This window comes from Pseudomonas sp. GW456-L12 (assembly GCF_059424045.1).
Window position 1 is genome coordinate 242,107 of record NZ_JBWKZA010000001.1, and the last position, 57,671, is coordinate 299,777.

Annotated in this window: 39 protein-coding genes and 1 other RNA gene; 17 read left to right on the top strand and 23 right to left on the bottom strand. The window is 62.2% G+C overall.

The features are described from left to right. Positions 1–18: 18 nt before the first annotated feature. Positions 19–1,095 (bottom strand): hypothetical protein, encoded by a 1,077-nt coding sequence (locus tag AC07Y9_RS01340; RefSeq protein WP_256580869.1) that lies wholly within the window; start codon positions 1,093–1,095, stop codon positions 19–21. A 1,578-nt stretch (positions 1,096–2,673) separates the two neighbouring features. Then, positions 2,674–2,770, bottom strand: an RNA gene (gene ffs, locus AC07Y9_RS01345) — signal recognition particle sRNA small type. A 649-nt stretch (positions 2,771–3,419) separates the two neighbouring features. Here ffs and AC07Y9_RS01350 point away from each other — a divergent pair. Further along, positions 3,420–3,806: a DUF6124 family protein gene (locus AC07Y9_RS01350; protein WP_102678809.1), complete on the top strand. Its 387-nt coding sequence runs from the start codon at positions 3,420–3,422 to the stop codon at positions 3,804–3,806. 33 nt (positions 3,807–3,839) lie between these two features. Here the strand turns inward: AC07Y9_RS01350 and AC07Y9_RS01355 are convergent, their stop codons facing one another. From AC07Y9_RS01355 to AC07Y9_RS01375, 5 genes are all read right to left on the bottom strand, one after another. Then, positions 3,840–5,006, bottom strand: coding sequence for a zinc-binding metallopeptidase family protein (locus tag AC07Y9_RS01355; protein ID WP_102678808.1), 1,167 nt, complete (start codon positions 5,004–5,006; stop codon positions 3,840–3,842). A 202-nt stretch (positions 5,007–5,208) separates the two neighbouring features. After that, complete coding sequence (ligA, locus tag AC07Y9_RS01360; protein WP_102678807.1) at positions 5,209–7,575, bottom strand: NAD-dependent DNA ligase LigA; 2,367 nt, start codon at positions 7,573–7,575, stop codon at positions 5,209–5,211. A gap of 129 nt (positions 7,576–7,704) precedes the next feature. Beyond that, entirely contained in the window at positions 7,705–8,553 is an 849-nt protein-coding gene (gene zipA / locus AC07Y9_RS01365; protein WP_009042941.1) for a cell division protein ZipA, read from the bottom strand. A 261-nt stretch (positions 8,554–8,814) separates the two neighbouring features. Then, positions 8,815–12,303, bottom strand: a complete 3,489-nt coding sequence (gene smc / locus AC07Y9_RS01370) for a chromosome segregation protein SMC (RefSeq protein WP_102678806.1) — start codon at positions 12,301–12,303, stop codon at positions 8,815–8,817. A 2-nt stretch (positions 12,304–12,305) separates the two neighbouring features. Next, positions 12,306–12,965: a GntR family transcriptional regulator gene (locus AC07Y9_RS01375; protein ID WP_007922360.1), complete on the bottom strand. Its 660-nt coding sequence runs from the start codon at positions 12,963–12,965 to the stop codon at positions 12,306–12,308. Between the two features lie 268 nt (positions 12,966–13,233). Between AC07Y9_RS01375 and xdhA the strand changes: the two genes are divergently transcribed. The 4 genes from xdhA (at position 13,234) to guaD (ending at position 19,358) form a co-directional block, all read left to right on the top strand. After that, positions 13,234–14,688, top strand: coding sequence for a xanthine dehydrogenase small subunit (gene xdhA / locus AC07Y9_RS01380; protein WP_102678805.1), 1,455 nt, complete (start codon positions 13,234–13,236; stop codon positions 14,686–14,688). After that, positions 14,681–17,080 carry a xanthine dehydrogenase molybdopterin binding subunit gene (xdhB, locus tag AC07Y9_RS01385; protein ID WP_102678804.1) on the top strand — a complete coding sequence of 800 codons (2,400 nt, stop codon included), beginning with the start codon at positions 14,681–14,683 and terminating at the stop codon, positions 17,078–17,080. Before xdhA ends, xdhB begins: the two co-directional genes overlap by 8 nt. Positions 17,081–17,186: 106 nt before the next feature. Beyond that, complete coding sequence (xdhC, locus tag AC07Y9_RS01390) at positions 17,187–18,029, top strand: xanthine dehydrogenase accessory protein XdhC (protein WP_102678803.1); 843 nt, start codon at positions 17,187–17,189, stop codon at positions 18,027–18,029. A gap of 24 nt (positions 18,030–18,053) precedes the next feature. Then, positions 18,054–19,358 carry a guanine deaminase gene (guaD, locus tag AC07Y9_RS01395; RefSeq protein ID WP_102678802.1) on the top strand — a complete coding sequence of 435 codons (1,305 nt, stop codon included), beginning with the start codon at positions 18,054–18,056 and terminating at the stop codon, positions 19,356–19,358. A 176-nt stretch (positions 19,359–19,534) separates the two neighbouring features. On the opposite strand, the gene AC07Y9_RS01400 is transcribed toward guaD, so the two are convergent. After that, on the bottom strand, positions 19,535–20,299 hold the full coding sequence (locus tag AC07Y9_RS01400) for a GntR family transcriptional regulator (protein WP_007932193.1): 765 nt from the start codon (positions 20,297–20,299) through the stop codon (positions 19,535–19,537). Between the two features lie 299 nt (positions 20,300–20,598). Between AC07Y9_RS01400 and AC07Y9_RS01405 the strand changes: the two genes are divergently transcribed. Continuing rightward, positions 20,599–21,789 carry a benzoate/H(+) symporter BenE family transporter gene (locus AC07Y9_RS01405; protein ID WP_102678801.1) on the top strand — a complete coding sequence of 397 codons (1,191 nt, stop codon included), beginning with the start codon at positions 20,599–20,601 and terminating at the stop codon, positions 21,787–21,789. 232 nt (positions 21,790–22,021) lie between these two features. On the opposite strand, the gene AC07Y9_RS01410 is transcribed toward AC07Y9_RS01405, so the two are convergent. Further along, positions 22,022–22,366: a YggL family protein gene (locus tag AC07Y9_RS01410; protein WP_007932191.1), complete on the bottom strand. Its 345-nt coding sequence runs from the start codon at positions 22,364–22,366 to the stop codon at positions 22,022–22,024. Between the two features lie 233 nt (positions 22,367–22,599). On the opposite strand from AC07Y9_RS01410, the gene dacB reads away from it, so the two are divergent. After that, a complete protein-coding gene (gene dacB, locus AC07Y9_RS01415; RefSeq protein ID WP_053260269.1) occupies positions 22,600–24,060 on the top strand; it encodes a D-alanyl-D-alanine carboxypeptidase/D-alanyl-D-alanine endopeptidase in 1,461 nt (486 codons plus the stop codon). A 57-nt stretch (positions 24,061–24,117) separates the two neighbouring features. On the opposite strand, the gene AC07Y9_RS01420 is transcribed toward dacB, so the two are convergent. Beyond that, positions 24,118–26,517 (bottom strand): sensor domain-containing diguanylate cyclase, encoded by a 2,400-nt coding sequence (locus AC07Y9_RS01420; protein ID WP_102678800.1) that lies wholly within the window; start codon positions 26,515–26,517, stop codon positions 24,118–24,120. Between the two features lie 126 nt (positions 26,518–26,643). Continuing rightward, positions 26,644–28,914, bottom strand: coding sequence for a bifunctional 23S rRNA (guanine(2069)-N(7))-methyltransferase RlmK/23S rRNA (guanine(2445)-N(2))-methyltransferase RlmL (gene rlmKL / locus AC07Y9_RS01425; protein WP_102678799.1), 2,271 nt, complete (start codon positions 28,912–28,914; stop codon positions 26,644–26,646). A 556-nt stretch (positions 28,915–29,470) separates the two neighbouring features. On the opposite strand from rlmKL, the gene rmf reads away from it, so the two are divergent. Then, entirely contained in the window at positions 29,471–29,686 is a 216-nt protein-coding gene (gene rmf / locus AC07Y9_RS01430) for a ribosome modulation factor (RefSeq protein ID WP_002553055.1), read from the top strand. Between the two features lie 136 nt (positions 29,687–29,822). On the opposite strand, the gene AC07Y9_RS01435 is transcribed toward rmf, so the two are convergent. Next, the gene (locus AC07Y9_RS01435; protein WP_009047911.1) at positions 29,823–30,842 is read right to left on the bottom strand and encodes a quinone-dependent dihydroorotate dehydrogenase; all 1,020 of its coding nucleotides are present in this window, start codon (positions 30,840–30,842) and stop codon (positions 29,823–29,825) included. 240 nt (positions 30,843–31,082) lie between these two features. Between AC07Y9_RS01435 and AC07Y9_RS01440 the strand changes: the two genes are divergently transcribed. From AC07Y9_RS01440 to cobA, 8 genes are all read left to right on the top strand, one after another. Beyond that, positions 31,083–32,294 (top strand): CmpA/NrtA family ABC transporter substrate-binding protein, encoded by a 1,212-nt coding sequence (locus tag AC07Y9_RS01440; RefSeq protein WP_102678798.1) that lies wholly within the window; start codon positions 31,083–31,085, stop codon positions 32,292–32,294. Positions 32,295–32,309: 15 nt separating this feature from the next. Continuing rightward, positions 32,310–32,885, top strand: a complete 576-nt coding sequence (locus AC07Y9_RS01445; RefSeq protein WP_007932173.1) for an ANTAR domain-containing response regulator — start codon at positions 32,310–32,312, stop codon at positions 32,883–32,885. Between the two features lie 332 nt (positions 32,886–33,217). Next, positions 33,218–34,429, top strand: a complete 1,212-nt coding sequence (locus AC07Y9_RS01450; protein WP_009042928.1) for a nitrate/nitrite transporter — start codon at positions 33,218–33,220, stop codon at positions 34,427–34,429. Positions 34,430–34,436: 7 nt separating this feature from the next. Beyond that, complete coding sequence (locus AC07Y9_RS01455; protein WP_102678796.1) at positions 34,437–36,107, top strand: bifunctional protein-serine/threonine kinase/phosphatase; 1,671 nt, start codon at positions 34,437–34,439, stop codon at positions 36,105–36,107. 456 nt (positions 36,108–36,563) lie between these two features. Then, a complete protein-coding gene (gene nirB / locus AC07Y9_RS01460; protein WP_102678795.1) occupies positions 36,564–39,017 on the top strand; it encodes a nitrite reductase large subunit NirB in 2,454 nt (817 codons plus the stop codon). Then, positions 39,014–39,331, top strand: coding sequence for a nitrite reductase small subunit NirD (nirD, locus tag AC07Y9_RS01465; RefSeq protein ID WP_009042925.1), 318 nt, complete (start codon positions 39,014–39,016; stop codon positions 39,329–39,331). Before nirB ends, nirD begins: the two co-directional genes overlap by 4 nt. Beyond that, the gene (locus AC07Y9_RS01470; protein ID WP_102690434.1) at positions 39,331–42,045 is read left to right on the top strand and encodes a nitrate reductase; all 2,715 of its coding nucleotides are present in this window, start codon (positions 39,331–39,333) and stop codon (positions 42,043–42,045) included. Before nirD ends, AC07Y9_RS01470 begins: the two co-directional genes overlap by 1 nt. Positions 42,046–42,055: 10 nt before the next feature. Next, positions 42,056–42,817: a uroporphyrinogen-III C-methyltransferase gene (cobA, locus tag AC07Y9_RS01475; RefSeq protein ID WP_102678793.1), complete on the top strand. Its 762-nt coding sequence runs from the start codon at positions 42,056–42,058 to the stop codon at positions 42,815–42,817. Positions 42,818–42,894: 77 nt separating this feature from the next. Here cobA and AC07Y9_RS01480 read toward each other — a convergent pair whose 3' ends face one another. The 8 genes from AC07Y9_RS01480 to ppsA all read right to left on the bottom strand — a co-directional run bounded on the left by AC07Y9_RS01480 (position 42,895) and on the right by ppsA (position 51,031). Further along, entirely contained in the window at positions 42,895–43,881 is a 987-nt protein-coding gene (locus tag AC07Y9_RS01480; protein WP_007927525.1) for an OmpA family protein, read from the bottom strand. A gap of 107 nt (positions 43,882–43,988) precedes the next feature. After that, positions 43,989–44,579, bottom strand: a complete 591-nt coding sequence (gene sigX / locus AC07Y9_RS01485) for an RNA polymerase sigma factor SigX (RefSeq protein WP_009042922.1) — start codon at positions 44,577–44,579, stop codon at positions 43,989–43,991. A gap of 88 nt (positions 44,580–44,667) precedes the next feature. Then, complete coding sequence (locus AC07Y9_RS01490) at positions 44,668–45,492, bottom strand: mechanosensitive ion channel family protein (protein WP_053260260.1); 825 nt, start codon at positions 45,490–45,492, stop codon at positions 44,668–44,670. Between the two features lie 2 nt (positions 45,493–45,494). Next, positions 45,495–45,740, bottom strand: a complete 246-nt coding sequence (locus AC07Y9_RS01495; protein ID WP_007927518.1) for a hypothetical protein — start codon at positions 45,738–45,740, stop codon at positions 45,495–45,497. A gap of 63 nt (positions 45,741–45,803) precedes the next feature. Beyond that, positions 45,804–46,799, bottom strand: a complete 996-nt coding sequence (locus tag AC07Y9_RS01500; RefSeq protein WP_009042920.1) for a zinc transporter ZntB — start codon at positions 46,797–46,799, stop codon at positions 45,804–45,806. Between the two features lie 25 nt (positions 46,800–46,824). Beyond that, positions 46,825–47,316 carry a ribonuclease E activity regulator RraA gene (gene rraA / locus AC07Y9_RS01505; RefSeq protein ID WP_007927511.1) on the bottom strand — a complete coding sequence of 164 codons (492 nt, stop codon included), beginning with the start codon at positions 47,314–47,316 and terminating at the stop codon, positions 46,825–46,827. Positions 47,317–47,565: 249 nt separating this feature from the next. Beyond that, positions 47,566–48,555 (bottom strand): alpha/beta fold hydrolase, encoded by a 990-nt coding sequence (locus AC07Y9_RS01510; protein WP_007927509.1) that lies wholly within the window; start codon positions 48,553–48,555, stop codon positions 47,566–47,568. 100 nt (positions 48,556–48,655) lie between these two features. Continuing rightward, entirely contained in the window at positions 48,656–51,031 is a 2,376-nt protein-coding gene (gene ppsA, locus AC07Y9_RS01515; protein ID WP_102678792.1) for a phosphoenolpyruvate synthase, read from the bottom strand. A gap of 174 nt (positions 51,032–51,205) precedes the next feature. Here ppsA and ppsR point away from each other — a divergent pair, with 174 nt between their 5' ends. Beyond that, on the top strand, positions 51,206–52,024 hold the full coding sequence (gene ppsR, locus AC07Y9_RS01520; protein WP_007927505.1) for a posphoenolpyruvate synthetase regulatory kinase/phosphorylase PpsR: 819 nt from the start codon (positions 51,206–51,208) through the stop codon (positions 52,022–52,024). Positions 52,025–52,146: 122 nt separating this feature from the next. On the opposite strand, the gene prpD is transcribed toward ppsR, so the two are convergent. The 3 genes from prpD to acnD all read right to left on the bottom strand — a co-directional run bounded on the left by prpD (position 52,147) and on the right by acnD (position 57,659). Next, positions 52,147–53,631, bottom strand: a complete 1,485-nt coding sequence (gene prpD / locus AC07Y9_RS01525; protein WP_102678791.1) for a 2-methylcitrate dehydratase — start codon at positions 53,629–53,631, stop codon at positions 52,147–52,149. A 181-nt stretch (positions 53,632–53,812) separates the two neighbouring features. After that, complete coding sequence (gene prpF / locus AC07Y9_RS01530; RefSeq protein ID WP_102678790.1) at positions 53,813–55,003, bottom strand: 2-methylaconitate cis-trans isomerase PrpF; 1,191 nt, start codon at positions 55,001–55,003, stop codon at positions 53,813–53,815. 61 nt (positions 55,004–55,064) lie between these two features. Beyond that, complete coding sequence (gene acnD / locus AC07Y9_RS01535; RefSeq protein ID WP_102678871.1) at positions 55,065–57,659, bottom strand: Fe/S-dependent 2-methylisocitrate dehydratase AcnD; 2,595 nt, start codon at positions 57,657–57,659, stop codon at positions 55,065–55,067. Between the last annotated feature and the right edge of the window lie 12 nt (positions 57,660–57,671).

A 57,671-nucleotide genomic window follows, 5' to 3' on the forward strand; every position in this document is an offset into this window, starting at 1 on the left:
ATCACACAAATAAATTCACTAAAATTCTTGTGCATATATAACAACCGTTTCACTAGAATCTATGACGGATGCATCGGTATACATTTCAACCAATTCTTCTTGAGTAAGCAACCTCGACCCAATCTTCCCTCGATTGAACATTTCCTCGAACAACTCCCCAGACAAAGAAACAGCGCGAATATTATCGTACTCTAATTTCTCTCCATCTCGAGCCCCTTTACTTTTGCACTCTTCAATCATGCATATAGGCAAATGCTCACCACTGGAAATAAATTTCTGATCAGCGGATTGTAACTTGTCCGTAGGTCGCAAGAAGCTGGAGCAATAAGGGAAACGGTAATGGGCTGCAGTACTACTTTCTTTGCACAGTCCTCGCTTGCACCCAAAAGCTTCCATCTTGCTAATCTGAGCTTTCATTCTATCATCAGAAAGATACAATGCTTTCTTGTCCCAAATTTTGTATTGGACCATTACCACGCTTGTCAAATCCGTTATCGGGTCGTGCCTTTCATATATTATATCCGCCCCCGTAATATGCTCAGGTCGATCAGGATGCAGCACTCGCAAGCGCAAAAAATTTCCATCGGGAAGCATAAAGTCTTTTTTCCCAAGCCCATTTCCGAGCACAGGCATATTCCTCTCAACATTATATGCATCCCGAAATATTAACTTATTCTCCGAATGCGACGCAGGAGAAAGCTCTTCCTTGGCTTTTTTAAGCAAATTAAGACGCTTTTTTATTTGATCTGTCTGTTCTTTTTTATGACTGTCTCTTTTTGCCACATCCAGCAATCGAGACAACTTTTCTATTTCAGCCTCCAACAAAATTAGCGCCGTAATCTTTGTATTTGACTCAATTGATTCTAGCTCAGCTCGCTGCCTGTACTCACGCGCGGTTTCACTCTCACGCTGCCTCCTGAGCAGACTATTTTCAGGCCCCAGCAACTCTGGATATAGCTCACCACCGAGATCAAGTGAATTATCATATGTTCCTTTTGCCATGTCGCCTTTTGTAGCGATCTTGATCATACCCCTTATGGCATTAAGGGTAACCCACTCTTGATTAATACGCTCTTCATTTTGTTGGAACTCCACTTTCGACCGCCCCCATCGCTATTATTCTGCCCATCGAAAACTTCACAAACCATCAAACATTACTCACAGCAATGACTGCACAAGCAGCGCATCAAACTCTAAGACAACAACGCACCGCTCATACTAGTCATAACCACACCTTAACACCTGCACTAGACGCGCCAATAGACATCATACGAAATAGTGCTCATTAAGGTCCGGGTCACGGTGTATATTCGCTATAAGATCAGAGCGACGGCATCGCATCTCCATATATATGTGATCTAAACTTTCAACATCTAGCCTCCAGACACCTTGAGACTGATCGTATTTGGGCACACCTAACACATACAAGAAAAACGGCTCTGCCGGACGCTTACTCACGCCTTTAGCCACTTTCAAAATCTTTTCTAGGAGCATTTTATAATAGGAAGGCGCTTGCTTAATCGAATCTGAGACAGCGGCCCCCAAGAGCCTAACAACAACATGGGCTCCCTTGTGCGGGACTGAGAAGCCTCTACCAAATTTAAAGTGGAAATACTTATCACAGGTATCGACATTGACAGCCAAGCCACAATAGACATGCTTTCTATAAATGTTAGGAGACTGGTTATCTATCGGAACGAAGAGAGATCTAACTGTACCCGAGTTTCCATCAATAGCCAGCCCTCGACCAAGGGGCCACCCCCCATTTAAAAGTGCTTCAATCGAATAACACTTCGGATTAGCAACCCCCGAACTTCCTACTGGTCGCCCCCGAGACACGTAACGAAGACTTATGACTTTATCAATAGGGAAATTGCCTGCACGAGAAGGAACACCGAAATATCCTTTACGACGTTTTGTCTCAAACACAATCTCTGCAGCATCAGTTATAGAGGCTCTTTCTCTTCTACCCTTTCCTGACAGAGTAAGAACTGGAGCTACATATTTCGGCTCAAATGAGCAGCCCGGAAAATGCCTTTCAGACCCACGAGCAGTCTTGAAATAGTGGTCAACTTTGTAGATTGATCGCCCTAAATTCGCACAAACATACCTCGCTCTACAAGTCGAGTCCAAACACGCAAAATCGTCCTTTCGCGTGATTACTTGCCGAAAGTAGAGCTCGACTGCCTCTTTGGCACTAACTTCTCGCTTAAGACTAATACAGTAAGCTCTATCCAATTAGCTTACCCCCGAGTTATCAAACATCGGCACCACCCCAGATTGCATATCGCGATTGAAGATGGGATCAAATACTCCGAGCGCCCCCCAACGTACTCTTAAGGGCTCCGTGGTATGTGGATAAAGACATCGGCATGACAATCCCTGTGCACTGGCGTTTAGGGCAAAATGCCATGATGCGTAGGTACTTTCAAGCGCCTCTTTTTTTAGCCCGCATTCAGACGCCCCCGGGAAATAGGGACGAGTGTAGGTCGCAGGCAGCACGAGACGAACCCAATACCGAGATCGAGGTCCTAAAAGAGCTTGGGATAAGAATGGCGCCTAGATAGAATGCCCAGCACAGTGCACCACTTAGGTGTACCTAAACGCTGTCACACTTCGAGATTTTTGACTGAGAATTCCTTGAGAATTCAAGGACTTGCGTTATGGAGGCAACCCCACCAGCCACACCCCGGCACACAATGTCACCGCTGCGGCTGCTCCCTTCCAGGCCTGACCGGGTTCACGGCTGATCGTTGCGAGGGGACCAATGGGGTCACCATAACGACGCTCACCTGACGGCGAGCCGCGCCATTGTACCTATCTGCGGCGAAGTTACAACCGCTCTGTAAAGATTAAAAAATCTGAACCGCTTCAAGTACTTGGATCATTACCCCGCTCGCTTGCCGATTCCTGTAGCCGCTGCCGCAGGCTGCGCTCGACTGCGAAGCAGTTGCCAACCATGTGTCGAGCAGCAACGAAATACCCTGTTGCCCGCCATTGCGGCCGCTGCGCGACCGATCGCAGCCTGCGGCAGCGGCTACAGGGACCGCGCAAGAACGAGATGGCAGTTTTGCGACGAGCCAGCAGTCGATTTTTCGCTTTGTTTTGTAAGGGGTTTCCTAGAAACTCTGGAACGCCTTTGGGCGGGTTGTACCCTTGAATTTGATCGGGCAGTCTGCGGGGGTCGTTGCAATTTCAACGACCCGGATGTGGAAGTCTGGAGCTAAGGACGTACAACCCTATCAACAAGCACGGGCGCCTCATGGCACTGGTGAACTTGTTCTATGGCGGCTGTGCGTGGGGCACCTTTGGGTGCGCCGGATTCCTTTAGCTCCGGTCTTCCACACCTACGCACGGCTGCCACCCCTCATGTGGAAGTGAGATTTGGCAGTTCCTTAAATGCTAAAGGAATCGCACACATGAAAAAGCTCGTCCCCGACCCACCCTTCACTGCCCCGCGCCGACTACGCGATCCAGAACTGGATGCAGCCAATGCCTCCCTGCTCCTGTCGCTCCATGACCAAAAACAACCGCTGCTGGCACAACTGCAAGAAACTTGCAGCCAGCCGTTCGGCCTGCGCGACGCCCAGCAACGCCCGCTGTTCGCGGTGCAGGCCGGGGTGAATGCCGAAGAAGCCTTGATGCATGTCTCGCTATTGCTCAAATGCGCCGAAGAAGTCTCGGATGAAATCACCGAACAGGGCAGCGGCATCGAACGCGGGCTGATCTGGTCCATGGTGCATTCCGTGGAGATGGCTCGCGCGGTGGTCGATGCCTTGCTCGATGGCGTGCGCACAGCTCGCTAACCGCCCTTGGTAGGAGCGAAGCAAGTGGTGGGTTCAGGCTTGTTCGAGTGCTTCGTCGGCCTTGCCGCCGGCCTGCTGGATCACCTGGTGGATGAAGTGCAGCTTGGCGATCACCGCCGGCGGCAGGATGAAGGGATAGAAATCCGGCTGGCCCATGCTGCGCGACAGTTCGTTGAGCATGCCGGCCAGTTCGATCCAGGCGTTGACGAAGGCCAGGAACGCCGGGCCGCCGGGATGCTGCGGGTCATACAGGGTATCCAGCGGGAACGGCTGGTAGTCGAAGTCCATTTCCCGGGCGCTCATGCCGAAGCCCAGCGCGGTATCGACCGCGTCCATCATGTGCAGGTAATGGGCCCAGGTTTCCGCCCAGTCCTCCCAGGGATGCATGGTGGCGTAGGCGCTGACGCAGGTCTGCGACCAATCGTTCGGCGCGCCCTGCTGGTAATGCCGCTCCAGGGCTTCGGCGTAGCTCGCGCGTTCGTCGCCGAACAGTGCGCGACAGGGCTCCAGCCAATGGCTGCCTGCGATCAGGCGATCCCAGTAGTAATGCCCCACCTCATGCCGGAAGTGACCGAGCAAGGTGCGATAGGGTTCGCGCATCTGTACCCGCACCTGCTCGCGATACGCATCGTCGGCCTCCTTGATGTCGAGGGTGATCAGGCCGTTGGCGTGGCCGGTCATGGGCACCCTGCCCTGCAGATCGATGCCGACAAAATCAAAAGCCAGGCCGGTCTCTTCATCCTCGGCCTTGGCGATCAGCGGCAAACCCAGGCTCACCAATTGCGCCACCAGGCGGCGCTTGGCGATTTCCACCATGCGCCAGCGCTCGGAGTTTTCCAGTACGCCAAGATCGGGAATGGTCCGGTTCAACCTGCACGCCACACACAAGGTGCCGGCACCATGCGCAGGCAGCAGCCAGTTGCAGGCCGCCGGGGTATCGAGGTTGGCACAGCGCCGGAACAGCCCCGCTTGCGGGTCGACGTCCAGCCGCCAGGTATCGGCCTCCGGCCCTGGCTGCAGCGACGACAAGCGACTCTGCTCAGGCTGATAACCCAGGGCCGCCGAACAGGCCAGGCACTGGCTGTTGCGAAAGAACAGCGACTGCCCGCAACGACACGGCCAGACCTTGCTGTTGCGGCTGCCCTCACGGACAAAGGGCGCGGCGATACGGGAACTGAGCTGTTCGAAGAAGCGGTACATGGCGATCTCTCCCTGGGCGTGCCAAGACTAGATCATATGGACGAGATAATCGTTCCATCGCCTTCAGGGCGTTCCTGCCGGGGGAACGCCATTCCATGTAGCCGCTGCCGCAGGCTGCGACAAGGTCCGCAGGACCTTCTGGCGCCCGACAGAGCAACGCCCGCTGCGCGGTCGATCGCAGCCTTCGGCAGCGGCTACGGGATCAGACCGCGATGCCGTGCTGGCCGAGGAAGCTCACGAAGGTTTCTTCGTCCAGCACCTTGAGGCCCAGCTCGTTGGCCTTGGCCAGCTTGGAGCCGGCACCGGGACCAGCCACCACGCAGTGGGTCTTGGCCGAAACCGAGCCGGCGACCTTGGCGCCCAGGCTTTCCAGCTTGTCCTTGGCCACGTCGCGACTCATCAGCTCCAGCGAGCCGGTGAGCACCCAAGTCTGGCCAGCCAGCGGCAGCCCTTCCACCACTTTCTTCTCGCTCCGCCAGTGCATGCCGAAGGCTTGCAGCTGCGCCTCGATGGCCAGCGCCCGCTCGGCGTTTTCCGCGATGTCGAAGAACTCGCGCACGGCCTTGGCCTGCTTCTCCGGCAGGGTCTGGCGCATGTCCAGCCAGTCCGCCTTGACCACACCGTCGAGGGTGACGAACTTGTCCGCCAGCTTCTGCGCCGCGCCCGGCCCCACCGATGGGATGTTCAGCTTGTCGAGCATGCCACCCAGGGTGGTGCTGGCAGCGAACTCGGCGCCCAGATCGCCCTGATCCTGCAACTGCAGCCCGCACTGCTGCGGATCGAGCAGGGCACCGATCACCTGCTGGTTATGGCTGTCCTCGAAGAAGCTGTGAATCTCGTGAGCCACTTCCAGGCCGATATCCGGCAGGTAGGTCAGTACTTCCGGCAAGGCCTGCTGCACGCGCTCCAGAGAGGCCAGGGAGCGCGCCAGGACCTTGGCCGTCTCCTCGCCCACATCGGGAATGCCCAGGGCGTAGATGAAACGCGCCAGGCCCGGTTTCTTGCTGTCCTCGATGGCCTTGAGCAGCTTGTTGCTGGAGACTTCGGCGAAGCCTTCCAGATCGATGATCTGCTCGTACTTGAGTTTGTAGAGATCGGCCGGCGAACCAATGAGCTTTTCGTCCACCAGTTGTTCGATGGTCTTGTCGCCCAGCCCTTCGATATCCATCGCCCGACGGGAAACGAAGTGGATGATCGCCTGCTTGAGCTGCGCGCCACAGGCCAGGCGACCGACGCAGCGGTACACCGCGCCTTCGCTGATGGTTTCCTTGCCCTTGCTGCGCTTGATCAACTGCGTGCGCTCGACATGGGAGCCGCACACCGGGCAGGTCTGCGGGATATGCACCTTGCGCGCATTTTCCGGACGACGCTCGACGACCACCTGCACCACTTGCGGAATCACATCGCCCGCACGGCGGATGATCACGGTGTCGCCGATCATCAGGCCCAGGCGCGCCACTTCGTCCATGTTGTGCAGGGTCGCGTTGGAGACGGTGACACCCGCCACCTTGACCGGTTTCAGACGAGCCACTGGGGTCACCGCACCGGTGCGGCCGACCTGGAATTCCACGTCCAGCAGCTCGGTCAGCTCTTCCATCGCCGGGAATTTATGAGCGATCGCCCAGCGCGGCTCGCGAGCCCGGAAGCCCAGCTCGCGCTGCGAGGCAATGCTGTTGACCTTGAACACCACGCCGTCGATTTCATAAGGCAAACCATTACGGCGCTCGCCGATATCGCGGTAGTAATCCAGGCATTCGTCGATCCCCTTGGCCAGTTTCAGCTCGCGACTGACGGGCATGCCCCAGTGCTTGAGCTGCTCCAGATTGCCGATATGGGTGTCGGCGATATCCGCAGTGACCTGGCCGATCCCGTAGCAGCAGAATTCCAGCGGGCGACTGGCGGTGATCTTCGAGTCCAGCTGGCGCAAGCTGCCGGCCGCGGCGTTCCGCGGGTTGGCGAAGGTCTTGCCGCCGACTTCCAGCTGCGCGGCATTGAGCCGCTCGAAACCGGCCTTGGACATGTACACCTCGCCGCGCACCTCCAGGGTCGCCGGCCAGCCACTGCCGTGCAGCTTCAGGGGGATGTTGCGCACGGTGCGCACGTTGACGCTGATGTCTTCGCCGGTGGTGCCGTCGCCGCGGGTCGCGCCACGCACCAGCACGCCGTCCAGATACAGCAGGCTGACCGCCAGGCCATCGAGCTTCGGCTCGCAGCTGTATTCCACCGCCGCACCGCCACCGAACAGATCGCCTACCGGCAGGTCGAGACCCTCGGTCACCCGGCGATCGAACTCGCGCATGTCGGTTTCTTCGAAGGCGTTGCCCAGGCTGAGCATGGGGATTTCGTGGCGCACCTGGGTGAAGGCCGAGAGCGCCGCGCTGCCGACGCGCTGGGTGGGCGAGTCGCTGCTGACCAGCTCCGGGTGTTCGGCTTCCAGTGCCTTGAGCTCATGGAACAGGCGATCGTATTCAGCGTCGGGAATGCTTGGCTCGTCGAGTACGTGGTAGCGATAGTTGTGCTGATCCAGCTCAGCGCGCAGCTCAAGAATGCGGGTTTCGGCGGAGGTCATGGTGTTCTCTCAAAAAGCAAAAGAGCAGCCTAGGCTGCTCAATATTTGTCTGGGTGGGCCCTTCGGCCCTATCGCGAGCCCGCTCCGACAGGCCAAGGGTTATGCCGGAGCGGCTGGCTCGCGAAGCGCTCAGCGCTTCTGGGTCAGGGCGCGACGTTCGAATTCGACGATGCGCTGACGGTAGTGCTCGATGGTCTGGGCGGTCAGCACACTGCGCTGGTCATCCTTCAGCTCGCCATTCAGCTCCTGGGACAGCTTGCGCGCCGCGGCCACCATCACGTCGAAAGCCTGTTTCGGATGACGCGGGCCTGGCAGGCCGAGGAAGAAGCTCACCGCCGGGGTGCTGAAGTGGTCGATGTCGTCCAGGTCGAATACGCCCGGCTTGACCGCGTTGGCCATGGAGAACAGCACTTCGCCATTGCCGGCCATGCTTTCGTGACGGTGGAAAATATCCATCTCGCCAAAACGCAGGCCGCTTTCCAGGATGTTCTGCAACAGCGCCGGGCCCTTGAAGCCGCCAGAGTCACGGCAGATCACGCTGATCACCAACACTTCTTCAGCTTGCGGCTGGTCCTTGTCGGCGTAACCGGAAGCCTTGGTTTCATCCGGGAAGTCATCGTCGCGGCTGCTGAAGCTCGGGCCGCCGTCCAGATCCAGGTTGAGGTTCAGGTCGCCCTGTTGTGGCTCGCTGGCACGCTTGCCACGCTTGGAACCGGATTCGCGCGGTTCGCGCGCCGGCGCGCTCATCGACGGCAGGTCGTGCTCGTCGAGTTGCGGTTCCTTATGGGTATCCAGCACGCGGGGCGGGCCCAGCAGTTCGGCACTGCTGTCGTCGTCCGGCAGGTTGGACAGGCTACGATCCAGGCGGAATTTCAACTTTCCCTTGCCGCCGCGCATACGGCGCCAGCCATCAAAAAGAATACCGGCAATGACAATGATGCCGATGACGATCAGCCACTCGCGCAGACCGATTTCCATGTAATCCCGTGCCTCTATGAAAAATGCTGAAAAATAAGAGGTTTAGCAAACTGCAAACCGCTTTAAAACGTGGCGCCAACTCTATGTTCTGACTGGCCTTTTGCCCACGTATAGGAAAAATTGACATTAAACTAGCACGACCAAAGACAACTTTACACCGTCTGTCGCAACGGCTTCATTCAATATGTCGATCAGCCAGTACTCGGCACAGGTAAAAACCTCTTACTTGTCACTTACATACCGGCTTTGGTCGCCCGGATATCAGGCGTCCACCATCGCCATCGCCTCCTCGACATCCACTGCTACCAGGCGCGAACAGCCGGGTTCGTGCATCGTCACGCCCATCAATTGATCGGCCATTTCCATGGCGATCTTGTTGTGGGTGATATAGATGAACTGCACCGTCTGCGACATCTCTTTAACCAGCCTTGCGTAGCGTCCAACGTTAGCGTCATCCAGCGGGGCGTCAACTTCGTCGAGCATGCAGAACGGCGCCGGGTTCAACTTGAAGATGGCAAATACCAGCGCCAGGGCCGTCAATGCTTTCTCACCACCGGACAACAAATGAATGGTGCTGTTCTTCTTCCCTGGCGGACGCGCCATGATCGTTACCCCTGTATCGAGTAGATCTTCGCCCGTCAGTTCCAAATAAGCGCTGCCGCCACCGAAAACTTTTGGAAAGAGCGCCTGTAAACCGCCGTTAATCTGATCAAAGGTATCCTTGAAACGATTACGGGTTTCCTTGTCGATCTTGCGAATCACGTTTTCCAGGGTTTCCAGGGCTTCCACCAGATCGGCGTCCTGGGCGTCCAGATAACGTTTGCGTTCGGACTGCTGCTGGTACTCATCGATGGCCGCGAGGTTGATCGCCCCCAGGCGCTGGATGCGCGCGGCAATCCGCTCGAGTTCTTCCTCGGCCTCTTTCTCGCTGGCCTGCTCGGTCAGCGTGGCGAGCACGCCCTGCAAGTCGTAGCCGTCTTCCAGCAACTGGTCCTGCAAGGTCTTGCGACGCACGCTCAGGGCCTGCCATTCCATGCGCTGCTGTTCGAGCTGGCCACGGATCAACTGCGATTGCTGCTCGGCCTGGGTCCGACGTTTTTCCGCGTCGCGCAATTCGCGGTCGGCATCTTCCATAGCGATCTGTGCGCTCTTGAGCTCGACGTCGACGGTCATGCGTTTTTCCAGCAATTCCTCGAGTTTCAAGCGCAGCTCTTCCAGCGGCGCGGCGCCCTCCTCCAGGTTCAGGCTGAGCTGTTCACTCTTCTCCGTCAGGCGTTCCGATTGCAGCTCCAGGCGCTCCAGGGCCTGGCGGGTGGAATCGTGCTGGGCCTTGAGCGACCCCAGGCGCACCGCCAACTGATGAGCGTGATCCTTGTGCTGGCGCGCCTCCTGGCGCACCCGATCCAGGCGTTCGCGCAAACTGTCGCGCTGGGCCAGCAGCAATTCGCGCTGCTCGGTGTCCAGGGCCATGCTGTCGAGGGCTTCCTGCAACTGCAGACGGGCTTCGCCCACTTGCTCGTGTTCCACCGCGCGCTGCTCGCCCAGCTCCGCCACTTCTTCATCCAGGCGGGTACGGCGCAGGGCCAGTTGTTCGGCCTTGGCCTTGCCGGCAGAAAGCCTGGCTTTCAATTCACCCTGCTGTCGGGCTTCGTCCTGCAACAGACGGCGCAGGTGTTCGCGACCGTTCTCTTGCTGGCGCTGTTGCGCACGCAGGTTCTGCAACCGGGTTTCCAGGTCTTCCACACTGGCTTCGCGCTCGTCGCGCTCCAGGCTCAGTTGTTCGATTTCCTGGTTACGCGCGAGCATGCCGCTTTCCGCTTCGCTGGCGCGGCGCACCCGCAGGAAATGCCGGCCGACCCAGAACCCGTCACGGCTGATCAGGCTCTCGCCGGCCGCCAGTTGGCCACGCAACGCCAGGGCCTGCTCAAGGCTTTCCACAGGCTTGACCTGGCCCAGCCACGGCGCCAGATCGACCTGGGCATCGACCTTGTCCAGCAGGCTGCCAGGCATCCGCGCGCCCTCGCCCGCCAGCTGGAGCAGGCGCAGGTCGCCCTGCTCGAAGCCAGCCAGGTCGAAGCCGGCAAAATCGTCGACCAGTACCGCTTGCAGGTCGGCGCCAAGCACGGTTTCCACCGCCAGCTCCCAACCGGCCTCGACCTTCAGGCCTTCGGCCAGCCGCGGGCGCTCGGCCAACTGTTGCTCCTGCAGCCATTGCGCGGCGCCGGTCCCCGGATTGAGCGCTGCCTGCTGCAAAGCCTCCAGCGAGGCCAGGCGCCCATTGAGGCGCTGCAACTCGCCCTGGGCCTGCTGCTGGGCCTGGGTCGCCTGATGCAGCTCCTGGCGTAGTTGCTCCAGGCGCTCGACTTGAGCGTCTTCGCTGGCCTGCAAATCTTCCAGGGTCGCCTCGCTGGCCGCGAGTTGTTCATTGAGTTCGAGGATCGCCGCGTCTTCCGGGTCGGCGGCGAGCAACGCGCGCTCCTCCACCAGGCGCCGCTGGCGCTCACCCAGGCGTTCCATGCTGCCTTCGAGCTGCTGGATACGCGACTGCTGCACCTCGGCCTGGCGTCGTGGCTCGGCGGATTTGAGGTTGAAACCGTCCCACTGCTCCTGCCAGCCGTGCATGGTGGTTTCGGCTTCTTCCAGGGCCGCGGCGGCCTCTTCGGCGGCGGCGCTGGTGACTTCCTGCTCGGGCTCGAGCATTTCCAGCTCTTCACCGAGAGTGGCGAGCAAGGTGCGGTCGTGGCCCAGGTGGGATTCGGTCTCCTGGCGTGCACGCTCGGCTTCGCGCAAGTCGTCCTGCAACTGGCGCAGACGCTGCTGGCCGTGCTGGATGCTCTGCTCGACCCGGGCGATATCGCCGCCGACCGAATAGAAGCGCCCCTGCACCAGATTAAAGCGCTCGGACAACTCATGGTGACCGTCGCGCAGGCGCTCGATGGCGGCGTCGGCATTGCGTTGCTCCGCCACCAGGGCTTCAAAGCCGACTTCCTGGTTGCCGATGATCGATTCGCGCTGGCCGACCTGCTCGTTAAGCTCCTGCCAGCGCAGTGCCGACAGTTGGGCCTTGAGCTGACGCTCCTCGGCTTTGTATTCCTGGTACTTCTCGGCCGCCTGGGCCTGCCGGTGCAGGCGTTCGAGCTGGCGCTCCAGCTCTTCGCGCAGGTCGGTCAGGCGCGCCAGGTTTTCGTGGGTACGGCGGATGCGGTTTTCGGTTTCCCGGCGGCGCTCCTTGTACTTGGAAATCCCGGCGGCTTCTTCGATGAAGTTGCGCAGGTCTTCCGGCTTGGCTTCGATCAGCTTGGAGATCATGCCCTGCTCGATGATCGAGTAGCTGCGTGGCCCCAGGCCGGTGCCGAGAAAGATATCGGTAATGTCGCGACGACGGCACTTGGCGCCGTTGAGGAAATAGCTGTTCTGGCTGTCGCGGGTGACCTTGCGGCGGATGGAGATTTCCGCGTAGGCCGCGTACTCGCCGACCAGGGTGCCGTCGGAGTTGTCGAAGACCAGCTCGATGCTGGCCTGGCTCACCGGCTTGCGACTGGTGGAACCGTTGAAGATGACGTCGGTCATCGACTCGCCGCGCAGGTTCTTGGCCGAGCTCTCGCCCATGACCCAGCGCACGGCGTCGATGATGTTCGACTTGCCGCAACCATTGGGCCCGACCACCGCCGCCATGTTACTGGGGAAGTTCACCGTGGTCGGGTCGACGAAGGACTTGAACCCCGCCAGCTTGATGCACTTGAGCCGCACGCTCAGGCAACCGTCAAGGCGGCGACTACCAGGTCGCAACTGCGCCGGGCATAGGCCGTCAGCACCAGGCGGATCGTCGGCAGGTCACGGGCCAGCACGGCGGCCAGCAGTTGCTCGAACAGGTCGAGGAATTCGCTCATTTCCGCCTTGCGCTGCTCCAGGGCCAGGAAATAGGCACGGCTCATCGCCGGCTGCAGGTTCTCGACGGTTTCCTGCAGGTACGGGTTGTCGGCGAACGGGTAGGCGGCGCGCATCACGTTGAAGCTGTCTTCGACGAAACTGCGGATGTCCTGGCGCTCGTAGGCGGCGATCAATCGCTGCTGGATCTGCAGGAACGGCGCCATGTCGGCCTGCAGTTCCCAGCCATTGGCCACCGAGTTGCCCAGCAGGATGTACAGCTCGCTCATCAGGGTGCACAGGCTCCGCACCTTGTGCGGGGTGAGTTCGGTCACATGGGCGCCACGACGCGGCAGGATGGCGATCAGGTGACGGCGCTCGAGGATCAGCAGGGCCTCGCGGACCGAGCCGCGGCTGACGTTGAGGGCCAGCGTGACCTTCTGTTCCTGAATGCGCTCCCCAGGCTTGAGCTCGCCGCGAATGATGCGTTCGGCGAGGTGGTGAGCGATTTGCTCGGCGAGGCTGTCCGGCGCCTTGAACGTCATGGTTTTCCTTCAAACTCTCAGATCGGTACAAGCGGCGCAGTGTAGCGCAATTGCTACCTCATGGCGGAGTGCCCAAGGGCCTGAATTTGGCACGGAATAAGCAAAAAGCACTGCGGCCCGGGAGGGTCAATACTGTTTGAAAGCGCGTGTTGATCGGCAAAAAATGATTTCCTGACCTTTAAGTCAGAAAATCATTGACCGAAAAGTCAGACATGACTAAATTCGGCCCCAGTCGGTTAACAACAATAATGAGTCTGCGAGGCCTTCCGTGATCCAGTTTTTACTCAACCAGGAACTCCGTAGCGAGCACACCCTGGACCCGAATCTGACGGTGCTCAATTATCTGCGCGAGCATCTGGGCAAGCCCGGCACCAAGGAAGGCTGCGCCAGTGGCGACTGTGGCGCCTGCACCGTGGTGGTCGGCGAATTGCAGACCGACGACACGGGCGCGGAGCACATCCGTTATCGCAGCCTCAACTCGTGCCTGACCTTCGTCTCGTCGCTGCACGGCAAACAGCTGATCAGCGTCGAAGACCTCAAGCACCAGGGCCAGTTGCACAGCGTGCAGAAAGCCATGGTCGAGTGCCACGGCTCGCAGTGCGGCTTCTGTACGCCGGGCTTCGTCATGTCGCTGTTCGCCCTGCAGAAGAACTCCGAACAACCCGACGCGCACAAGGCCCACGAGGCCCTGGCCGGCAACCTGTGCCGCTGCACCGGCTACCGCCCGATCCTCGCCGCCGCCGAGCAGGCCTGTTGCGGCAAGCAGCCGGACCAGTTCGACGCCCGCGAAGCCGAGACCATCGCCCGCCTGAAAGCTATCGCCCCCAGCGATACCGGCGAACTGAACAGTGGCGACAAACGTTGCCTGGTACCGCTGACCGTATCCGACCTGGCCGACCTGTATGACGCCTACCCGCAAGCCCGGCTGCTGGCCGGCGGCACCGACCTGGCGCTGGAAGTCACGCAGTTCCACCGCCCGCTGCCGGTGATGATCTACGTCGGCAACGTCGCCGAAATGAAACGCATCGAACGCTTCGACGACCGCCTGGAAATCGGCGCCGCCACCGCCCTCTCCGACTGCTACGACGCCCTCAAGGCCGAATACCCGGACTTCGGCGAACTGCTGCAGCGCTTCGCCTCGTTGCAGATCCGCAACCAGGGCACCCTGGGTGGCAACATTGGCAATGCCTCGCCCATCGGCGACTCGCCACCCTTGCTGATCGCCCTGGGCGCGCAGATCGTCCTGTGCAAGGGCAACACCCGCCGCACCCTGGCCCTGGAAGACTATTTCATCGACTACCGCGTCACCGCGCGCCAGGAAAGCGAGTTCATCGAGAAGATCATCGTGCCACGGGCCAGTGCCCAGCAGCTGTTCCGCGCCTACAAGGTGTCCAAGCGCCTGGACGACGATATTTCCGCGGTCTGCGCGGCCTTCAACCTGCGTATCGAGAACGGCGTGATCGCCGACGCCCGCGTAGCCTTCGGTGGCATGGCCGCCACCCCGAAACGCGCCAAGCACTGTGAGGCCGCGCTGCTCGGCGCACCGTGGAGCGAGACCACCGTCGAACGTGCCTGCGCCGCCCTGGGCGAAGACTTCACCCCGCTTTCGGACTTCCGCGCCAGCAAGGAATACCGCCTGCTCAGCGCCCAGAACCTGCTGCGCAAATACTTTATCGAACTGCAAACACCTCACATCGAGACCCGGGTGACCGCTTATGTCTAATCATCACAAAGTCGAGAAGACTCAAGCCGAACTGAGCGCCCTGTTTCAACAGGACCTGGCCACCGGCGTCGGGCGCAGCGTCAAGCACGACAGTGCCGCCAAGCATGTATCCGGCGAAGCGGTGTACATCGATGACCGGCTGGAATTCCCCAACCAGCTGCATGTGTATGCGCGCCTCTCGGACCGTGCCCACGCCAAGATCCTCAGCATCGACACCGCGCCCTGCTACGCCTTCGAAGGCGTGCGTATCGTCATCACCCACAAGGACATTCCGGGGCTGAAAGATATCGGCCCGCTGCTGCCCGGCGACCCGCTGCTGGCCATCGACGACGTGCAGTTCGTCGGTCAGCCGGTGCTAGCCGTGGCCGCCCGCGACCTGGAGACCGCGCGCCAGGCGGCCATGGCCGCGGTCATCGAATACGAGGACCTGGAGCCGGTCCTGGACGTGGTCGAAGCCCTGCGCAAACGTCACTTCGTCCTCGACAGCCACACCCACCAGCGCGGCGACTCGGCCAAGGCCTTGGCCAGCGCCGAGCATCGCCTGCAGGGCACGCTGCACATCGGCGGCCAGGAACACTTCTACCTGGAGACCCAGATTTCCTCGGTGATGCCCACCGAAGACGGCGGCATGATCGTCTACTGCTCGACCCAGAACCCCACCGAGGTGCAGAAGCTGGTGGCCGAGGTGCTGGACGTGTCGATGAACAAGATCGTGGTCGACATGCGCCGCATGGGCGGTGGTTTCGGCGGCAAGGAAACCCAGGCCGCCAGCCCGGCATGCCTGTGCGCGGTGATCGCGCACCTCACCGGCCAGCCAACCAAGATGCGCCTGCCACGGGTCGAAGACATGCTGATGACCGGCAAGCGCCACCCCTTCTATATCGAGTACGACGTCGGCTTCGACAGCACCGGGCGCCTGCATGGCATCCAGCTGGAGCTGGCCGGCAACTGCGGTTGCTCGCCGGACCTGTCGGCCTCGATCGTCGACCGGGCGATGTTCCACGCCGACAACTCGTACTACCTGGGCGACGCCACCATCAACGGCCATCGCTGCAAGACCAACACCGCGTCGAACACCGCCTACCGTGGTTTCGGCGGCCCGCAAGGCATGGTCGCCATCGAGGAAGTGATGGACGCCATCGCCCGCCATCTCGCCCTCGACCCGCTGGCCGTGCGCAAAGCCAACTACTACGGCAAGACCGAACGCAACGTCACCCACTACTACCAGACCGTCGAGCACAACATGCTCGAAGAAATGACCGCAGAACTGGAAGCCAGCAGCCAGTACGCCGAGCGCCGCGAAGCGATCCGCCGCTACAACGCCGGCAGCCCGATCCTGAAAAAGGGTCTGGCGCTGACCCCGGTGAAATTCGGCATTTCCTTCACCGCCAGCTTCCTCAACCAGGCCGGCGCACTGGTGCACGTCTACACCGACGGCAGCATCCACCTCAACCACGGCGGCACGGAAATGGGCCAGGGCCTGAACACCAAGGTGGCGCAGGTGGTGGCCGAGGTGTTCCAGGTGGAGATCGACCGGGTGCAGATCACCGCGACCAACACCGACAAGGTGCCCAACACCTCGCCGACCGCCGCCTCCAGCGGTGCCGACCTGAACGGCAAGGCGGCGCAGAACGCAGCGGAAATCATCAAGAAACGCCTGGTGGAGTTTGCCGCCCGGCAGTACAAGGTCAGCGAGGAAGATGTGGAATTCCACAACGGCCATGTGCGGGTCCGCGACCAGATCCTGAGTTTCGAGGAGCTGATCCAGCAGGCCTATTTCGCCCAGGTCTCGCTGTCCAGCACCGGCTTCTACAAGACCCCGAAAATCTACTACGACCGTGCCCAGGCCCGTGGCCGACCGTTCTACTACTACGCCTACGGCGCCGCCTGCGCCGAGGTGATAGTCGACACCCTGACCGGCGAGTACAAGATGCTGCGCACCGACATCCTGCATGACGTCGGCGCCTCGCTGAACCCGGCCATCGACATCGGCCAGGTGGAAGGTGGCTTCATCCAGGGCATGGGCTGGCTGACCATGGAAGAGCTGGTGTGGAACGCCAAGGGCAAGCTGATGACCAACGGCCCGGCCAGCTACAAGATTCCGGCAGTGGCCGACATGCCGCTGGACCTGCGGGTCAAGCTGGTGGAAAACCGCAAGAACCCGGAAGACACGGTGTTCCATTCCAAGGCCGTGGGCGAACCGCCGTTCATGCTCGGCATCGCCGCCTGGTGCGCGATCAAGGACGCCGTGGCCAGCCTTGGCGATTACCGGCACCAGCCGAAGATCGACGCACCGGCCACGCCGGAGCGGGTGTTGTGGGGCTGCGAGCAGATGCGCCAGCTGAAGGTGGCGAAGGCCGTGGAGACCAAGGCGGAACTGGCTTCCCTGTAAATCCCATCGCGAGCAAGCTCGCTCCTACAGATATCGCACCCTCCTGTAGGAGCGAGCTTGCTCGCGATGACGACATTGCAGACGACAACGTTGCAAGAGGTGAAACATGTACAACTGGATCAGCGCCCTCGCCGACCTGCAAACCCGCGGCGAACCCTGCGTGCTGGTGACCATCATCGAAGAGCTGGGTTCGACGCCACGCAATGCCGGCTCGAAAATGGTCATCAGCGCCAGCCAGAGCTTCGACACCATCGGCGGCGGCCACCTGGAATACAAGGCCATGCAGATCGCCCGCGAGATGCTCGCCAGCGGCAAGCAGGACACCCACCTGGAGCGCTTCAGCCTGGGCGCCAGCCTCGGCCAGTGCTGCGGTGGGGTAACGGTGTTGCTGTTCGAACCCATGGGCCAGGTCCAGGCGCAGATCGCGGTCTTCGGCGCCGGCCATGTCGGCCGCGCCCTGGTGCCGCTGCTGGCCAGCCTGCCGTGCAAGGTGCGCTGGATCGACTCGCGGGAACAGGAATTCCCCGAGCAGATCCCCCAGAGCGTACGCAAGATCGTCAGCGAAGAGCCCGTCGATGAAATCGATGACCTGCCCGCCGGCAGCTACTGCATCGTCATGACCCACAATCACCAGCTCGACCTGGAGCTCACCGCCGCGATCCTCAAGCGCAACGACTTTGCCTACTTCGGCCTGATCGGCTCGAAGACCAAACGGGTGAAGTTCGAACACCGCCTGCGCGAGCGCGGCTTCGACAGCGGCGTGCTGCAACGCATGCGCTGCCCGATGGGGCTCGGCGAAGTCAAAGGCAAGTTGCCTGTGGAAATCGCCATCTCCATCGCTGGCGAAATCATCGCCACCTATAACGCCAATTTCGGCCAGCACAGTGCCCGCGCCGAACCCATTGCCAAACTGCTGCCGGCCTCGCGCCGCAGCCATGCCACTCATTAAAAAGCCACGAACCGAGACTGCCTCATGCCTCTGACTCGCAAAGCCTACCGTGCCGCCATCCTGCACAGCATCGCCGACCCCGCCGAGGTCGGCATCGAAGCCTCCTACGAGTATTTCGAGGATGGACTGCTGGTGGTCGACAACGGCCAGATCAGCGCCCTCGGCCACGCCAGCGAATTGCTCGCCAGCCTGCCCGCCGATATCGAGATCACTCACTACCAGGATGCGCTGATCACCCCAGGCTTTATCGACACCCATATCCACCTGCCGCAGACCGGCATGGTCGGTGCCTATGGCGAGCAGTTGCTGGACTGGCTCAACACCTACACCTTCCCTTGCGAAAGCCAGTTCGCCGACCAGGCCCATGCAGAGGAAGTGGCGGGGACTTTCATCAAGGAACTGCTGCGCAACGGCACCACCACCGCCCTGGTCTTCGGCAGCGTGCATCCGCAATCGGTGAATGCCTTTTTCGAAGCGGCCGAGAAGCTCGACCTGCGGATGATCGCCGGCAAGGTGATGATGGACCGCAACGCCCCGGACTACCTGACCGACACCGCCGAATCCAGCTACCTGGAAAGCAAGGCGCTGATCGAGCGCTGGCACGGCAAGGGCCGCCTGCACTACGCGGTGACGCCGCGTTTCGCCCCGACCAGCACCCCGGAACAACTGACCCTCGCCGGGCAGTTGCTCGGCGAATACCCCGACCTGTACATGCAGACCCACATCAGCGAGAACCTGCAGGAAGTCGAATGGGTCAAGGAACTGTTCCCCGAGCGCAAGGGCTACCTGGACGTGTACGACCACTACCAGTTGCTGGGCGAGCGCTCGGTGTTCGCCCACGGCGTGCACCTGTGCGACGACGAATGCGCGCGCCTGGCGCAGACCGGTTCGGCCGTGGCCTTCTGCCCGACCTCGAACCTGTTCCTCGGCAGCGGCCTGTTCAACCTGCCGATGGCCGAGAAGCACAAGCTGAATGTCGGCCTGGGCACCGACGTCGGCGGCGGCACCAGCTTCTCGCTGCTGCAGACCCTGAACGAAGCCTACAAGGTCATGCAGTTGCAGGGCGCGCGCCTGAGTCCGTTCAAGTCGCTGTACCTGGCCACCCTCGGCGGCGCGCGCGCCCTGCGCCTGGAAGAGCGGATCGGCACCCTGCAGCCAGGCACCGACGCCGACTTCCTGGTGCTCGACTACAACGCCACGCCGCTGCTGAGCTATCGCCTGAAACAGTCCAAGAGCATCGCCGAGACGCTGTTCGTGCTGATGACCCTGGGCGATGACCGCACCGTGGCGCAGACCTATGCCGTGGGCAATCTGGTGCACCAGCGCTAATCCCGGAAACGAAAAATCCCCCGCCTCATGCGCTGAGGCGGGGGATTTTTTTATCTGCTGTAAACCCTGTAGGAGCGAGCTTGCTCGCGAAAAGATCGCCAAGGATAACGAGTTATGGCAGACAGGTCGCCGCTTCGCGGCTATCGCGAGCAAGCTCGCTCCTACAGAATATGGCGTTACAGCTTGGCGGGAGAGCGGCCCGGCTTCTTGGTTTGCAGCAGGTGCGAGAACACCGCATGCAGGTCGTCCGAGGCGCTTTCTTCGTCGAGGTTGAGCTTGCTGTCGATGTGATCCATGTGATGCATCATCAGGGTCACCGCCAGCTCCGCGTCGCGGGCCTCGATGGCGTCGATCAACTGGGTGTGCTCATCGTAGGAACAGTGCGAACGGTTGCCGCTTTCGTACTGGGCGATGATCAGCGAGGTCTGCGACACCAGGCTGCGCTGGAAGCTGATCAGCGGAGCATTCTTCGCCGCCTCGGCAAGTTTGAGGTGGAACTCGCCCGACAAGCGGATACCGGCGCCGCGATCGCCACGGGAAAAGCTGTCGCGCTCGTCGTTGACCATCTGCCGCAGCTCGGCAAGCTGTTCGGCCGTGGCGTGCTGCACCGCCAGCTCGGTGATCGCCCGCTCCACCAGCCGGCGCGCCATGAACACCTGGCGGGCTTCCTCGACACTCGGGCTGGCCACGACCGCGCCGCGATTGGGCCGCAGCAGCACCACGCCTTCATGGGCCAGGCGCGACAGCGCACGACGAATGATGGTACGGCTGACCCCGAAAATTTCCCCCAGCGCCTCTTCGCTCAACTTGGTGCCGGGCGCCAGGCGCTGTTCGAGGATGGCCTCGAAGATATGCGCGTAGACAATATCGTCCTGGGTCCCGCTGCGACCGGCCTTGCCTGCTCGCGGTTGTTTCTTGAGGGGTTGCAACTGTTCGTTCATGGGCACTCGAGTCGGGAGAACTGCGGCGAATTGACCGTGACTGTAATACGGCACAGCGGGTCGCTGACAAGTATCGCGTAAAAACAATGGCACATTGTACACAACCCATGGGGTCCATTCGCAATAACTGTATGGGCCACAGGCAACCACAACGACTGTACGGCCATTTGCCGCCCTGGCTGTATTGCAATGAATGGTTACTTTTACGTTTAGGCTTGGCCCCTGCTTTCGTCACCCAACGCCCCTGCGCCGGGCTTTCGGGCGACAGATATCTTTATCAGAACAAGGAACAGTGCTCCATGTCCGACGCCTCCCTCGCGCCATTACGCCCCCTGGCCGATACTTCGCCCTCGGCCGTAGTCGCCGGCTTCATCGCCATGATGACCGGCTACACCAGCTCCCTGGTGCTGATGTTCCAGGCCGGACAGGCCGCCGGGCTGACCAGCGGGCAGATTTCCTCGTGGATCTGGGCCATCTCCATCGGCATGGCCCTCTGCAGCATCGGCCTGTCCTTGCGCTACCGCACCCCGATCACCGTCGCCTGGTCGACCCCCGGCGCCGCGCTGCTGATCACCAGCCTGTCCGGGGTGAGCTACGGCGAAGCCATCGGCGCCTATATCACCTGCGCGGTGCTGGTAACCATCTGTGGCCTGACCGGCAGCTTCGAACGCCTGGTCAAGCGCATCCCGGCCTCCCTCGCCGCGGCACTGCTGGCGGGCATCCTGTTCAAGATCGGCAGCGAGATCTTCGTCGCCGCGCAGCACCGCACCGGCCTGGTGCTGGGCATGTTCTTCAGCTACCTGCTGGTCAAGCGCCTGTCGCCACGCTATGCGGTGCTCGCCGCGCTGCTGATCGGCACTGCATTGGCCGGGGTGATGGGCCTGCTGGACTTCAGCCAATTCCACCTGGAAGTCGCCACGCCGGTGTGGACCACCCCGCACTTCTCCCTGGCAGCGACCATCAGCATCGGCATCCCGCTGTTCGTGGTGGCCATGACCTCGCAGAACATGCCCGGGGTCGCCGTGCTGCGCGCCGACGGCTACAACGTCCCGGCCTCACCACTGGTCACCACCACCGGTATCGCCTCCCTGCTGCTGGCACCGTTCGGCTCCCACGGCATCAACCTGGCGGCCATCAGCGCGGCGATCTGCACCGGCCCCCATGCCCACGAGGACCGCAACAAGCGCTACACCGCGGCGGTCTGGTGCGGAATTTTCTACGGCGTCGCCGGGGTCTTCGGCGCCACGTTGGCGGCGCTGTTCGCGGCCCTGCCCAAGGAGCTGGTGCTGTCGATCGCCGCGCTGGCGCTGTTCGGCTCGATCATCAACGGCCTGAGCATCGCCATGAGCCAGGTGAAGGAACGCGAGGCGGCGCTGATCACCTTTATGGTGACCGCCTCGGGCCTGACCCTGTTCTCCGTCGGCTCGGCGTTCTGGGGAATCGTGGCCGGCGTGCTGACCCTGGCAATCCTGAACTGGAACCAGGAATAAGCCTGTAGCCGCTGCCGCAGGCTGCGATAAGCCCGAAGGGCTTCAGCGATCTCAAGACCTTGCGCGTCCTTCGGTCGCGATCGCAGCCTACGGCAGCGGCTACAACCCGCCCACGCGAAATCCCGGGAAACAGGCCCGAGGCATATAAAGGTTCTGCGGGGGAAATAAATAGAGAAGGCTGTACCGCGACAGCCTCGAGTCGGCGGCCCGGACGGGCCACCGACTCAGCACATCAGGCTACCGGATTGATCGAGTTTTCCGGGTACCAGACGTCCAGCAGCGGGCTGACTTCAACGCTGGTCAGCTCGGTGCGGGCCTTGAGCCAGGCTTCGACCTTGGCACGTTGCTCTTCGCTGACCGAACCGCGTTTGCTCAGGCAAACCAGGCCGAAGTCATCGCCACCAACATAGCCGAGGCCGTTGGCTTCCATCGCTTCTTTCAGGAACGCGTCGAGGAAAGCGTCAATAGCCTCTTCGGCCAGATCTTCTTTGAAATCCAGGTTCAGCTCAAAACCCAGCTCCTGAAATTCATCTACGCACAGTTTTTTGCGCAGACGGCGGGAACGGTTAGTGGCCATGGAACAATCCTCATAAGTAATAACGGGCGGCACTTTACCAGTTTAAGCAACCGATTGCCTGACTCTATGAGGGCCTTGGCCTGCCATTGGGAAAAAAATAGCGCATTAGCCCGCCGTGGCACGGCACAAGCCGCTATACCTTGGGGCATAATGCCGACACTTTCGTGACCACTGAGGGAATTTATCGTCATGCCCTCGTCTTTTCTCCCCTCGGCTGTAGGGTTTTACTTCACATGATCAAATCTTTGCGTCCACTTTTTCTTGCCGGTCTTCTTCTGCCCCTGGCCATTTCCGTTTCCGCCGCCCCCGTCAACACCACCCTTTCGCCCAAGGTCCAACAGGCCCTCAAGGCCAGCAAACTGCAAGACAACGCCCTGTCGCTGGTGATGATCCCGCTCAGCGGCCCGGGCACGGCCACCGTTTACAACGCAGACGTGTCGGTCAACCCGGCCTCGACCATGAAACTGGTTACCACCTACGCCGCCCTGGAAATGCTCGGCCCGACCCACCAGTGGAAAACCGAGTTCTACACCGACGGCACCCTGAGCGGCGGCATCCTCAATGGCAACCTGTACCTCAAGGGCGGCGGCGATCCCAAGCTGAACATGGAAAAACTCTGGTTGCTGATGCGCGACCTGCGGGCCAACGGCGTGCAGCAAGTGACCGGCGACCTGGTGCTGGACCGCAACTTCTTCGTGCAGCCGCAACTGCCGCAGTTCAACGACGACGGCAATGACGAGAACAAGCCGTTCCTGGTCAAGCCCGATGCCCTGCTGGTCAACCTCAAGGCCCTGCGCTTCGTGGCGCGCAACGATTCGGGCAAGGTGCTGATTTCCGTCGAGCCGCCGATTGCCAGCATTCGCATCGACAACCAGGTCAAGGCCATCGGCGGCAAACAGTGCACCGGCAACGTGCGCTACAACCCGGTCCCACAGGCGGACGGCAGCGTCACCGTGACCGTCAACGGCCAGCTGGGCGACGGTTGCAGTTCGCAGACCTACCTGTCGCTGCTCGACCACGCGACCTACACCGCCGGCGCCGTACGCGCCATCTGGAAGGAACTGGGCGGCAGCATCCAGGGCAAGGACCGCCTGGCCGCCGTTCCATCCAGCGCCAAGGTGCTGGCCCGGGCCTTCTCGCCGGACCTGGCGGAAATCATCCGCGACATCAACAAATACAGTAACAACACCATGGCCCAGCAACTGTTCCTCAGCCTCGGCGCGCAATACCGCACCGAAGCCGATGGTGACGATGCCAAGGCGGCGCAACGGGTGGTGCGTCAGTGGCTGGCGAAGAAAGGCATCACCGCGCCGCACCTGGTGATGGAGAACGGTTCGGGCCTGTCCCGTGCCGAACGGGTCAGCGCCCGCGAAATGGCCGCCATGCTGCAAGCGGCCTGGAGAAGCCCGTACTCGGCGGAGTTCATCAGCTCGATGCCGATCGCCGGCATGGATGGCACCATGCGCAAACGCCTGAAGCGCACCGCGATGTCCGGCGAAGCCCACGTGAAGACCGGGACCCTGAACACCGTCCGCGCCATCGCCGGCTACAGCCGCGACAGCAACGGCAACACCTGGGCCGTGGTAGCGATTCTCAACGATCCGAAGCCCTGGGGCGCGTCCTCGGTGCTCGATCAGGTGCTGCTGGATCTGTACCGCCAGCCGAAACTGGCAGACACCGCTTCGACCCTGTAAGCCGTCACTCAGGTGGCGCGAGGACAACCTCGCGTCACCCCACTTCTGCGCCCCTGCCTACCCCATCTCGGCCTCGACCCGGTCGCGCCCAGCCTGCTTGGCCGCATAGACCCCGGAATCCGCCCGCAGCAACAGCCCGTCGGCCCCTTCGTGCTCCCGCCAGCTGGCGATGCCGAAACTGGCCGTGACAATGCCCACGCCATCGATTGGCGAGCTGCGCAGCCCGCGCCACAGCTCCTCGGCCAGGACATAGGCCTGCTGGCCATCGGTGTCCGGGCACAGCACCATGAACTCTTCGCCGCCCAGCCGGCAAAACACATCCGTGCGCCGCAGACGAAGGCCGATGCGCTCACAGACGCCGCGCAGCACCATGTCGCCGATGGCATGCCCGTACTGGTCGTTGATCCGCTTGAAGTGGTCGATATCCAGCATGATCACCGCCAGGCTGCCCACCCCGCGCTCGACCCGCGCCATTTCCGTCTGCAGGCGCTCCTGGAAATAGCGGCGGTTGTGGATACCAGTCAGCGAGTCGGTGACCGACAGGGCCCGCAACTCTTCTTCGACCCGCTTGAGGTCGGAGATGTCCGACAGATAGCCATGCCACAGCACCCCGCCCCCCGCCAGCTTTTCCGGGGTCGCTTCGCCGCGTATCCAGCGCAGGCCGCGCTGTGGCAACTGCACCCGATATTCCTCGCGCCAGGGGCTGAGTTTCTTCGCCGAGGTCCAGATCGAGCCGCGCACCCGGGCCACATCGTCCGGGTGAATACGCTCGAACACCGGGTTGGCATCGCGCTGCAACTGCTGTGGATCGATCTCGTAGATGTCGCGGATGCCGTCACTGACGTAGCTGAAGCTGGAATGGCCTTCGGCATCCACCTGGAACTGATAGATGGCGCCCGGTACATGGGCGCTGAGTTTCTTCAGCAGACGATCACGGGCCGCCAGCGCCTCGTGGACCCGCTTGCGTTCGGTGATATCGATACAAATCGCCAGGTGCCCGACCCATAAGCCGTGATCATCCAGGACCGGGGTGGCCAACATGTTCACCACCAGATGGCTGCCATCGCGGCGCATCAGGGTCCACTCGCGGGTTGCCTCGCCCCGCTCTTCGGAACCGTCCACCAGCATCGCCTGGCACATCGGGATCTGCCGGCCGTAACGCTGGCTCAGGGCTTGTGCGCGCGCATTCAGCTCCGCGGGCAGGTGAAGGCTTTCCAGGGTCAGGTGGCCCACTACCTCGGCGCTGCTGTAGCCGAGCATATGTTCGGCGCCGGCATTGAAGGTGCTGATCACGCCCCGCAGGTCGGTGGCGATGATCGCCACCTGGGTCGCCGCATTGAGCACGCTGCGCAGCTGTCCGTGGGTGCCGCGCAATTCCTGCTCCCTGGCCCGCAGCTCCCCGGTGCGCTGCTCCACCAGCCGCAGCGCGCGCTGCCGCTGGCTGACCAGGACATACAGCAAGGCACTGAGCAGCAGGCTCAGCAGCGTGCCCAGGACCACCTGGCTGGACACCGAAGAATGGTTGGCCTGGAGGAACACCGCGCTGGGGCGGATGTTCACCTGGTAATCATGGTCGGCCAGGCTCAGCACTCGGCTCACCGCCAGTGGGCTGCCCCCCGGGCCGTTGCTCGATTCATAGAGTTTGCCGTACGACTCGGCGGTCGACAGGTCAATGATCTGCACGAACAGGTTGTCCTGACGCTGCTCGGGCAGACCATCGACCACCAACTGGCGCATGCTGATCACTGCGATCACATAACCGTAAGGCTCGGGGGTCGACATGGCCACATCGGCACGCAGGCTGACGGGAGTCGCCAGGATGATGCCGCGCGCGTAAGAAGGCTCGACTCCGACCAAGCGCACCGGCTGCGAAACCGCCACGCCGCCACGCCGCCGCGCCCGCTCGAGAGTGTCGCGACGCATTGGCTGGGCCAGCAGGTCGAACCCCAGGGGCGAGCCCAGCGGGCTTTGGGTCTGGCTGTAGAGCACCGGTATGTACTCATCGCGCTCGGCGGCTCGCTGCAGCTTGCCTTCGGCATTCAGGTCGGCAATGAAATAATCCGGCGCCCCCTGTTCCTGCGCCATGCGCTCGAACAGCGCGCGCTCGGCACCGCTGACGCGCGGCGCCCAGGCGTAGGCCTGGGTACGATGCAAGAGCGGTTGGGTGTAGCCGTCGAAATCCTGGCGCGAGACCGCGCCGGAATTGATGAAGAAGCGCTTGAGACCATCCAGGCGCTGCTCCTGATCTTCGAAGCGCTCTTCGATGCGGCTATAACGTTCGCTGGCCAGCAGCTGGAAACGTTGGCGCAACTGCTGCTGATACAGATTGAGGGTCGACCAGGCCAGCAGCCCGGTCAATACACAACCAAACAGCAATACCACTAACGCGACCAGCCAGGCCGACACGTCTTCGCTGATGAAGCCCAGGATTTTCGGGCGTACCGAGTGCAACGACATAAGCAAAACTCATAACGCCAGCGAACGTGAGCGTCACATGGGCTTGCATTGAGTTATAGCTATTCGCCACTAATTTGGCTAGAGCAAAGAGCCTTGAAAATCAAGGCTCTGTGGATCCAATCAACCTCAGCGGGCGGTGATTTTCCAGGCCCGGTGGATCTTGCCGTTACGGGCGAAATCCGGGTCGATGGTCTTGGCGGTGATCTCCTCGACGGCATAACGCGCCGCCAGGTTTTCCTCGAGCTGGAACTTGCGGAAGTTGTTGGAGAAATACAGCACGCCACCGCTGGCCAACCGGGCCATGGCCAGGTCGAGCAGTTGCACGTGGTCACGCTGCACGTCGAACACCCCTTCCATGCGCTTGGAGTTGGAGAAGGTCGGCGGGTCGATGAAGATCAGGTCGAACTCATCGCGGCAAGTCTCCAGCCAGGCCATGACATCGCCCTGCTCCAGACGGTTCTTGTCAGAGAAACCGTTGAGCGACAGGTTGCGCCGCGCCCAATCCAGGTAGGTTTTCGACAGGTCGACGCTGGTGGTGCTGCGCGCGCCGCCCTTGGCCGCGTGCACACTGGCGGTGGCGGTGTAGCAGAACAGGTTGAGGAATCGCTTGCCGGCGGCTTCTTTCTGGATCCGCAGGCGCATCGGCCGGTGGTCGAGGAACAGCCCGGTGTCGAGATAGTCGGTGAGGTTGACCAACAGCTTCACGCCACCTTCGCTGACCTCGGTGAACTTGCCCTGGGCGCTCTGGCGTTCGTACTGCTTGGTACCGCTCTGGCGTTCGCGGCGCTTGATCACCACCCGGCTCTTGTCGACGTTCAACGCTTGCGGAATGGCCGCCAGGGCATCGAACAGACGGGCCTGGGCCTTTTCCGGGTCGATGGATTTCGGCGCGGCGTATTCCTGCACGTGCACCCAGTCGTGGTACAGGTCGATGGCCAGGGAATATTCCGGCATGTCGGCATCGTAGACGCGATAGCAGTCGACGCCTTCGCGCTTGGCCCACTTGCCCAGCAGCTTGAGGTTCTTCTGCAGGCGGTTGGCGAACATCTGCCCGCCTTCGCTCAGGCGCGCCTGCTCGACCACGGGGGCTGGCGCCGGCGTCGGTTTGATCGGGTTGCCGTTCTTGTTGTACTGGCGCTCCTGCGGAACCAGCGGCGCCTTGTCGGCCTCGGCCTGCTCACGCTCGATCTGCCGTTGCTCCGGGGTACGCCGCTCGCCAGTGACGAACTGGTCTGGCTGCACCTTGATCAACAGCAGCTTGCACGGCAAGGCGCCGTTCCAGAACGAATACTGCTTGTGGCTGCGGATGCCCATGCGCTTGCCCAGGTCCGGCGCGCCGGTGAATACCGCCGCTTCCCAGCCCAGGCAGGCCTGACGCAGGCGCTCGCCGAGGTTCTGGTAGAGATACAGCAGGCTGGCTTCGTCACCCAGGCGCTCGCCGTAGGGCGGGTTACTGATCACCAGGCCTTTCTGGTTCTGGTCCGGGCGCGGCTCGAAGGTCGCCACTTCGCCCTGGTAGATCTTGATCCACTCACTGAGGCCGGCGCGCTCGACGTTGTTGCGCCCTGGCTGGATCAGCCGCGGGTCGGCTTCGTAACCGCGAATCCACAGCGGCGGCTTGGCCAGGCCGGCCTGAGCCCGCGCCTGGGCTTCTTCATGCAGCTTGCGCCACAGCGCCGGGACGTGACCGAGCCAGGCAGTGAAACCCCATTGCTCGCGCTTGAGGTTGGGGGCGATGTCGGCGGCGATCATCGCTGCTTCCACCAGGAAGGTCCCCACGCCGCACATCGGGTCGGCCAGGGCGCCGCCATTGGCCGCGATACGTGGCCAGCCGGAACGGATCAGGATCGCCGCCGCGAGGTTTTCCTTCAGCGGCGCCGCGCCCTGCTGCAGGCGATAGCCGCGCTGGTGCAGGCTGTGGCCGGACAGATCGAGGGAGAGGATGGCTTCGCCGCGATCCAGGCGCAGGTGAATGCGCAGGTCCGGGTTGAGCTTGTCGATGGAGGGACGCTCGCCGGTCGGCGTGCGCAGCCGGTCGACGATGGCGTCCTTGACCTTCAAGGCGCCGAAGTGAGTGTTGTCGATGCCCGAGCCGTGGCCGCTGAACTCCACCGCCAGGGTGCCGTCCGCCAGCATGTGGTCCTGCCAGTCGACGTCATGCACGCCGTGATAGAGGTCTTCGGCGTCCTTCATCGGGAAGCGCTTGAGCACCAGCAGTACCCGGTTGGCCAGGCGCGACCAGAGGCACAGGCGGTAGGCGGTCTCCATGTCGGCCATGCCGCGCACGGCCGAGGTATGTTCGCGCGCGTCTTCAAGGCCAAGCCCGGCGGCTTCCTCGATGAGCAGGCCTTCAAGGCCTTTGGGACAGGTGAGGAAGAGTTCGTAGCGATCCGACATGGGAGTTCAGGGCCTTTAGCAATAAGTGAACGGACAACGCATCGTCCGCCCGGTTTTCAATCAAGCGCTTTTCTTGAAGAGCGCTCGCGTGGCACGAATCTGTGCCGTCCCGCCCCTGCTGTTCAGCTCGCCGCTAGCGGTGACCACTGGGGTCAAAAGAGCTTAGATGCCGGGGCAGATAATAAAGTCAGCGAAACAAAAGGTCATAACTCGACCTTTCATCGAATAATACCTGAGTGCAACGGAATGGAATTCTCACTAAAGCATTAAGCCCATCATCCAGTAAGAGGCTGATCAGAGCGAGGTTTGCCTGATCAACCCGATGTAAAGCAGGCCGTTCTTATGGCCTCAACATCATTATCGTTACGTCCTTATGACAAAACGATCATTCCCTCGTTGTGACGCATTGGTTAGAAATCAACTCAGGTTGGCGCCGCAATGACGCCAACGCCACGCTCGCGACGCCGGCAGCGAGCACCAACGGCAGAAGCATTCTGCCCGGCCTCAAACGAGGCCGACGGGACATAAGACAGTCAACAAGTGAGGGAAACACCCTATGAGAAGACTTAAGCGTGATCCGTTGGAAAGAGCATTTTTGCGCGGATATCAGTATGGCGTTCATGGCAAGTCCCGTGAGCTTTGCCCATTTACTCTACCGTCGGTACGCCAAGCCTGGATCAATGGCTGGCGCGAAGGACGCGGCGACAACTGGGACGGTATGACCGGCACTGCGGGAATCCACAGACTCAACGAACTTCACGCCGTCGGCTAAAACAGGGCACACATTCCGACACCAAAATCTGAATACGTAACGACTTAACCACGCACGTCCCATCCGGACGGCGGGCTGCGGCCCAGGGGCTCCTTTAAGGAGCCCTTTTTATTGGCCGCGCAAAAAGCCGCTGTCCTCAGCGCAACGCGGCGATCGCGTCCACCGACTCGCGAATCAGCGCCGGGCCCTTGTAGATGAAGCCCGAATACAACTGCACCAGGCTGGCGCCGGCAGCGATCTTTTCCGCCGCATGCTTGCCTTCGGTGATACCGCCCACCGCAATGATCGGCAAACGCCCGGCCAGCTCGCCCGCCAGCACCTTCACGGTGTGGGTGCTCTTGTCGCGCACCGGCGCGCCGGACAGGCCGCCCGCCTCGTCGCCATGCTCCATGCCTTCGACACCTACACGGCTCAGGGTGGTGTTGGTGGCGATGACCGCGTCCATCCCAGTCTCGATCAGGGCTTGCGCCACTTCGGCGGTTTCTTCGTCGGTCATGTCAGGGGCGATCTTGATCGCCAGCGGAACCCGCTTGCCGTGCTGCACCGCCAGCTCCTGCTGACGCTGGCTGAGGGCGCCAAGCAACTGCTTGAGCGACTCGCCGAACTGCAGGCTGCGCAGGCCCGGGGTGTTGGGCGAACTGACGTTGACCGTCACATAGCTGGCGTGGGCATACACCTTGTCCAGGCAGATCAGGTAATCATCCACCGCGCGCTCGACCGGGGTGTCGAAGTTCTTGCCGATGTTGATCCCCAGCACGCCCTTGTACTTGGCCGCCGCCACCCGGGCCAGCAGGTGATCGACGCCCAGGTTGTTGAAGCCCATGCGGTTGATGATCGCCTCGGCTTCCGGCAGGCGGAAGATCCGCGGCTTGGGATTGCCCGGCTGCGGACGCGGAGTGATGGTGCCAATTTCGACGAAACCAAAACCCAATTGGGCGAAGCCATCGATGGCCGCGCCGTTCTTGTCCAGGCCGGCCGCGAGGCCAACCGGGTTCGGGAAGTCCAGGCCCATGACCTTCACCGGCATCTGCGCCGGCGCCTTGCACAGCAAGCCATTGAGGCCCAAACGCCCGCCCGCGCCGATCAGGTCCAGGGACAGATCGTGGGAGGTTTCCGGGGAGAGTTTGAACAACAGCTGGCGGGCCAGGGTATACATGGGCGGGCTTGACTCGGTGGCGGCGAAATGAGGCGGCGATTATAGCCGGGCATGGGGGCCGCAGGCGAGGCACGCGGCGAAATCAGCGGTGAATGGCATATGCCTTGCACCACAACCAGCATCAGCACCCAGGCCAATGGCGGCGTGGGTCGAAAGACAAAGGCGTCGTTACCCCGCCGGCTCTGCCTGGCGCGGGTGCGACGTTTTTTTATGGAAGCTTTTTATCGAGGGCGCCACCCCATGAATGAACTCCCCGTCAGCCCGCTGGCCTGGGTCAACGGCAGCGATGCCCCGGAAAAGACCGCGATCAACCTCGGTTTCATGGCCTTGAGCGACTGCGCCTCGGTGGTGGTCGCCGCCACCCAGGGCTTCGCCCAGCCTTACGGCCTGACCCTGAACCTCAAGCGCCAGGCGTCCTGGGCCAACCTGCGGGACAAGCTGGTGAGCGGCGAGCTGGATGCCGCCCACAGCCTGTACGGCCTGATCTACGCCGTGCACCTGGGCATCGGCGGGGTCAACGCCAGCGACATGGCGGTGCTGATGGGCCTGAACCAGAACGGCCAGAGCATCAACCTCTCGCGAGAGCTGCAAGCCCTGAACGTGACCACTCCTGAAGCGCTTCACCGGCACGTGCACCAAAGCCGGGCAAGGCTGACCTTCGCCCAGACCTTCCCCACCGGCACCCACGCCATGTGGCTGTATTACTGGCTGGCCGCCCAGGGCATCCACCCGTTGCAGGACGTCGACAGCGTGGTGGTGCCGCCGCCGCAAATGGTCGCGCACCTGCAGGCCGGGCGCATCGACGGTTTCTGCGTGGGTGAACCCTGGAGCGCCAGCGCAGTGAACCAGAACCTGGGCTTCACCCTGGCCACCAGCCAGGCGATCTGGCCCGACCACCCGGAAAAAGTCCTCGGCTGCACCCGTGCCTTCGTCGAGCAGTACCCGAACACCGCGCGGGCCCTGGTCATGGCGATCCTCGAGGCCAGCCGCTTCATCGAGCAGAGCCGCGAGAACCGCCAGAGCACCGCGCAACTGCTGAGCGCCCGCGAGTACCTCGATGCGCCGCTGGACTGCATCGAGCCGCGCCTGCTCGGCGAATATGCCGACGGCCTCGGCCACCGCTGGCAGGACCCGCACGCGCTACGCTTTCATAATGAAGGCGCGGTCAACCTGCCGTATCTGTCCGACGGCATGTGGTTCATGACCCAGTTCCGCCGCTGGGGCCTGCTGCGCGAAGATCCAGATTACCTGGGCATCGCGCGCCAGGTGCAGCAACTCGAGCTCTATCGTGAAGCCGCCACCGCCGTCGGCGTCGCATCCTGGGGCCTGGACATGCGCAGCAGCCAGTTGATCGACGGCAAGCTATGGGACGGTTCGGACCCGGCCGCCTATGCCCGCAGCTTCCAGCTGCACGCCATGAGCGACAGCTCCCCTCTTCTCGCCAGCCGCTGACAGGAGCCCGAGACCATGTTGCGTATCCTGCTGATCAACGACACCGCCAAGAAGGTCGGTCGGCTCAAGGCGGCCCTGATGGAAGCCGGTTTCGAGGTAATCGACGAATCGGGCCTGACCATCGACCTGCCGACACGCGTCGAAACGGTGCGTCCGGACGTGATCCTGATCGATACCGAATCACCGAGCCGCGATGTGATGGAGCAAGTGGTGCTGGTCAGCCGCGACCAGCCACGGCCGATCGTGATGTTCACCGACGAGCACGACCCCGACGTGATGCGCCACGCCATCAAGTCCGGGGTCAGTGCCTACATAGTCGAAGGCATCCAGGCCCAGCGCCTGCAGCCCATTCTCGACGTGGCCATGGCCCGCTTCGAGAGCGACCAGGCCTTGCGCGCGCAGCTGCAAGCCCGCGACCAGCAACTGGCCGAGCGCAAGCGCATCGAGCTGGCCAAGGGCCTGTTGATGAAGATGAAAGACTGCAACGAAGAACAGGCCTACACCCTGATGCGCCGCCAGGCCATGAGCCGCCAGCAGAAGCTGATCCAGGTGGCCGAGCAGATCATCGCCATGAGCGAGTTGCTGGGCTGAAAGCTTGCGGCACCGGTGCGGGCCCCATCGCGGGCAAGCCTCGCTCCTACGGAGAAGACCGTGAGTTTCTGTAGGCGCGAGGCTTGCCCGCGATCTGGAACACCAGGACTGCAACTCTTGGCACAAATCTGGCTATGTAATCGACACAGGTAACCAACGGCGGTTGCCCCACCTACGACAAAGACGTCGCACACCCTTCTCGCCCCAGGCGAAACGGGTTGCGGCGTTTTTTCGTTTTGGCCCCACAGCCCGGGGCCGGTGGAGCGGCCGTAATGGCGCCCCACGCAAAAGCTCATGACTCCTTTCGAGACTCTTAACAGCTGAGGTGCGCGATGAATTCAAGCTTCTGGAAATCCGGCCACACCCCGACATTGTTCGCGGCCTTCCTCTACTTCGACCTGAGCTTCATGGTCTGGTACCTGCTCGGCCCGCTGGCCGTACAGATCGCCGCCGACCTGCAACTGACCACCCAGCAGCGCGGGCTGATGGTGGCCACGCCGATCCTGGCCGGCGCCGTGCTGCGGTTCGCCATGGGCCTGCTGGCCGATCGCCTGTCCCCCAAGACCGCCGGGCTGATCGGTCAGGTGATTGTCATCGGCGCGCTGTTCTGCGCCTGGAAGCTGGGCATCCACAGCTATGAACAGGCCCTGCTGCTGGGGCTGTTCCTGGGCATGGCCGGCGCTTCGTTCGCCGTGGCCCTGCCGCTGGCCTCGCAATGGTATCCACCGCAGCACCAGGGCAAGGCGATGGGTATCGCCGGGGCCGGCAACTCCGGCACGGTATTCGCGGCGCTGTTCGCGCCCTTGCTGGCCGGTGCCTTCGGCTGGAGCAACGTATTCGGCTTCGCCTTGATCCCACTGATCCTGACCCTGGTGCTGTTCGCCTGGCTGGCCAGGAACGCTCCGGAACGGCCCAAGGCCAAATCCATGGCCGACTACTTCAAGGCCCTGGGCGACCGCGACAGCTGGTGGTTCATGTTCTTCTACAGCGTGACCTTCGGCGGCTTCATCGGCCTGGCCAGCGCCCTGCCCGGCTACTTCAACGACCAGTACGGCCTGAGCCCGGTCACCGCCGGCTACTACACCGCCGCCTGCGTGTTCGGCGGCAGCCTGATGCGCCCGCTGGGCGGCGCGCTGGCCGATCGTTTCGGCGGCATTCGCACCCTGCTGGTGATGTACAGCGTCGCGGCGGTGTGCATCGCCGCGGTCGGTTTCAACCTGCCCAGCTCCTACGCGGCCCTGGCCCTGTTCGTGTGCACCATGCTCGGCCTGGGTGCGGGTAACGGCGCGGTCTTCCAGTTGGTGCCACAACGTTTCCGCCGCGAGATCGGGGTGATGACCGGGCTGATCGGCATGGCCGGCGGCATCGGCGGTTTCGCCCTGGCCGCGGGCATGGGCGCGATCAAGCAAAGCACCGGCAGCTATCAACTGGCCCTGTGGCTGTTCGCCAGCCTGGGCGTGCTGGCCTGGTTCGGCCTGCACGGGGTGAAACGCCGCTGGCGGACCACCTGGGGCTCCGCCGCTGTCACCGCGGCGCGGGTCTGAGCCGTCCATGAGCCTGCGACTGAGCCACGCCCAGGCCAGCGCCATCGGTCCGCGCGCGGAGAACCAGGATGCCTTGCGCCTGGTCACCCCGGCGCCGACCCTGGCCGCCAGCAAGGGCCTGCTGTTCGCCATTGCCGACGGTGTCAGCCAATGCGCCGACGGCGGCCTGGCCGCGCGCTCGACCTTGCAGGCGCTGGCGCTGGACTACTACGCCACCCCGGAAACCTGGGCCGTGGCCCAGGCCCTGGAACGCCTGCTGCTGGCGCAGAATCGCTGGTTGCAGGCCAACGGCGGCGGCCAGCCGCTGCTGACCACCGTCAGCGCCCTGGTGCTGCGCGGCCGGCGCTTTACCCTGGCCCATGTCGGCGACTGCCGGGTCTATCGCTGGCATGCCGATCAGTTGCAACGCATCAGCGACGATCATGTCTGGGACCAACCCGGCATGCAGCATGTGCTCAAGCGTGCCCTGGGCCTGGACCAGCACCTGGTGGTGGATTTCCTCGATGGCGAGCTGCGGGAAAACGAAAGTTTCCTGATGCTCAGCGATGGCGTCTGGGCCACCCTGGGCGACACCGCCATCGCCGCGATCCTGCGCGACCAGCCCGACCTCGACAGCGCAGTGCAGACCCTGGTCAGCGCCGCGCACCTGGCCGGCAGCCAGGACAATGCCAGCGCCCTGCTGGTGCGGGTCGAAGCCCTGGGCGAAAGCTCCATCGGCGACGCCCTGATTCACTTGCAGCAATGGCCACTGCCGCCGCCTCTCAAACCGGGCCAGCACTTCGAAGGCTGGCAAGTCGTCGAGGTGCTCGGGCACAGCCAGCAATCCCTGCTGTACCGCGTGCTCGATGCGCAACAACAACCCTGGCTGCTGAAAACCCTGCCCGGTCATCTGCACGACGATCATCAGGCCGGGCAATCGCTGCTGTCAGAGGAGTGGTTCCTGCGCCGGGTGGCCGGCCGGCACTTTCCCGAAGTGCATGCCGCGACCAGCCGCCAGCATCTGTATTACGTGATGCGCGAATACCCGGGGCAGACCCTGGCCGAGCATCTGCAACAACATGGCCCCTTGCCGCTGGCACAGTGGCAGGACCTGGCCGAGCGCCTGCTACGGGCCGTGGGCCTGCTGCACCGCCGGCAGATCCTGCACCGCGACATCAAGCCGGAAAACCTGCTGCTCGGGGACGATGGCGAACTGCGCCTGCTGGATTTCGGCCTGGCCTATTGCCCCGGCCTGTCCGAGGACCAGGCGCACCTGCTGCCCGGCACCCCGAGCTATATCGCCCCAGAGGCTTTCAACGGCGTGGCGCCGACACCGCGACAGGACCTGTACGCGGTAGGCGTGACCCTCTACCACTTGCTGACCGGGCATTTTCCCTACGGCGAAATCGAAGCCTTCCAGCGCCCGCGCTTCACCACCCCGGTCAGCGCCAGCCGCTATCGCCCGGACCTGCCGGACTGGCTCGAACAGAGCCTGGAACGCGCGGTACAGGCCGATCCGGCCCAGCGCTATGAAACCGCCGAAGAGTGGTTGCTGGTGCTGGAACAGGGCGAGCGCCGCAGCCTCAGCGTGCGCCCCAGACCGCTGCTGGAACGCGAGCCCTTGAAAGTCTGGCGCACCCTGGCGCTGGTCTCGCTGTTGCTCAACCTGCTGTTGCTGTACCTGTTCCTGCACCACTGACCTCACTGTTCTCCTGTAGCCGCTGCCGCAGGCTGCGATCGGCACCGCAGGGGCCGCAGAACCTGACGACGCGGTTTTACCCGCAGGTAGGGGATGCCGCCTTACGCCGGCTACGCCGTCGATCGCAGCCTGCGGCAGCGGCTACAGGGATAGCGCTGCGTGCGCCAGAAGTGGGCAAGACGCTTTGAATCAGTGCAGAAAATCCTCCCTGCTGGCCTGAGGCAGGCTTTCAGCCCCGCTGAAACCGCCATTGGCGGAACTTGGCACAACCGCTGCATTAACTCTCCCAACAGCACATACGACCCGGCCTTCAACGACGAAGGATGGGTTTTCCCGAGAGAACGGGACCGGACAAAGGCGTCCTGCCAGGCAACTGGCGGGACGCCTTTTTTGTTTGCGCAACGTTTATCGAGCCAGGCCCGGCATGCCCGATGGCCTGTCTACGCGGAGAGCGAAATGAACAAACTCAAGCTGGTGATGATCGGCAACGGCATGGCCGGGGTCCGTACCCTGGAAGAGCTGCTCAAGCTGAGCAATGAGCTGTACGACATCACGGTCTTCGGCGCGGAACCCCACACCAACTACAACCGCATCCTGCTCTCCCCGGTACTGGCCGGCGAACAGACCTTCGAAGAAATCGTGCTCAACGACCTGAGCTGGTACCTGGACAACCACATCAAGCTGCTGCTCAACCGCAAGGTGGTGCAGATCGACCGGGTCAAGCGCCGGGTGATCGCCGAAGACGGCAGCGAAGCCGAGTACGACCGCCTGCTGATCGCCACCGGCTCGACCCCGTTCATCCTGCCGATTCCCGGCAACGACCTGCAAGGCGTGATCGGCTACCGCGATATCGCCGACACCCAGGCGATGATCGACACCGCCAAGACCCACAAGCACGCGGTGGTCATCGGCGGCGGCCTGCTCGGCCTGGAAGCCGCCAACGGCCTGATGTTGCGCGGCATGGACGTGACCGTGGTGCACATCGGCGAATGGCTGCTGGAGCGCCAGCTGGACAAGACCAGCGGCCAACTGCTGCAAAGCGCCCTGGAAAGCCGCGGCCTGAAATTCCGCCTGAGCGAACAGACCCAGGCCCTGCACGACGCGGGCAATGGCCGGGTCGGCTCGGTGCAGTTCAAGAACGGCGACATCATCCCCGCCGACCTGGTGGTGATGGCCGCCGGCATCCGGCCCAATACCGAGCTCGCGGAAAAAGCCGGGCTGCCGTGCAGCCGCGGGATCCTGGTCAACGACACCCTGCAGACCTACGACCCACGCATCTACGCCATCGGCGAATGCGCCAGCCATCGCGGCATCGCCTACGGCCTGGTGGCGCCGCTGTTCGAACAGGCCAAGGTCTGCGCCAACCACCTCGCTCAACTGGGCTTCGCCACTTACAAGGGCTCGGTGACCTCGACCAAGCTGAAAGTCACCGGCATCGACCTGTTCTCCGCCGGCGACTTCATGGGCGGCGAAGGCACCGAGACCATCACCCTCTCCGACCCCATCGGCGGCGTGTACAAGAAGCTGGTGATCAAGGACGACATCCTGGTCGGCGCCTGCCTGTATGGCGACACCGCCGACGGCGGCTGGTACTTCCGGCAGATCCGCGAGAACCACGCCATCGGCGAGATCCGCGACCACCTGATGTTCGGCGAGAACGCCTTGGGCGACGTCGGCCACCAGGGCCAGGACAAGGCCATGAGCATGGCCGACAGCGCCGAAGTCTGCGGCTGCAACGGCGTGTGCAAGGGCACCATCGTCAAGGCGATCCAGGAGCACGGCCTGTTCAGCGTCGACGAGGTCAAGAAGCACACCAAGGCCGCCAGTTCCTGCGGCTCCTGTACCGGCCTGGTGGAACAGATCCTGATCAACACCGTGGGCGGCGCGGCCGACGTCAAGCCGAAAAGCGAGAAAGCCATCTGCGGCTGCAGCGACCTCAACCACGGGCAGATCCGCCAGGCGATCCGCGAACAGCACCTGCTGACCATCGCCGGCACCATGAGCTACCTGAACTGGCGCACGCCCAACGGCTGCGCCACCTGCCGCCCGGCGCTGAACTACTACCTGATTGCCACCTGGCCGGGCGAGGCCAGGGACGATCCGCAATCGCGCCTGATCAACGAACGGGCCCACGCCAATATCCAGAAAGACGGCACCTATTCGGTGGTGCCGCGGATGTGGGGTGGCGTCACTACCGCCTCCGAACTGCGGCGCATCGCCGACGTGGCGGACAAGTACCAGGTGCCGATGGTCAAGGTCACCGGCGGCCAGCGCATCGACCTTTTGGGTATCAAGAAGCAGGATTTGCCTGGGGTCTGGAAAGACCTGGACATGCCCTCCGGCCACGCCTACGGCAAGTCCATCCGCACCGTGAAAACCTGCGTCGGCAGCGAGTTCTGCCGCTTCGGCACGCAGAACTCCACCCAGTTGGGCATCGAGCTGGAGCATGACCTGTTCAACATGTGGTCGCCGCACAAGGTCAAGCTGGCGGTCTCCGGCTGTCCGCGCAACTGCGCCGAGGCCGGGATCAAGGACGTCGGCATCATCGGCGTCGACTCGGGCTGGGAGATGTATATCGGCGGCAATGGCGGGATCAAGACCGAGGTCGCGGAGTTCTTCGTCAAGCTGAAAACCGCCGACGAAGTGCGCGAATACAACGGCGCTTTCCTGCAGCTGTACCGCGAGGAAGCCTTCTACCTGGAGCGCACCGTGCACTACCTGCAACGGGTCGGCATGGCGCATATCAAGCAGGCCATCATCGAAGACCCGCAACGGCGCAAGGCCCTCAACGAGCGCCTGCAATTCTCCCTGTCCTTCGAACAGGACCCGTGGAAGGAGCGCCTGGAACAGCCGCAGCTGAAAAAAGAGTTCGAGCCGATCCGCGTCAAGCCACTGGAGGTGCTGCCATGAACTGGCTGGATATCTGCGCCCTGGACGAGATCAACGCCCTGGGCTCGCGCATCGTCAACGGCCCCAAGGGCGACATCGCGATCTTTCGCACCAGCGACGACGAAGTCTTCGCCCTCGACGACCGTTGCCCGCACAAAGGCGGGCCACTGTCCCAGGGGCTGATCTACGGCAAGACGGTCGCCTGCCCGTTGCACAACTGGCAGATCGATCTGGAGTCCGGCGAAGCACAGGCGCCGGATATCGGCTGCGCCCATCACCATCTGGCGCGGGTGGAAAACGGCCGCGTGCTGCTGGCCCTGCGGGATGCCGGCTGATGAACCGCCAGACGACCGCCTCGACCTGCTGTTACTGCGGCGTTGGCTGTGGCGTGCTGATCGAGCACGACGGCGAACGCATCCTCGGCGTCAGTGGCGACCCGAGCCACCCGGCCAACCACGGCAAACTGTGCAGCAAGGGTTCCACCCTGCACCTGACCGGCGACCTCGCGGCCCGCGCCCTGTATCCGGAATTGCGCCTGGGCAAGGCCCTGGCGCGCAGCCGCACCGACTGGGATACCGCACTGGAACACGCGGCCAACCTGTTTGCCGAAACCATCGCCGAACATGGCCCGGACAGCGTGGCCTTCTATATCTCCGGGCAATTGCTTACCGAGGATTACTACGCCTTCAACAAGCTGGCCCGGGCCCTGGTGGGCACCAATAACATCGACAGCAATTCGCGGCTGTGCATGTCCTCGGCGGTGGTCGGCTACAAACGCAGCCTGGGCGCCGACGCTCCACCCTGCAGCTACGAAGACCTCGAACTGAGCGATTGCGTGATGATCGTCGGCAGCAACATGGCCTACGCTCATCCGGTGCTGTTCCGCCGCCTGGAGCAGGCCAAGCGCCTGCGGCCGCAGATGAAAGTGATCGTCATCGACCCGCGGCGCACCGACACCTGCGACCTGGCCGATTTGCACCTGGCGATCCTGCCCGGCACCGATGTCGCGCTGTTCCACGGCATCCTGCACCTGCTGCTGTGGCAGGACTGGATCGATCGCGACTTCATCCAGGCTCATACCGAAGGCCTGGCCGAGCTGAAGAACCTGGTCCACGACTACACCCCGCATATGGTCGCGCAGCTGTGCGGCATCAGCGTCGAGCAACTGCGCCAGTGCGCCGAATGGGTCGGCACCTCGCCGAGCTTCCTGTCGCTGTGGTGCATGGGGCTGAACCAGTCCAGTGCCGGCAGCGCGAAAAACAGCGCACTGATCAACCTACACCTGGCCACCGGGCAGATCGGCCGCCCCGGGGCCGGCCCTTTCTCCCTCACCGGCCAGCCGAATGCCATGGGCGGCCGGGAAACCGGCAGCCTGTCGAACCTGCTGCCGGGGCACCGGGACGCCGCCAATCCGGAGCACCGGGCTGAAGTCGCGGCCTACTGGGGCGTCGAGCAATTGCCGGCCAACCCCGGCCTGACCGCGATCGAGCTGTTCGAACAGCTGCGCGGCGGCAAGATCAAGGCGCTGTGGATCGCCTGCACCAACCCGGCGCAATCGCTGCCCGACCAGAACGCGGTGCGAGAGGCCTTGCTGGCCTGCCCGTTCGTGGTCCTGCAGGAAGCCTTTCGCACCACCGAGACCGCGACCTTTGCCGACCTGCTACTGCCCGCCGCCAGCTGGGGCGAGAAGGAAGGCAGCGTGACCAACTCGGAACGGCGCATCTCCCATGTGCGTCGCGCCGTGGCCGCGCCGGGCGAAGCACGCCCGGACTGGGCCATCACCCTGGACTTCGCCCGGCGCCTGGAACAGCGCCTGCGCCCACAACAGCCCAGCCTGTTCGCCCTGGATACGCCTGCCCAGTTGTTCGATGAGTACAAACTGCTGACCCGCGGCCGCGACCTGGACCTTTCCGGCATCAGCCACGCGCTGATCGACCGTATCGGCCCGCAGCAATGGCCCTTCCCCGCCGGCGCCGAACAAGGGACGCCGCGGCTGTACGTCGACGGCCGCTTCCCGACCGCCAGCGGGCGGGCGCACTTCGTCAGCGACCCGTATCGCGCGGCCAAGGAACAGCGGGATGCGCGCTTCCCCCTGACCCTGATCACCGGCCGCCTGCGAGATCAATGGCACGGCATGAGCCGCACCGGCACCGCGGCCCAGCTGTTCGGGCACGTCAGCGAGGCCGTCCTCAGCCTGCACCCGGACGAACTGCGCCGGCAGAACCTGCAAGCGGGTGACCTGGTCTCGCTGAAAAGCCGTCGCGGCAGCGTGATAGTCGCCGTGGCGGACGACGACAGCGTGCGCCCGGGCCAGGCTTTCCTGCCGATGCACTGGGGCGATCGGTTTCTCAAGGGCGGCGTCAACGCCGTGACTCAACCGGCGTTCGATCCACTGTCCAAACAGCCGGAACTCAAGCACAGCGGTGTACGCCTGGAGCCGGTCCAACTGCCGTGGCAATTGTTCGCCCTGATCGAAGGCGATGTGCAGCGGCATTTCGAAGCCCTGCGCCCGCTCTGTGAAAGTTTCGCCTACGTCAGCCTGAGCCTGGCCGGCCGCGAACGCCCGGCCCTGCTACTGCGTGCGGCCAATGCCGAGGCACCGGCGCCGCAACTGCTCAAGGACATCGATCAGTTGCTGGGGCTCAACGAAGGCCCAGTGCTGGCCTATGACGATCCTCGGCGCTCCATCGGCAAGCGGGTTCGCATCGAACAGGGGCGGATCACCGCCATTCGCCTGGCCGGTGAAACCCTCGCCCGGCACTGGCTGCAGAACCTGTGGCTGGAAGGCAAGGCTGATGAGCAACTGCGCCGCTGGCTGCTGGCGCCGATGAGCGCACCGCCAGGGGCGGCCGGGCTCGCCTCGAGCGGCAAGACCTTGTGCAACTGCAAGAACGTCAGCCAGAGCGCGGTCTGTGCCGGGATCTCCCGCGGCCTGGACCTCGATGGCCTGAAACAGGAGCTGGGCTGCGGCACTCAATGCGGCTCCTGCGTCCCCGAAATCAAACGTCTGCTGGCCAGCTCGGTACAGCCCGTCGCAATCCCCCTGTGAGGAAACAAACATGAGCGCAAAAGTCTGGCTGGTGGGTGCGGGCCCTGGCGATCCTGAACTGCTGACCCTCAAGGCCGTGCGTGCCCTGGGCGAGGCGGATGTGGTGCTGATCGACGATCTGGTGAATCCGGCGGTGCTGGAACACTGCCCCCGGGCACGGGTCATCGCCGTGGGTAAACGCGGAGGCTGTCGTTCGACGCCCCAGGCGTTCATTCATCGGCTGATGTTGCGCTACGCCCGTCATGGCAAGTGCGTGGTACGCCTCAAGGGCGGCGATCCGTGCATCTTCGGCCGTGGCGGTGAAGAAGCGCAGTGGCTGCAGGAACGTGGCGTCGAGGTGGAACTGGTGAACGGCATCACGGCCGGCCTGGCGGGAGCTACCCAGTGCGGTATCCCGCTGACCCTGCGCGGTGTCGCCCGTGGCGTCACCCTGCTGACGGCCCATACCCAGGACGACAGCAGCCTGAACTGGCAAGCCCTGGCACAAAGCGGTACGACGTTGGTGATCTATATGGGAGTGGCCAAACTGGGTGAGATCCGTGAACAGCTGATCGCTGGCGGCCTGGCGCCGCATACCCCGGTGGCCATGATTGAAAACGCGTCCCTGCCCGAGCAACGGCTGTGTCGGAGCGATCTGCACGCCATGCAGGACGATGCCCATGCTTTCCAGCTGAAAAGCCCGGCCATCCTGGTCGTCGGCGAAGTGGCCGCTTGCGGTGCACAACTGCCCGCCCTTTCCAAAGCGGCCCTGGCGGCGGCATTCTCGGCCTGACTCCAGGCGCGTTCATCAAATCGCGGACAAAGAAAAACCCGGCCTAGGCCGGGTTTTTCAAAGCTGCAAGCTACAGATTACTGAGCTTGTTGAGCTTGTGCTTCAACCTGCGCTTCTACGCGACGGTTTACAGCGCGGCCAGCTTCAGTTGCGTTGTCAGCAACTGGGCGGGACTCACCGTAACCAACGGATTGAACGCGGCTCGACTCAACACCGTACTGGCTGGTCAGAACTTGCTTAACGGCGTTTGCACGACGCTCAGACAGCTTCTGGTTGTAAGCGTCAGGACCGACGGAGTCAGTGTGACCTTCAACAACGGTGGTGGTTTGTGGGTACTGCTTCATGAAGTCAGCGAGGTTCTTGATGTCAGCGTAGCTGTTAGGCTTAACGACCGACTTGTCGAAGTCGAACTTCACGTCCAGCTCAACACGAACAACTTCAGCAACCGGAGCTTCTGGTTCTGGAGTTGGCTCTGGAACTGGAGCAGGAGCTGGAGCAACCTTGCCAGCGTTGCCGCCGAAGTTCACACCCAGACCAACCAGAGCGGAGTAGTCCCACTTGCCGTTGTCCATTGCGTAGTCGGCTTCAACGCCGGCACGAGCGAACAGGTTGTCGGTGAAGTAGTACTTAACACCGGTACCGATGATAGCCAGGGTCGACTGGTCGCGACCGCTGTGGCCGTCAGCCAGGACGTTGGTACGGCTCTGGTGACCGAAACCACCGGAAACGTATGGACGCAGGGAGTCCACGCCAGCTTGACCGAAGTGGTAGGTAGCCAGCAGGCTGCCGGTGTCACCTTTGATCTTCTGGTTGCCAGTGCCGTCGTTCGAACGGGTGTGGTTGGTTTTGTCGTAGTTCAGGTCCAACGACAGGTCATCGGTCAGGAAGTAGCCGATACGAGCGCCTGGGTTGAAGCCGTCTTCGATGTGCTTAACGCTGTCGTTGTACTGTTTTTTGTAAAACAGTTCACCCTCGACCGCGCCTTGGCCTTGCGCCAGAACGCCGAACGAAGTCACGGCAACAATAGAACCAATGGCAATGCCCAAGGTGTTTTTCAGTTTCATCCGTTAAATCCCCATCTGGTGATTGTAAAGCAGTCCCACATACCGGGGGACAACTCGGCGGTAAGTCTATCAGAACTTACCTAGACGTAAGAGATATTTGCGCCGAACTAAGTTTCAGCAATGCCTGCAAATTTCTCACGCAATTTATCAAGCGCACGCTTGTACCGCATTTTCGTAGCACTCAACCCCATGTGCATGATGTCTGCGATCTCCTGGAACTCCAGTTCTGCGACGAATCGTAGCACCAGAATCTCCCGATCGATCGGGTTCACATGCACCAACCAGCGGTCAAGTCCGCCCTTTTCCTCAGGTTTCGGCGCCTTATCTTCAGACGCTTCCTCGAGGGGATCAAGACTTAACGCATCCATCAAGCGACGTTTCCGCCGTTCTTTCCGATACTGTGTGATGCATTCGTTGTACGTGATGCTATAGAGCCATGTCTTGAACTTCGATTTCCCCTCGAAGTTCTTGAGGCCATACAGCACCTTCAACATCACCTCCTGACAGACATCGTCAGCATCACGATCGTTCCCTAAATAACGAGCACAAACGTTGAAGAGGGTTCGCTGATAGCGTCGCATCAACTCTTCATACGCACGCGTTACGTGAAACAGCTCCGTGTGCGAGCGCGCAACCAACTCCTCGTCAGAGAGCTCACGGGGGTCATAGCGCGTGGATAGCGATTGGGCTTTATTCAAAACGAGTCGGGCCGACAGTCAGGTCAATGTCCACCGCAGCCCAGACACGGGCATTTTGCGGCGGCATACATTAGCAGGGTTTGCCGGGTTAGCGGCTACTTACATGCTGCTCCAGCAGGATCCGATTGGAGAGCGAGACCAGCTCGCCCTCATCGGTCAGCAGTGTAGTCTTAACCGTGCCGATCTCCTCGATCTGCCCTTCGACCTCGCCAACTCGCACTTGTTGCCCAACCTGATACAACTCACGCACATAGATTCCCGCAAGAATCTGACCGGCAATATCCCGGCTTCCCAACCCCATGGCCAAGGCAACAGCCAGACCAACGGTAATCAAAACGATCACGATCACATGGTTGAGCAGGTCGGTTTTGACCTCCAACTGACTGATCGCAACGGAAATACTAATGATGATCACCAGCCCCTGGGCGATTCGCCCCAGGCCACTGGCGTAATCCAGACCGACCCCTTCGGCCGCTCCGCGCACCAGCCCATTGGCCAATTGCGCCAGCAATACCCCCACCAACAGCACCAGCGCGGCCCCGAAAACCTTCGGTAAATACAACGCCAGCATGTCGAGCGTAGCCGAAACCCGCTCCAGGCCAAGGGATTCTGCAGCAGAAACCAGAAAAATCAGTAATACGAACCAATACACGATTTTACCGATCAAGGTAGAAATCGGTACCTGCAAGCCCGCGCGGGACAGCAGTTTGGTCAAACCGGTACCGCCCATCAAACGGTCCAGGCCCAGTTTGGCGAGCAATTTGGAAAGCAGGGTATCAAGCAGTTTGGCAACTACAAAACCCAGCAGCAGCACGACCAGCGCGCCAAACAGATTGGGAATGAAGTTCGCTACCTTGGTCCACAACGCAGTCATCGCAGTGACGAGGCTCTGAGTCCAGAGATCAAGTTCCATATTCAATCAGCCTTATCAGCAGTGCGAGCAGTAGGTTTACGACGGGAAACCGGCGAGATATGGGCCGATCCGTTATTCAGAGCAATCATCAGCGCCGGCAACCAGCGGCCGAGCAGGCTGAACAGATCGCCCGCCCCCACCTGCCGGTTGGCGGTTTTCAGTACGCGGCCCAGGCACGCATCGTCGTCCCGGGTGGACGGTGTGGCCTTGAGCATGTCACGCAACGACTGTTCAAACGGATCGTGCATACGCACCTCTCGATATGTCAGTGAAAGACGCGATCAAAATTCCTTGGGTCACATAGTTCATGATCAGACCCAGCGCAAACGTCGGAATAACCACCACTGTCCCAGCGCAACCAGCGCCATCAACAGGCAGGCCACCAGAAACCCGTAGGGGCTGTTGGAAAGCGGAATGCCTCCCACGTTGATCCCCAGCAAGCCGGCCAGAAAACTCATCGGCAGAAAGATCCCGGTGATGATTCCGAAGCGAAACATGATGCGGTTCATGCGCACGCTCAGGCGCCGGTCTTCGGCCTCCAGCACAAGCCCCACGCGCTCTCGGGTCAATTCGAGCTCTTCCAGGTAGCGGGTCAGGCTGTTGTTCAATTCGTTCCAGTAATCGCCATCGTCATCGGCGAACCAAGGCAGCCTGATGCGGCTGAGCTGACCGAAAATATCCCGCTGCGGAGCGAGGAAACGCTTGAGTCCGGCAGCCCGTCGACGAATCTGCAGAATGTTGCTGTGCTCGGGGGTATACCGTTCGTCGGCATCCAGTTTTTCTTCCTCGGCATCGACCACTTCCGACAGGTCGCTGACCAGGTCCTGCACTTTATGGGTCAGGTACTCAGCCATATAAAGGATGAGTTCGGAAGCGGTTTTCGGTCCCTTGCCTTCGCCCAGTTGCACCAGCAGCTCATCGGTCGCGCGCAATGGCCGCAGGCGCAGGGAGATCACTCGCTGGGCCGAACCGAAGATGCGTACCGAAACCATGTCCTCCGGCTCGGCGCCGGGGTTGAGGTTGATGCCGCGTAAAAACAGCAGGAACTCGGAGTCCGGCAGCGCCAACAGGCGCGGCCGGGTGTTTTCTTCGAGTAAAAGGTCACAGCTGAACTCACTCAGACCGCTGGATTTACGCAGCCAGGTCTGGGTTTGCGGATGGCTGCGATCCCAATGCAGCCAGAGGCTCTCATGGGCTTGCAGCTGCAAGTCGTCCAGTTCAGTTCGGGCAATTGCACGCGCACCACCTTTACCGTCCAGCACCAGGGCATGTACCAGCCCCCATTGCGCGTTGTCTTCCTCGAACATCCTCATCCCTTGCTTGGTCGACTGCTTATTCGGGCATTTTCAGCGGGCTTGGCGAAACGATCACGCCATTGTTGTCGGCATAGACATATTCGCCCGGACGGAAAGTCACCCCGGCAAAAGTCACCACCACGTTGAGATCGCCAATACCGCGCTTGTCGGTTTTCATCGGGTGGCTGGCCAGCGCCTGAACGCCCAGGTCGGTTTGCGCGATGACATCGACATCACGGATGCAACCGTAGATCACCAGCCCTTCCCAACCGTTCTTCGCCGCCTTCTCGGCCAGCATATCGCCCAGCAGCGCACGGCGCAGGGAGCCGCCACCGTCGACCACCAGCACCTTGCCGTGGCCCTTGAGCTCGACCTGTTCCTTGACCAGCGAGTTGTCTTCGAAGCATTTGATGGTCACGATTTCGCCGCCAAAGGAGTCGCGGCCACCGAAATTGCTGAACATCGGTTCAACCACCTGTACCAGATCCGGGTAGGCGTCGCACAGGTCGGGAGTGAGGTAATGATTCATCGAGAAACTCCTGTAATGGAAAGAACACGTCGCGGTGTCGGAATTCGCAGGGTTCATGCTGAGTGATACGAGGGCAGACGGAGAATGTTTAACATTTCAGCCAGCCCTCACCATACGCCAATTTCAGCAGGCTCGGCGGCACGAACAGAATACTTGACCGGCGACCGAATGTGACCGGAACCGCTCAACGCGTCATATCTTAGCCGCAAGCGCATCGGAACGAAATGCTCTTGTCAGAGCCTTCTGAACTCAGCTGGCGGCAGCCAGTTCGGTGCCCGACGCCAACAACGGGCTCTGCTGATCCTTCAACCAACGCGCGACCAAAGGCCAGACTTCAGCCTGGGCCGCTTTGCTCACCAGCATCTCCACATGGCCGAAATTGCCGCTGAACCCTTGTTCGCGTCCCAGGCAGACAAACTGCTTATGCTCGGAACTCAACTGGTCAAACAGCTTGCGACAAGCCCAGGTCGGATCCTGATGATCCCCGGCCGCGCTCACCGCCAATACCGGCAGCGAAACATCGGACAAACCGGCCCACCAGTCCTTCTGCCCATCGCCGAAACGCCCGAACAGCCCGTACCAGCGCATGCCTTCCAGGGCCAGGCCAATGGGCTCGTCCTCGGGACCGCGCTTGAGTCGCGAGCCAGACAACTGGGCAAAACGCTTGAGAATGAATCGACCGCCCCACTCCACCGCCGGGATTTTCAATGGCCAATAGGTGCGACTGACCTGACAGCCGAACAGCGCCGCCGACGCCACTGCCGGCTCTCCCAGGTACTGGCCGCCCAGGGCCGCCGCCAGGGTAATGCCGCCCAGGGAATGACCGATCCAGTGCGGAACCTGGCCGCTTTGTTCCCGCACGAAGGCGCCGATGGCGGGCAGATCGTATTGCGCATAGTCAGCGACGCGATTCTTGCGGTAGTCGGCATTGCGTCGCGACAGGCCGTGACCGCGCATCTCGGGGATCCATACATCGAAACCCATGCGCGCCAGATACGCGCCCAGGCCGATGCCCTTGGGCGAATACCAGAAGCGCCGATTGGAAAAGCTGCCGTGCAGCAGGATCACCGGGACACCGCGGGATTCGGGCTCGTCCGCCATCCCCAGGCGGGTGACGGCCAGCTCGACTGTGGCGTCCGGGCTGTTGCCGGGCTTCAGGCGGTAGACGTCTTCACTCAGGTCGCCTCGACGTTCGGCACTGATCAAGGCGACGGGAAACAGGTTGCTGCTGCTTTGCATAATGCTCTTGCACAAAAAAGGGCGGCTTCCAGATGGAGCCCGCCCTACTTGAATCTCAAAGCCTCGGCCAGCCCGAAGGCTGGCCGAGGCTTCATTCCGCTTAGACCGCACTCTGGCCCTCGGCCAGGAAGAACCAGGTTTCCAGTACGGAATCCGGGTTCAGCGAGACACTTTCGATGCCCTGTTCCATCAGCCACTTGGCCAGGTCCGGATGGTCGGACGGGCCCTGGCCGCAAATACCGATGTATTTGCCGGCCTTGTTGCAGGCGGCGATAGCGTTGGCCAACAGTTTCTTGACCGCCGGATTACGCTCGTCGAACAGGTGCGCGATGATGCCCGAATCGCGGTCCAGGCCCAGGGTCAGCTGGGTCAGGTCGTTGGAGCCGATGGAGAAGCCGTCGAAGAACTCGAGGAACTCTTCGGCCAGGATCGCGTTGGAAGGCAGCTCGCACATCATAATCACGCGCAGGCCGTTTTCACCGCGCTTGAGGCCGTTTTCAGCCAGCAGATCCACCACCTGGCTGGCTTCGCCCAGGGTGCGGACGAACGGCACCATGATCTCGACGTTGGTCAGGCCCATGTCGTTACGCACGCGCTTGAGGGCGCGGCATTCGAGCTCGAAGCAGTCACGGAAGGCTTCGCTGATGTAACGCGAAGCACCGCGGAAGCCCAGCATCGGGTTTTCTTCTTCCGGCTCGTAGAGCTTGCCGCCGATCAGGTTGGCGTATTCGTTGGACTTGAAGTCCGACAGGCGCACGATGACCTTTTTCGGCCAGAACGCCGCAGCCAGGGTGCTGATGCCTTCAACCAGCTTGTCGACGTAAAAACCGACCGGCTCGTTGTAACCGGCGATACGCTTGTCGACGCTGTCCTTGATTTCATGGGGCAGGCCAGCGTAGTTCAGCAGCGCCTTGGGGTGCACGCCGATCATGCGGTTGATGATGAACTCCAGGCGGGCCAGGCCCACACCGGCGTTCGGCAGCTGGGCGAAGTCGAAGGCGCGGTCCGGGTTGCCGACGTTCATCATGATCTTGAACGGCAGCTCCGGCATGGCGTCGACGGAGTTTTTCTTCACGTCGAAGCCCAGCTCGCCTTCGAAGATGAAACCGGTGTCGCCTTCAGCGCAGGACACGGTCACGCCCTGGCCGTCTTTCAACAGTTCGGTGGCATTGCCGCAACCGACAACGGCCGGAATCCCCAGCTCGCGCGCGATGATCGCGGCGTGGCAGGTACGGCCGCCACGGTTGGTAACGATGGCGCTGGCGCGCTTCATCACCGGTTCCCAGTCCGGGTCGGTCATGTCGGATACCAGCACGTCGCCGGCCTGGACCTTGTCCATCTCCGACACGTCCTTGATGATCCGCACCTTGCCGGCGCCGATGCGCTGGCCGATGGCGCGACCTTCCACCAGCACGGTGCCGGTTTCCTTCAACAGGTAACGTTCCATGACGTTGGCCTGGGTGCGGCTCTTCACGGTTTCCGGACGGGCCTGGACGATGTACAGCTTGCCGTCGTCGCCGTCTTTGGCCCATTCGATGTCCATCGGGCACTTGTAGTGCTTCTCGATGATCATCGCCTGCTTGGCCAGCTCGCTGACTTCGACATCGGTCAGGCAGAAACGCGCGCGATCGGCCTTGTCGACGTCGACGGTCTTGACCGAGCGACCGGCCTTGGCTTCGTCGCCGTAGATCATCTTGATCGCCTTGCTGCCCAGGTTGCGGCGCAGGATGGCCGGGCGACCGGCTTGCAGGGTGCCCTTGTGGACGTAGAACTCGTCCGGGTTCACCGCACCTTGAACGACGGTTTCACCCAGGCCGTAGGCGCCGGTGATGAATACCACGTCACGGAAGCCCGACTCGGTGTCGAGGGTGAACATCACGCCGGCGGTACCGGTTTCCGAACGCACCATGCGCTGCACGCCGGCAGACAGGGCGACCAGCTTGTGGTCGAAGCCCTGGTGCACGCGGTAGGAAATGGCGCGGTCGTTGAACAGGGAAGCGAAGACTTCCTTGGCGGCGCGAATGACGTTCTCGACGCCACGGATATTGAGGAAGGTTTCCTGCTGGCCGGCGAAGGAAGCGTCCGGCAGGTCTTCGGCGGTGGCCGAGGAGCGCACGGCCACGGCCATGTCAGGGTTGCCCGCGGACAGCTTGGCGAACGCGGTGCGGATTTCGCTATTCAGTTGCTCGGGGAACTCGGCTTCCATGATCCATTGACGGATCTGCGCGCCGGTCTTGGCCAGGGCATTCACGTCATCGACGTCCAGGGCGTCGAGCGCGGCGTGGATCTGGTCGTTAAGACCGCTCAATTCGAGAAAATCACGATAGGCCTGGGCCGTCGTGGCAAAGCCTCCAGGGACGGATACACCGGCGCCTGCAAGGTTACTGATCATCTCGCCCAGGGATGCGTTCTTGCCCCCCACATGCTCTACATCATGGACGCCGAGCTTATCGAGGGAAACTACGTACTCTACCAAGGTGATCTCTCCACTAACTGTGTTGGAAAAGCTCAGAAGCCGGCTGCTCGGGGGAGCGCTTGCCAGCTGTATGGCCTGGACCTGGAAAATAAGTGAGAATGCGGGCCATTGGAGGCCGGCAAATCGCGCCTATCATATCCAAGATTCGTCACTAGCTTAAGGCCCAAGGTGCAAATGAAACGATCTGCTTTCTTTATCTCCGACGGTACCGGCATCACCGCTGAAACCCTCGGCCAGAGCCTCCTGGCGCAGTTCGAAAACATTACCTTCAGCAAAATCACGCGACCGTATATCGACAGCGTAGATAAAGCGCGGGCCATGGTACAACAAATCAACATCGCCGCCGAAAAGGACGGATTTCGCCCGATTATCTTCGACACCATCGTCAATCAGGACATCCGTGAGATCCTCGCGACGTCCAATGGTTTCATGATCGACATCTTCTCGACCTTCCTCGCCCCCCTGGAGCTGGAGTTGAGCGAGCACTCGTCGTACTCGGTCGGCAAGTCCCACTCCATTGGCGGCAACTCCAACTATATGGAGCGGATCGAGGCGGTGAACTTCGCCCTCGATAACGACGACGGCGCCCGTACCCACTACTACGACAAGGCCGACCTGATCCTGGTCGGCGTGTCGCGCTGCGGCAAGACCCCGACCTGCCTGTACATGGCCATGCAGTTCGGGATCCGCGCCGCCAACTACCCGCTGACCGAAGACGACATGGAACGCCTGCAGCTGCCGACGGCCCTGCGCGCGCACCAGCACAAGCTGTTCGGCCTGACCATCGACCCCGACCGGCTTACCGCCATCCGCAACGAGCGCAAGCCCAACAGCCGTTATTCGAGCTACGCCCAGTGCGAGTTCGAAGTGCGCGAGGTGGAAAACCTGTTCCGCCGCGAGAACATTCCGCACATCAATTCCACCCATTTCTCGGTGGAAGAGATCTCGGCGAAGATCCTCGTGGAAAAAGGCGTCGAGCGGCGCTTCAAGTAGCGTTATCTGAGCAATAGAAGGCTATTGCGAGTAATCGAGCGTCGACCGGCTGCCCCTACATGGCTTACAAGATCTTGTAGGAGCGAGCTTGCTCGCGATCAGACCAACGGTCCGTCCTGCCCTCAAATCACCAACAGGTCCACGAACCGGTGCACCGCCGTGGCTTCCAGCTGCGCCTGGTCCTTGCACAGGGCAAAGATCTGCGCTGAACGCTGGGCCGTGAAGCGGGTGGCCAGGTTGGCCTTGAACTTGTCTTCCAGCAGCGCAATGCCTTCGGCGCGACGCCGGCGATGGCCAATCGGGTATTCCACCACCACCTGCTCGGTGCTCGAGCCATCCTTGAAAAATACCTGTAGCGCATTGGCGATGGAGCGCTTGTCGGCCTCCAGGTACTCGCGGGTGTAGCGCGGCTCTTCGACTATCTGCATCTTCTCGCGCAACTGATCGATGATCGGGTGGGCGGCATGGAAGCCGTCTTCATAGTGCTCGGCCACCAGGTTGCCGAACGCCAGCGGCACGGCGGTCATGTACTGGATGCAGTGGTCGCGGTCGGCGGCGTTGGCCAGTGGGCCCACCTTGGAAATGATGCGGATCGCCGATTCGTGGGTGGTGATGACGATCCTGTCGATCTCGTGCAGGCGATTGCGCACCAGCGGGTGCAGGGTCACCGCCGCTTCACAGGCGGTCTGCGCATGGAACTCGGCCGGGAAGCTGATCTTGAACAGCACGTTTTCCATCACATAGCTGCCGTACTGCTGCGACAGGCTGAAACGGCGCTGGTCTTCGGGCTTGAGCGCCAGGTCCTTGTTGGTGTGGCTGAACAGCACGTCGTAGAAGCCCCACTGCGGCGCGCTCAGCACTCCCGGGATGCCCATCTCGCCACGCAGGGCGATATCCGCCAGGCGCACGCCACGGCTGGTGGCATCCCCCGCCGCCCAGGATTTGCGCGAACCGGCGTTCGGCGCATGGCGGTAGGTACGCAGCGCCTGACCATCGACAAAGGCATGGGACAGCGCCGCCAGCAACTGCTCGCGGTTGGCCCCCATCAACTTGGCGGTGACCGCGGTCGAGGCGACTTTCACCAGCAGCACATGGTCGAGGCCGACCCGGTTGAAGGAGTTTTCCAGGGCAATCACCCCCTGGATCTCATGGGCCATGATCATGGCCTCGAGCACCGCGCGCATGGTCAGCGGCGCTTCGCCATTGGCCACACGCTTTTGCGACAGGTGATCGGCCACGGCGAGGATGCCACCGAGGTTGTCGGAAGGATGGCCCCACTCGGCGGCGAGCCAGGTGTCGTTGTAATCCAGCCAACGGACAATGCAGCCGATATCCCAGGCCGCCTTGACCGGGTCCAGGCGCAAGCGGGTGCCCGGCACCCGCGCACCAAACGGCACGACCGTGCCCTCCACTATCGGCCCCAGGTGCTTGGTGCACTCCGGAAAGCGCAGGGCCAGCAGGCCGCAGCCGAGGGTGTCCATCAGGCAGTTGCGGGCGGTATCCAGAGCCTCGCGTGACTCGATCCGATAGTTCAGAACGTAGTCGGCGATGTCCTGCAGGACCTGGTCGTAATCGGGGCGTTCGTTCAGATCAACATTGGCGCTCATGGGCAGTTCACTCCATCAAGGGTTGGGTTGCATCCTCAAGGTCAGGCTGATCGGGTTATTTTTTTATTCACCCCATTGTAGGAGCGAGCTTGCTCGCGATGACGGATGAACTGTCGGCATCGATGTCGACAGTGGTATCGCTATCGCGAGCAAGCTCGCTCCTACAGGGGCCGTTTATGATTTAGAACGCGTCGCCGGGCACACGTACCCAGCCTTCCATCAAGACCCGCGCGCTACGACTCATGATGGCCTTGGTCACGCTCCATTCGCCGTTGTCCTGCACGGCTTCGGCGCCGACGCGCAGGGTTCCCGACGGGTGGCCGAAACGCACCGCGCTGCGCTCACCGCCGCCGGCCGCCAGGTTGACCAGGGTCCCGGGGATCGCCGCCGCCGTGCCAATGGCCACCGCGGCGGTGCCCATCATCGCGTGGTGCAGCTTGCCCATGGACAGCGCGCGCACCAGCAGATCGACATCCGCGGCCTGCACCGCCTTGCCGCTGGAAGCCTGGTAGCCCGCGGGCGGCGCGACAAAGGCGACCTTGGGCGTGTGCTGACGCTTGGCCGCTTCATCCAGATTCTGGATCAGCCCCATGCGCAGCGCGCCGTGGGCGCGGATGGTCTCGAACATCGCCAACGCCTTGGGGTCGCCGTTGATATCGCCCTGCAGCTCGGTACCGCTGTAGCCGATGTCGCGGGCGTTGATGAAAATCGTCGGGATCCCGGCATTGATCATGGTGGCCTGGAAAGTCCCGACGCCCGGCACCTCCAGGTCGTCCACCAAGTTGCCGGTGGGGAACATCGAACCACCGGCGCCCTCTTCCTCGGCCGCCGGGTCAAGGAACTCCAACTGCACTTCGGCCGCCGGGAAAGTCACCCCGTCCAGCTCGAAATCACCGGTTTCCTGGACCGCGCCGTTGGTGATCGGCACGTGGGCGATGATGGTCTTGCCGATATTGGCCTGCCAGATACGCACCACCGCCACGCCGTTCTGCGCAATGCACTCGGCATCCACCAGGCCGCTGCTGATGGCGAAGGAACCGACCGCCGCCGACAGGTTGCCGCAGTTGCCGCTCCAGTCGACGAAAGGTTTGTCGATGGACACCTGGCCAAACAGGTAATCCACGTCGTGGCCGGGCTTGATGCTTTTCGACAGGATCACCGTCTTGCTGGTGCTGGACGTGGCGCCGCCCATGCCGTCGATCTGCTTGTCGTACGGGTCGGGGCTGCCGATCACCCGCAACAGCAAGGCATCGCGGGCCGCGCCCGGCAGCTGCGCCGCCTCGGGCAGGTCCTGCAGGCTGAAGAACACACCCTTGCTGGTGCCGCCCCGCATATAGGTGGCGGGAATCTTGATTTGCGCTACGAAAGCCATGAGTTTTCGGTCCTGATAAAGACCGAGGGCGGCGCCTTGCGGCCCGCCCCCGGTACGTCACTTAACTGGCCACAGCCGATTCGAGGAAGTCCTGGGCAAAGCGCTGCAACACCCCGCCCGCTTCGTAGATCGACACCTCTTCGGCGGTGTCGAGCCGGCAGGTCACCGGCACCTCGACCCGCTCGCCGTTCTTGCGCTGGATCACCAGGGTCAGCGTGGCGCGCGGCTTGCGCTCGCCCACCACATCGAAGGTTTCGGTGCCGTCGATGCCCAGGGTCTTGCGGTCGGTGCCCGGCTTGAACTCCAGCGGCAGCACGCCCATGCCCACCAGGTTGGTGCGGTGGATGCGCTCGAAGCCTTCGGCGGCGATGGCTTCCACCCCGGCCAGGCGCACGCCCTTGGCCGCCCAGTCACGGGACGAACCCTGGCCGTAGTCGGCGCCGGCGATGATGATCAGCGGCTGCTTGCGCTGCATATAGGTCTCGATGGCTTCCCACATCCGGGTGACCTGGCCTTCCGGCTCGATCCGCGCCAGCGAACCCTGCTTGACCTTGCCGCCTTCCTGGACCATTTCGTTGAACAGTTTCGGGTTGGCGAAGGTCGCGCGTTGCGCGGTCAGGTGGTCGCCCCGGTGGGTCGCGTAAGAGTTGAAGTCCTCTTCCGGCAGGCCCATTTTCGCCAGGTACTCGCCGGCCGCGCTGTCGAGCATGATGGCGTTGGACGGCGACAGGTGATCGGTGGTGATGTTGTCCGGCAGCACTGCCAGCGGGCGCATGCCAGTCAGGCTGCGCACCCCGGCCAGGGCGCCTTCCCAGTACGGCGGACGGCGGATGTAGGTGCTCATCTCACGCCAGTCGTACAACGGCTCGACCTTGGGCCCGGTGTCCTCATGAATGGCGAACATCGGGATGTACACCTTGCGGAACTGCTCCGGTTTCACCGAAGCCTTGACCACCGCGTCGATCTCTTCGTCGCTCGGCCAGATGTCCTTGAGGCGGATTTCCTTGCCGTTGGCGTCCAGGCCCAGCACGTCCTTCTCGATGTCGAAACGGATGGTCCCGGCAATCGCATAAGCCACCACCAGCGGCGGCGATGCGAGGAACGCCTGCTTGGCGTATGGATGGATGCGCCCGTCGAAGTTGCGGTTGCCCGAAAGCACTGCGGTGGCATACAGGTCGCGGTCGATGATCTCTTTCTGGATCACCGGGTCCAGCGCGCCGGACATGCCGTTGCAGGTGGTGCAGGCGAAGGCCACGACGCCAAAGCCCAATTGCTCCAACTCCCTGGTCAGGCCCGCTTCGTCCAGGTACATGGCCACGGTCTTGGAACCCGGCGCCAGCGACGACTTGACCCAGGGTTTGCGGGTCAGGCCGAGTTTATTGGCGTTGCGCGCCAGCAGGCCGGCGGCGATCACGTTGCGCGGGTTGCTGGTGTTGGTGCAGCTGGTGATGGCCGCGATGATCACCGCGCCATCGGGCATTTGCCCCGGCACTTCTTCCCACTGGCCGGCGATGCCCTTGGCCGCCAGGTCGCTGGTCGCCACCCGGGCGTGGGGGTTGCTCGGGCCCGCCATGTTGCGCACCACCGAGGACAGGTCGAACTGCAAGCCGCGCTCGTACTGGGCATTTTTCAGGCTGTCGGCCCACAGGCCGGCCTGCTTGGCATAGGTCTCGACCAGCTGCACTTGCTCGTCTTCACGACCGGTGAGCTTGAGGTAGTCGATGGTCTGCTGGTCGATGTAGAACATCGCCGCGGTGGCGCCGTATTCCGGGGCCATGTTGGAGATGGTCGCGCGGTCGCCCAGGGTCAGCGCCGCAGCGCCCTCGCCGAAGAACTCCAGGTAGGCGCCCACCACCTTCTGCTTGCGCAGGAATTCGGTCAGCGCCAGCACCATATCGGTGGCGGTGATACCCGGTTGCAGCTTGCCGGTCAGCTCGACGCCGACGATTTCCGGCAGGCGCATCCAGGACGCCCGGCCGAGCATCACGCTTTCGGCTTCCAGGCCGCCGACGCCGATGGCGATCACGCCCAGGGCATCCACGTGCGGGGTGTGGCTGTCGGTGCCGACGCAGGTATCGGGGAAGGCCACGCCATCGCGCGCCTGGATCACCGGGGACATTTTCTCCAGGTTGATCTGGTGCATGATGCCGTTGCCCGGCGGGATCACGTCGACGTTCTTGAAGGCCTTCTTGGTCCAGTTGATGAAGTGGAAACGGTCTTCATTGCGCCGGTCTTCCACGGCGCGGTTCTTGGCGAACGCATCCGGGTCGAAGCCGCCGCACTCCACCGCCAGCGAGTGGTCGACGATCAACTGGGTCGGCACCACCGGGTTGACCTGGGCCGGGTCGCCGCCCTGGTCGGCGATGGCGTCACGCAGGCCGGCCAGGTCCACCAGGGCGGTCTGGCCAAGAATGTCGTGGCACACCACGCGGGCCGGAAACCACGGGAAGTCGAGGTCGCGCTTGCGCTCGATCAGTTGCTTCAGGGACGCGGTCAGGGTCGCCGGATCGCAGCGCCGCACCAGGTTTTCCGCGAGCACGCGCGAGGTGTACGGCAGGCTGTCGTAGGCGCCGGGCTGGATCGCCTCGACAGCCGCGCGGGTGTCGAAGTAGTCCAGTCGGGTACCGGGTAACGGTTTACGAAATTCAGTGTTCATCGTCAGGACTCG

Excerpts from the sequence above, each read along its gene's own strand:
- AC07Y9_RS01350 (WP_102678809.1), top strand. The coding sequence starts at position 3,420 with ATGAAAAAGCTCGTCCCCGACCCACCCTTCACTGCCCCGCGCCGACTA.
- AC07Y9_RS01355 (WP_102678808.1), bottom strand. The coding sequence starts at position 5,006 with ATGTACCGCTTCTTCGAACAGCTCAGTTCCCGTATCGCCGCGCCCTTT.
- ligA (WP_102678807.1), bottom strand. The coding sequence starts at position 7,575 with ATGACCTCCGCCGAAACCCGCATTCTTGAGCTGCGCGCTGAGCTGGAT.
- zipA (WP_009042941.1), bottom strand. The coding sequence starts at position 8,553 with ATGGAAATCGGTCTGCGCGAGTGGCTGATCGTCATCGGCATCATTGTC.
- AC07Y9_RS01375 (WP_007922360.1), bottom strand. The coding sequence starts at position 12,965 with ATGACGTTCAAGGCGCCGGACAGCCTCGCCGAGCAAATCGCTCACCAC.
- xdhB (WP_102678804.1), top strand. The coding sequence starts at position 14,681 with ATGTCTAATCATCACAAAGTCGAGAAGACTCAAGCCGAACTGAGCGCC.
- xdhC (WP_102678803.1), top strand. The coding sequence starts at position 17,187 with ATGTACAACTGGATCAGCGCCCTCGCCGACCTGCAAACCCGCGGCGAA.
- guaD (WP_102678802.1), top strand. The coding sequence starts at position 18,054 with ATGCCTCTGACTCGCAAAGCCTACCGTGCCGCCATCCTGCACAGCATC.
- AC07Y9_RS01400 (WP_007932193.1), bottom strand. The coding sequence starts at position 20,299 with ATGAACGAACAGTTGCAACCCCTCAAGAAACAACCGCGAGCAGGCAAG.
- AC07Y9_RS01405 (WP_102678801.1), top strand. The coding sequence starts at position 20,599 with ATGTCCGACGCCTCCCTCGCGCCATTACGCCCCCTGGCCGATACTTCG.
- AC07Y9_RS01410 (WP_007932191.1), bottom strand. The coding sequence starts at position 22,366 with ATGGCCACTAACCGTTCCCGCCGTCTGCGCAAAAAACTGTGCGTAGAT.
- dacB (WP_053260269.1), top strand. The coding sequence starts at position 22,600 with ATGATCAAATCTTTGCGTCCACTTTTTCTTGCCGGTCTTCTTCTGCCC.
- AC07Y9_RS01420 (WP_102678800.1), bottom strand. The coding sequence starts at position 26,517 with ATGTCGTTGCACTCGGTACGCCCGAAAATCCTGGGCTTCATCAGCGAA.
- rlmKL (WP_102678799.1), bottom strand. The coding sequence starts at position 28,914 with ATGTCGGATCGCTACGAACTCTTCCTCACCTGTCCCAAAGGCCTTGAA.
- rmf (WP_002553055.1), top strand. The coding sequence starts at position 29,471 with ATGAGAAGACTTAAGCGTGATCCGTTGGAAAGAGCATTTTTGCGCGGA.
- AC07Y9_RS01435 (WP_009047911.1), bottom strand. The coding sequence starts at position 30,842 with ATGTATACCCTGGCCCGCCAGCTGTTGTTCAAACTCTCCCCGGAAACC.
- AC07Y9_RS01440 (WP_102678798.1), top strand. The coding sequence starts at position 31,083 with ATGAATGAACTCCCCGTCAGCCCGCTGGCCTGGGTCAACGGCAGCGAT.
- AC07Y9_RS01445 (WP_007932173.1), top strand. The coding sequence starts at position 32,310 with ATGTTGCGTATCCTGCTGATCAACGACACCGCCAAGAAGGTCGGTCGG.
- AC07Y9_RS01450 (WP_009042928.1), top strand. The coding sequence starts at position 33,218 with ATGAATTCAAGCTTCTGGAAATCCGGCCACACCCCGACATTGTTCGCG.
- AC07Y9_RS01455 (WP_102678796.1), top strand. The coding sequence starts at position 34,437 with ATGAGCCTGCGACTGAGCCACGCCCAGGCCAGCGCCATCGGTCCGCGC.
- nirB (WP_102678795.1), top strand. The coding sequence starts at position 36,564 with ATGAACAAACTCAAGCTGGTGATGATCGGCAACGGCATGGCCGGGGTC.
- nirD (WP_009042925.1), top strand. The coding sequence starts at position 39,014 with ATGAACTGGCTGGATATCTGCGCCCTGGACGAGATCAACGCCCTGGGC.
- AC07Y9_RS01470 (WP_102690434.1), top strand. The coding sequence starts at position 39,331 with ATGAACCGCCAGACGACCGCCTCGACCTGCTGTTACTGCGGCGTTGGC.
- cobA (WP_102678793.1), top strand. The coding sequence starts at position 42,056 with ATGAGCGCAAAAGTCTGGCTGGTGGGTGCGGGCCCTGGCGATCCTGAA.
- AC07Y9_RS01480 (WP_007927525.1), bottom strand. The coding sequence starts at position 43,881 with ATGAAACTGAAAAACACCTTGGGCATTGCCATTGGTTCTATTGTTGCC.
- AC07Y9_RS01490 (WP_053260260.1), bottom strand. The coding sequence starts at position 45,492 with ATGGAACTTGATCTCTGGACTCAGAGCCTCGTCACTGCGATGACTGCG.
- AC07Y9_RS01495 (WP_007927518.1), bottom strand. The coding sequence starts at position 45,740 with ATGCACGATCCGTTTGAACAGTCGTTGCGTGACATGCTCAAGGCCACA.
- AC07Y9_RS01500 (WP_009042920.1), bottom strand. The coding sequence starts at position 46,799 with ATGTTCGAGGAAGACAACGCGCAATGGGGGCTGGTACATGCCCTGGTG.
- rraA (WP_007927511.1), bottom strand. The coding sequence starts at position 47,316 with ATGAATCATTACCTCACTCCCGACCTGTGCGACGCCTACCCGGATCTG.
- AC07Y9_RS01510 (WP_007927509.1), bottom strand. The coding sequence starts at position 48,555 with ATGCAAAGCAGCAGCAACCTGTTTCCCGTCGCCTTGATCAGTGCCGAA.
- ppsR (WP_007927505.1), top strand. The coding sequence starts at position 51,206 with ATGAAACGATCTGCTTTCTTTATCTCCGACGGTACCGGCATCACCGCT.
- prpD (WP_102678791.1), bottom strand. The coding sequence starts at position 53,631 with ATGAGCGCCAATGTTGATCTGAACGAACGCCCCGATTACGACCAGGTC.
- prpF (WP_102678790.1), bottom strand. The coding sequence starts at position 55,003 with ATGGCTTTCGTAGCGCAAATCAAGATTCCCGCCACCTATATGCGGGGC.
- acnD (WP_102678871.1), bottom strand. The coding sequence starts at position 57,659 with ATGAACACTGAATTTCGTAAACCGTTACCCGGTACCCGACTGGACTAC.